Raw genomic sequence first — 56,322 nt, forward strand, 5'->3', positions numbered from 1 at the left:
CCCAGCGCACAGCCTGACGCTGCCCGGCGGCATTCACCAAATAGAAGGCATTGATACCGTTGTACGTTTCGGTAGCGAAACTGGCAGACGGCTTGGCTGTTTTGACCCACTGCAAAAACGGCCCAGCTTCCGGGTGGGCGGCAAAGAACGCGGGCATGGCATCTGGCTTGGGCTTACCGGTGGCCGGGTCCGGTGCACCGGCTTGTAACATGGCATAGAACGCCTCAGGCGTGCCCACCGGAAATACCGGCATGCTGTTCATCCCGGTCCGCCATTGCTGGCCATTGGCCTCGGTGAAACGTAATGCCAGACTGCGAATCGGCACGCTGCTGTCAGGCGCGTAAGGGTTGGCACTGGGCAAGGCAAATCGCCCGACTACCGGCGTGCGCCCGGTTTGAAACACTTGCGCACTGGAGAGTGACTGTGCATTGCCAGTGCTCTCGAAATAGCCGATCACGCACATGCCCTTGGCATGGTTGCGTCGATACCCCGGATGCACACCGTTGTTGTGCTCCAAGGCATTCACCAGGGTTTTAGGCCGCAGTCGCTGAGCGTCCAGAGTGCCATTGACGTAAAAAAACGTGCTGGCGATGGCCACAACCACTGCACCGATACCCGCCAGGCGCAACACCACACTGGCTGAGCTCAACACAGGCTTGACGGGCCGTTCAGGTGGCAATTGATCTACCATGTAAGAACTCCGAGGCCACAGGGCCATCCGTTGAATGGCCTATGAGACGCAGGCCAATCAGGCTTATTCCCGCCAAGCCGCGAATATTTTTATGCGTTTTGTTTTTACGCGCCGGGAATAACCCTTAATCGTAGTCGTCTTCATGGTTCGAATCCGACTAACAGCCCCATGCCGTGCAGGTCCCGATGCCCCCATTTGACGAGCAACTGCGCGAACTCATGCCGCGCCTCAGGCGCTTTGCGCTGTCGTTGACGCGTCACTCCAGCAACGCCGACGATCTGGTGCAAGCCTGCCTAGAGCGGGCGCTCGGCAGTATGGCCAGCAAACGCCCCGAGGGGGATTTGCGGGCGTGGCTGTTTACCATCCTTTATCGACAGTTTGTCGACAACCATCGGCGCGCTCGACGCTACGCCCGCATGCTCGAATTTTTTACCGGCCGCGACGACACTCAACCCTCTACCGAGCGCACGGTCATCGCACAATCGACCCTGCAAGCGTTCGATCAACTAAGCACCGAACAGCGCGCCCTGTTGCTCTGGGTATCGGTGGAGGGTTTGAGCTACCAGCAAGTCGCGGACATTCTTGAGGTGCCGATTGGCACTGTGATGTCACGTCTGTCACGCGCGCGCCAGGCGTTGCGCCTGCTCAGCGAAGGCGAAATCACCCGCCCTATTTTGCGGAGACTTAAATGATCACCACACCACCCAGTGAGCGTGACTTGCATGCGTACGTTGATCACGCGCTCAACGAGTCAGAGCGCCAGCAGGTTGAACTGTATCTAGAGGCGCACCCCGACGTCGCAGCAAAGGTCAGCGACTGGCAACACGATGCTCAAAACCTGCGCACGGCGTTGCAGCAAACTTTGCTGCAACCGGCCAATCCGGCGCTTGATCCAGCAGCCATTCGCCAGCGTCAGCGTAGGCAATCAGTGCGCCACTGGGCAACGGCGGCGGTGTTGTTGATTGCCGTGAGCGCGGGTGGGTTTGGCGGCTGGCAGGCCAGACAAATGACATTGAGCCCCAGCCTATTGCCCATGACCGATGCACTGGCCGCACACCGCATGTTTGCAGAGCAAGGTTTTCTGCCTGCCGACTATATAGTTGAGCAGAGCAACGACCTGCAGACTTGGATGGACCGTTACTTCAGCCAGGCCGAGCGCTTGCCAGACTTGAGCCGTGCAGGGTTTAAGCCGGTCAGTTGCCGGTTGCTCACCACCGATCAGGGCGGCGCAGCCATGGTGTTATATGAAAATACGCAGGGGCAACACATCAGCTTTTACATTCGTCCGCCTGGACCGCACAACACCTTGCTGCCGCGTGGCAGTCGACGCGATGGCGATTTGCAGGCTGATTACTGGTCAGGCCCCGGCTACAACTACGCCATGGTCGGACCAGCACAAGGGCCGACTGCACAGTTGTTGGATACAGTAGGGTTTTAAAAAGGGATTCAGGACTGGGTTTTGTGGTCCAAGGCGGCATAGAAGTTGGCGCTTTGTTGCAGGTATTTTTGTGTGTAAGCCGTGGATTTTTTGTCGCTGACCACGGTGTTGGCGCTGGCTGGCAGGGCCACAGTGGCGGAGATGGCAGAAGCTGCGATGACGGAGAAAAGATTGAAGTTCATTGCGATAACCCTCGACGATTCAGTTAGCTTGCTTGCCTATTCAGGCCGTGGAGCGAATTTAACGCCAAGGGTTATCACACAGAAATTCATTGCAGCACTAACAGGTATCAGCGCGATTGATAGCGCTAGGCTTTGTACGAAATGTATCTGCCATCGGCAGGAGCGTGTGATGCAGCTGAATCAAACCTGTATCAGCTACTTACACACTAAGAGTGATATTAACCTTATAAAGGATTTATTCGAACTACCCTTGTTATAACAACCCATACAACTAACTGTACAAGGACTAGTCATGAACACAAAAAAAGGACAAGGATTGTCCAAATTTGGAATTTCTTTAACATTAAGTGTGGCACTCGCATACAGCCACGTAGCCACCGCTAACACTCTCTTGCATAGTATCGAACCACAACAGCTAGCATTAATGGCGGGCGCAGAATATGCAAGTGTCGCAGAGCTGACAGAGAAAATGGATCGCAATAGTTTTAGCTCCGTATTATTGGTCAAGTACCTGCTCAATCGTATTCATGCGCTGGATAAAAATGGTCCTGCTATTAATGCCATTATTGAACTCAACCCAGAAGCACTGGACATTGCTACTCAAAGAGACCAAGAACGCCGCTTAGGGAAACTTCGCGGGCCTTTGCATGGCATTCCCGTTCTCATAAAGGACAATATTCAAACCTCGGATACCATGCAGACCAGCGCCGGTTCTCTGGCGCTGATCGGTCAGCCCGCCGCTCAAGATGCATTTATCATTCAACAATTACGTGCGGCGGGTGCGGTCATTCTGGGCAAAACCAACCTGACCGAGTTGGCAGGCTTTCGTGACCCTGATATTCCAAGCGGCTGGAGCGCACGAGGTGGGCAAACTAAAAATCCGCATAAGCTATCAGCGGACCCTTGTGGTTCCAGTACGGGTTCAGCAGCCGCAGCCGCAGCGGGCTTCGCCCCATTGACCGTGGGTACGGAAACCAATGGCTCCATTCATTGCCCTTCATTCATGAATGGCGTTGTGGGCCTAAAGCCGAGCCTGGGTCTTTTAAGCAGAACCGGCATGATCGTTGTGTCGAGAAATCAGGACACCCCCGGGCCGATTACACGCACGGTACGTGACGCAGCCCTGCTCCTTAACGCCATGACGGGAAATGATTCGACGGATACCGTACAGCGCACTCACGCAGGCGTACCAACTGACTACACCGCCTTACTCAATACTGCAGAGTTGAGCGGTAAACGAATCGGCTATCCCAGCCGCTACGCACCTGGAAACTCGGAAGCAGATCTTGATCTCAATTTCTCACAGGCATTAGTAATAATGGCTAATGCTGGAGCAACACTTATCCCCGTAGAAGAACCCAGCTATGAGAATTCAAACTACATGGAGCGCTATCAAGAATTTTTGTTCATGGATTTGAACCGTGAAGCGTCAAGCTGGTTTAGTTCCCGACAGGGGATGCCTGTCAACTCTATGGAAGCACTCATAAACTTCAATCAACACACACCTGGCGTACCTGTGTACGGACAAAATTCTGTGTTGTCTTTTATGAACACACCCTACAACGAAACCCAGTACCACGAACTTTGGACAATGCTTAATAGCCGCAGTCGCCAGGCAATTGATAACATGTTGACCGAACATGCCTTGGATGCACTGGTTGATAGTTCTGAAGGTTTTGCCCCAACTATTGTTCCGGTCGCGGGCTATCCGGGCATAACAGTTCCTTCAGGGGTTGATGAGCAAGGCACGTTGAAAGGTCTGTATTTTTATGGGACGCGCTGGAGCGAAGCTAACTTGCTAGGGCTTGCTTACAGTTACGAACAAGCCACCCAAGCACGGATAAATCCTGCTTTTGCACCTTGATCGCCCTGCGCATCCAACAGGTCATGCTATTCAAGCGTATGTTTTAGGATCCAACGCAGGTTAGGCAAGGCGAAAATAGACGAGAAAGCGGCGTTTACGGGTTGTCAATAAGCATGCAAAACCTGTTATCAACGCCGAATAACCGAGCGCAGATACATGTTGTACAGAGCCTAAAGTCTATCGCTCGTATCGATAGACGGCTGCAAGCCAAGAGTTATGGGCGGTTGATGAACTTCACGTCAGACGGTGCATCCATCGGCAACGTTTGCAGGGTCTTGCCCAGCTTGCCGGTTTCACCATCGCGTTCGATCACCACAATAGCGTTGCTCATCTGGTTAGCCACCAGCAGGAACTTGCCATTGGGGCTCAAGGTAAACTCGCGCGGGTGATCGCCCTCGACCGAACGACGCTGAATTTCAGTCAGCTCGCCCGTCACCGGGTCAATGGCAAACACCAACAGTTCGTTGGCCTTGCCACGGTTGCTGACGTACAGAAACTTGCCATCGGCACTGGCGTGCAAAGCACCAGCAGCCCGTTTTTCCTGAGGTTGGCCGTGGGCCAAATCAACAGCTTGACGCTGTTTAAGTTGCCCGTTCGCGAAATCGAACACAAATACCTGAGCACTCATTTCAGCAGTCAGGTAAGCGTGCTTACCCTCCTTGGAGAACAGCAAATGCCGGGGACCGCTGCCTGCTGGCAATTCAACCGCAGGCGGGTTGGCGGCCACCAAAGGATGCTCAGGATTGGCCTGCGGGTCGTACTGATAAACAAAAATCTTGTCTGCACCCAGATCGTTGGCAAACACAAACTTGCCATCCGGGGATGACACCACGGAGTGCACATGGGCCGACATCTGGCGCTCAGGATTGACCAGGCTGGCCTGATGGCTGCTCATTTGGGTCACAGGCTGCAACTGCCCCAAGTCATTGATCGGCAAGACTGCCAAGCTGCCGCCCGGATCTTCATGCGCGCCATAGTTGGCCACGAACAGATAACGCTCATCGGCACTCAGGCTTGAGTGAGTTGGCTCTTCGCCCAAAGACTTAACCTGATTGATCAAGGTCAACTGGTTGGTTTTCGGGTCAATCGCCAGGCTGCTGACACGGCCCACCACATCGGCCTGCCCCTTGCCGTTTTCATTGACCACAAACAGGCGTTGCTGGTCTTTGGACAGGGTCAGCCATGACGGGTTGGCGGTTTTGAACACTTGCAGGGGCTCAGGGGTAATGCGCCCGGTGTCGCTGTTGAATTGCAGGCGGTAGATACCCTGACTTTTACCCTGGGTATAAGAACCGACCAGTAGTTCCACTTCGTTCTCGGACGCAGCTTGCGCCGACATTGCACCGACACTCGATGCAAGCAGCAAGGGCAACCATTTAAGCTTCATCAGCCACCTCGGACTCATCGTCATCATTGTTTGCGCTAAAAGCACTGAAGCAGACTAGACGGTGTTCGCCTGAATCACTGCTTAATGTCCAGCTTTGCAAGCCATCGTTAAAAACGGCCGCGTCTATTTGCGCGGCGGTGAAGTTCCAACGTTTTTGTGCTCGACCATCCATGACGTGAATGAACAGCCCCTTCTCCTCGTCCATGGAGAATTCAAAGGCATGCAAGCCGTCAATTTCCAGCATGTCGCTGGTTTCTAGGGCTGCATGCAAGGTCTGGGTTGATTCGCTCATTAATAATTCACCTGTTGGAAAGGCGCAATGATAGGTCAAATCAGCCCGCTAACCTATGCCGCGCACCAAGGCTCACGGCTCCAAAGGCATAAAACGGGCAGTGATCATGCTTACGCTGATTTTGCCGTAGTACACCTCTGACACCTTTTCACCCGATTTGGCTTTGGCTTCCAGACTTTGCTTGCTCTCCCTGCGCTGTTCCTTGAGCTTGAAGTGCGCAGCCGTTGGCGTATGACTGGCGCAGGTCAGGTCCGGGTAGTGAAAAGTGACCCGCGACGAACGCCGGTCATTTTTTATCCCCGTCAGATCGTGCCTCTAGATTGACCTTTAATGTGCTGGACTGAGGCTGAGCGTTTACTCGCCGCCACTCTGTGCCAATGCTGGCAGTCACAAGGTCGGCATCAATCACACTTTGCTGCGGCGCCTTAACATTCAGGCGGTCGATGTCGAGCTTGGCCTGGCCACTGAGGTCAGGCGCTTTTGCAGCGGGACCCGGCTCAAGTGGATCGAGCGGTGTGATGCGCTCCTCTGTGAGGCCTGTACCCAGAGCCACGCCCCAGTTGTTGTGGCGCTGACTTGATTGCGCAGCGGCTTGTACTACCCCGCCGTTTTCGGCACTCACGTTGACGCTTGGCGCTTGGATGCGCGTCCCCTCCAGATGAATAGCGTCTGCACTGCGCGCGCCACTGGCCAGTGTCACGTTTGCGTTGCTGTAGAGCTGCGAGGCAGTGAGTGTTCGGTCATGCTCCGACACGTTGACCACATTCAGGCTGGCATTCAGGTTGCCTTTGCGGGTGTCGCTTTCGGCGCCGTGAACGATGCTCGCGCCCAGTTCAATGCCGCCACCCACTTCGTTGGAGCGCTTGCTGTGGGTCGCGCTGGCGGCTTGCAGATCGAGTTTGCCGCCCGCGTCGAGACGAATAGCACCGGTCTTGTCTGATCCGTGACCGAGCTGACTGCCTTGCAAGGTCAGGTTGCCGCCGCTGCGCAGGCTGATCGGCCCGCCACCCTGCAGGGTTGCAACGAGAGGCTGGCTGTCATCGGTCTGCAATGTGCGGCCGTGCAACGTGGCCCCCACACTTGCATTGACGTTGGTTTCCCCGGACGTTCCCAGCGTCAGTGATCCGCTGCCCTCCAGAGCCTTGCTTGTCTCGACTTGAAGGTTATTGGCCTGATTCAAGGCAAGATTTTCGCCTGCGCTCAGGGAAATGCCCCCTTCGTGCCCGTTGAACTGGCTGCCTTCATAACGGGCATCCCCCTTGATATCGATGCTGACCCCTTGTGCCCCGCTGAAACTGCCCACCAGCGCCGTTTGTGTCTGCTTGCGTTGATCCTGGCTGCCGCCTGACCCGTTGAGACGTGTATTGAGGTCTTCACCTGTCGACGTGTAAAGCCGCCCACCCACCTTCACCGTCAGCCCCTGCTGATGACTTTGATGAGTATTGAGGGCCGCTGTGGCGTCATGGCTGCCCGCCTTGATCGTCAGTTCACCTTGATTAGCGCTGTAATGAGTACCCTGGTCTTGCAAGGTGCCAGCGACATTGACCTGCACCGCCCCTCCACTAAACCGGCTGGCCGTTGCGGTGCTGTCCTCCCCGGATCGGGTCAAGTTCGAGGAGGCGCCATCCACGTCCAGCCCAAGATTGGCGGCGCCTGAACTTAACGGTTTCAAGGCATCCTTAAATGAACCTTGCGCCAGTTGCTGGAGCTTTTTTTCGATGGGCCGGGTAATGCCTTTGTACTCGACATTAACCCCGCTTTCAGCCTGCCAGTTGCTCTGTGCATGCGTGCTCGACTCGGTGGTGCGGGCCGCCTGGTTATCGACCCGTGCCGCAGTGACCTGCAACGCATCGCCAGCGCTGATTTGCGCGCCTTGGGTGCTGAGTTTGTCTGTTGCCCAAACACTCAATTTGCCAGCGGCGTTTACCCTGCTGACCTGCGCGCGGACTTGATCAAGCGTGCCCTGCTGGCTTTGCTGACCGCCTTCGATGCCGCTGCCCGCCTTGTCCAGCCCTGCGGTGTAGTAGACACCGCCGCCGCTTTTGCTCTGGTCGGTTGTGGTTGTGGTGCTGTCATGCGCGGCCATCAACTCGATCTGTTGGGCGTTCAGGCTCGCATCACCCTGGGTCGCTTTAAGCTCGGCACCCTTCACACTCAGCGTATGCCCGGCATTGACCACCAGCGTGCCACCGCTGAGGGTGGCGCCTTGCTGTACGGTCGAGTCGGTGCCAGCGGCCTGCTTTTGGTCTTCATAGCGCACGCCCGCACGGAACTGATGGCTGCCTTGCGCGGTTTCCAAGGTGTAGCCGGTGAAACCACGGGTGTGGGTCTGACTGACTTCGTGAGTGGTGTTTTGCGCTGAATCGATGTTGATATCGCCTTTGGCGAGCACGTTCAGATCGCCCTGCGCAGTCACTTGCGAACCGCGTAGTGTTAGGTCTTTGGCGCTTTTGAGGGTGAGATTGCTGTCCGAGCGCAATTGGCTGGCGACGTGGGTGTTGCTCTTGAGATCCTTACGCGCTTCATGCTTGGTCAGGCCGAAAAGTTGACTGTCCAAGCGATAGCTACTGTCGTGGGACGTATTGTTCACGCCATCAATCACCAGCGAGCCCTTGTCGCTGATCACACTGGCTTGCTGACCGCCATGCACCTGACTGGCGCTGATCTTCACGTTATCGGCACGCACGATCAATGCGCCGTCGGCATTGATCTTGCTGGCGACGTGCGCAGTTTTACCCTGGTCATCACCGCCCTTATTCCCAAAGAAACTGCCGCCCACCAGGTCGCCGGAGTAGGCCTTGCCGCTGCGTGTGTGCGTGTCCGCCACACTGCTGATGTCCACCGCTCGGGCATTGATCTGGATATTTCCCGGGGTCTGCACATCAGCGCCTTGCAGTTGCACCGTTTGCTGGCTGTTCAGCTCAAGGTGTTGCCCGGCCTTAAGACTGCTGGTGACACTGCGCTGATCGCGGCTGCTCTCGTCCCAATTGGCTTTCCACAAGTGTTTGCGATGCGCTCCGCGGTCGCGAGTGACATGGGTCTCGTCGGCAGCGATCAGGCGCAGGTTATCGGTACTGTTGATGCGCAGGGTATCGCCAGCCTCGACGCTGCTGGCCTGGATTGCGCTGGTGCCGCCGGAGGTCAGCGTAGCCGCGTGCCCCGCAGCGATGCGGTTGCCGTGCTGGCGGGACTGTTCATCGGTGCTGGTGCGGTCAAAGGTTTCATACGTGAAGAGAAAATTATGATGGTCCCACTGCTCGCGTTGCTCCTGCAGCTTGCGACTTTCAAGGCTGCTCAGGGTCAGGTTGCGGCCCGCGTCGAGTACCACGTCGCGCCCGCGGACATCGGTCGCAGACAGTTTCAAATTGTCAGCACTGTGCAGCACCACATCACCCTGGCGACTGCTCAGCGTGGCACGGCTGACATCCAGGCTGTTGGCCTGCGCTTTGCCACTGATGTCGAGATCGCCAGCAGAATTGACCGTCACCCCGTCGCGTCCCTCGACAAGCACGGCCCCCATCTTGACACCTGCGCCTTGGGCGGTACTGACGATGTTGATTCGCCCTGCCTGCATCGCGCCAAACAGACGGGCGTCAATGCGTGAGTCCTGTGCCTGACTGGCGGGATCGACCTCGCGCACCTGGCCGCTGGCAGCCTCGACTGTATTGCGCCCCACTGTCAGGTTCAGGTCGTCATGGGCCTTGATAAGGCCCTGACTGTCGATTTGCGGGGCGATCAGGTGAAGGGAGCCCTCAGGGTTTTGCAGGCCATGTTCGCGCACAGTCAATTGGCCTCGGGCGTCATACGTGTTCAAGGCATCCAACTTGCCATCCAGCAATTGCGGGCGGCCGACGACCAACTGCACATTCGGCGTATTGATGAAGCTAGCGCCGTTGACCGAAATACCATTGGGATTGGCCAGCACATAATCCGCCGCCCGGCCAAAAATCTCCTGAGTTCCGTTGAGGGTCGAGGCATTGCGGCTTATCACTTCATTAAGAATCACGCTCGCCGCCTGCCCGTGAAACTGCTCGTTACCTGCCAATGACCCGGCCAGTTGTGAAATCCCTCCCTGCACTGCGTTGTTGAGCACCAGGCCCTGTCGCTCAACGTTGTAATCAAGAAACTGGTTATGGGACAAACCGCCTGCATCAGGCGCGACAATATCGATGACGGGCACACCGCCCTGCATGTGCACTTGCGGGGCTGCGCCCACTCCCTCGGCCACCGTCAGCCCCTCGGCCAGCAGTGGGGGGGGCACCAGCAACAGGACCGCGATAAGCGTACGCAGTTTGCCTTTTGGGGAGAGGTGAAAGCAGTGGGAGGTGGTTGGCATAGGTCGCTCACTTGTGACGGTGCTTGAAGACAATGGGTTCACATCAGCAGGCTCAGGCGGGCAAGCCAGATCTGTGACTCGGGGGCAAACTGTGTCGGACGGCTCAGGCTGTGTTGATAGTCGAGGTCGAGTTGGACGTGCTTCCATGCCAAGTTAAGGCCCGCGCTGGCAGCACTCATGCGCGCATCGGGGGTGCCTTGCAGCCCCTTGACCCAGCCCGCATCGATTCCCAGATACGGGGTGAGCCGCACGGGCAAACCACTGTTCAAGGGTAAGCGCAGCGTGTTGCGCCACAACGCAGCCGTGGCGCCCGAAGCACTGTTTCGACGAAAGCCGCGTACCGCCGAATCATCGGTGACCAACAGTTGCTCAATGACCGGTAGCGGGTCAGGGCTGTACTGCAACGAGAACTGGCTCTGCCATTGCCACGGCTGCCCCTGATAAAGACCATTGCGCCACCGGCCAACACTGGCGCGGTATCGCTTGAATTGCGCTTTGGGCAGATGGCGCGAAAGCCGGTCCGAGTCGTCGTCCGCACCCAACCCATGCAGGCCCCGGCCGTAATTGAGGTCTAGACTCCACACCCCGCTGTCAAGCCAGAACAGGCTGAGGCCGGACTCGGCCACGGCCAGGGTCGGACTCTGGATAGCGAGGCGCGTCTTGGCCAAGTAGTTGTCGACGTTCTTGTAAGCCAGTTGGCCATAGACGCTCAGCAAAACGTCCTGTTTGCGCCACAGCACGCGGTCACTGCGCAGGCCGAACTGGTCGGCCCGGCCACTTGAATAGAGCGTGGTGCGACTGAGTTTGAGCGGAACGCGGTATTCGACATGGCTGGCGAACAGGCTGTGGGTCCAGTAACCATAAGGCAGGGCGTAAAGCAGACTGAAACTGCGGCTGTAGCGTGGGCCGTCATTGAGCGTGTCGCTGAAGCTGAAACTGACTGAATCGTTAAGCTGCAACGGGCTGTCTAGGCTCAGGCTCAACGTGCTGCGATCGCGGCCTGAGGCAGCGGCCCCCAGAGTGTCCAGGCCCAGCGCCGCCGCCCATGCCGGGCTGCTTGCTTGAGAGCGAAGGATGACCCGCGACGCGCCGGGCCTGCTCCCCGGGGTTATATCGGCAATCAAATCCAGCGAGCGCAACCGGTTGAGCTGGTCCAGCCCCTGCTCCAGATGCCTTAGCTCAAGCGGCTTGCCAAGCATGCCGGGAAATGCCCCGGCCAACCACACAGGCAAACTTTGGTCGGCCAGCTCAATCGCTTCGAGGTAACCTTCGTCGACATGAACTTCCAGCGGCTGCCCGTGCGCCGCAGGCTTGACCAGATAGGCGCGGCTGGCGATGTAGCCGTCGTCAAGGTAGAGCCGGGTGAGTTCGACCAGCAAGTGATTGATGCGGTTCACGCCCATGCACGCCGTGATCAGGGGAGCAAGGTGCTCGCGCAGCCTCGCGGCGTCAAACAGCGTGACACCAGACAAGCGCAAGCCACTCAGCGTCCAGCAACCGTGCTCGGCCAAGCCGCGGGCAGGCGAATCGGTTTTTGGCGCTTGCACCGCTGATTGCTCTCGCTGCAATTGCTGCATGCGCTGCTCTTGCTGAAGACGCTGAAAATCGCGTTGCTGCTGTTGCTGTAGCGGCAAGACCGACTGGCCAGCTTGCAGGTTTTCGACAGCAGGCAATCCCGATGGGTACAGGCTAAGCATCAACAGCATCAATCGATTGCCGGTAGGAAAATGCTTGGAAAGGGGCTGATTGGGCATAAGACATCCTTTACGTAAAAATACGTGGAGTGTCTTGCGGCCACTGAACGGTGCTGACCTTGAAAGGACGAGCGCTGCGAAGATCACTCTGCGGATGATCACATCCACACGCATTAATACATAATGTATTAATACTTGAGGTGTCCAATGAATCTTGGCAGGTCGTTTAAAGGCGAGCGCTGAACGGTGGCCAGAATGCAGGACGCAGACGCCGCGAGGAGGTACCACTGGAGTACAGGGAAATTATTTCAGAATGAGACAGCGAGTGTTTGCAGTCCCGGTCAAGGCACTGCAAACCTCAGCGTTATCCGCTTGGGGGGTAACCTCAGCCGATCGAGCGATTGGTGAACTGACCGTCCACCAAGCGCTGAATACCCAGCGGGTTCGCATTTTTCAAGGCATCGGGCAACAGGCTGTCAGGGTAGTTTTGAAGACACACCGGGCGCAGGAAACGATCGATGGCCAAGGTTCCCACCGAGGTGCCACGGGCATCAGATGTTGCCGGATACGGCCCGCCATGGACCATCGAATCGCACACCTCAACACCCGTCGGGTAGCCGTTGAGCAACACGCGCCCGACTTTTTGCTCCAGCTGCGCGGTCAACTCACTGAACGATTCGAAGTCGGCTGACTCACCGATCAGCGTGGCCGTCAGTTGCCCGCGCAAACCGTTGATGGCGGCACTGAGCTGAGCCTGATCGGCCACTTCAATGATGACCGTGGTCGGGCCAAAAACTTCCTCTTGCAACACCTCATCGCCGTCCAGCAACAAGCTGACATCGGCCTTGAACAGCTGCGGCCGGGCCTGATTGCTCTGCTGTGGCTGCCCCGCCACGTGCTCGATGCGCGCATGGCCAAGCAACGCCTCCACGCCTTTGCCATAACTGCGCAAGGTGCCTGCATTGAGCATGGTCTGCGCAGGCTGCTCGCTGATTTTCCCAGCCAATTGCTCGATGAATGCCGTAAACGCGGGCGATTGGATGCCAATGACCAAACCAGGGTTGGTGCAGAACTGCCCGCAACCTTGCACCACCGACGCGGCCAGCTCTTGGGCGATAGTGGCGCTGCGTACAACCAATGCCTGCGGCAGGATAATCACCGGGTTGATGCTCGACATTTCGGCAAATACTGGAATGGGCTGAGGTCGTGCTGCGGCCATATCGCACAGCGCACGGCCGCCGTGCAGCGACCCGGTAAAGCCCACTGCCTGAATGGCCGGGTGTTTGACCAGTGCTTCGCCGACGCCCGACCCATAAATCATATTGAACACGCCACCTGGCATACCCGTCCGCTCAGCGGCACGAATCAGCGCATCCGCCACCCATTCGGCCGTGGCCATATGCCCGCTGTGGGCCTTGAACACCACCGGGCAACCGGCTGCCAGCGCCGAAGCGGTGTCGCCCCCGGCGGTGGAAAATGCCAAAGGGAAATTGCTCGCACCAAACACCGCCACCGGCCCCAGGCCAATGCGGTACTGGCGTAAATCCGGGCGCGGCAGTGGCGCACGATCCGGTAACGCCTGATCAATCCGCGCGCCATAAAAATCACCGCGGCGCAGTACGTTGGCGAACAGGCGCATTTGCCCGCTGGTGCGGCCTCGCTCGCCCTGAATACGCCCCGCAGGCAATGCCGTTTCGCGGCACACAAGGGCGACAAACTCATCACCTAGGGCCTCCAGTTCATCGGCAATGGCGTCGAGAAATTCGGCGCGCCGTTCAGCACTCAGCGCACGAAAGCTCGAGTAGGCACTGGCAGCCGCCTTGGCGGCGCGATCCACTTCACCCGGCGTGGCTTGATAAAAGTCATAGGCTAGGGTTTCGCCGCTCGTGGCGTCCACACTCTTGACGATAACGCTGCCTTCGGCACTGCGCTGACCGCCGATGTAATTGTGACCGAGGATCTGAGTCATAACGTTATCCCTTTAAAGTGTGCCAATCGCGCCGGGATTGAACACGGCGTCTACAGGTTCAATGCCGTTGATCAGCGGAGCACCGAATTCGGCTTGGCTGATTTCGAAAAGATCCCCTGGCTGCGTGCGGATACCCGCAGCAAACGACAGGGTGGCGGTCCCGAAGAAGTGGATATGCACATCGCCGGGACGCAAGAATTGGCTGTATTTAAAGTGGTGGTATTCGAGGTTTTCCAGGCTGTGACACATGTTTGCTTCGCCGCTGAGGAATTCGTTTTCCCACAGCACATGGCCGTCACGGATGATCCGGCTGCTGCCTGCCAAGTGTTGCGGCAACTCACCGACACGCAGTTCTGGACCAAACGAGCAACTGCGCAGTTTGGAATGAGCTAGGTACAGGTAGTTCTTGCGTTCCATGACATGGTCAGAGAACTCGTTACCCACTGCAAAACCCAGTCGATACGGCTTACGGTCGTGACCAATGACATACAGGCCGCCAATCTCCGGCTCTTCACCAGCATCTTCAGCAAAGGGTGGTAACGGAAACGCTGCACCGGGGCGTACCACTGTGCTGCCATCGCCTTTGTAGAACCATTCTGGCTGTACACCCGCCTGCCCGGTAGCCGGCTTCCCCCCTTCTACACCCCATTTGAAGATACGCATGGTGTCGGTCAACGTGGCTTCGTCACCCGCCTGCTGATGCATTTTATCGCGCGCCGAGGCGCTGCCCAGGTGAGTCAGGCCGGTGCCGCTGATCAGCATGTGCGCCGGATCTGGATGATCCAATGGCGGCAGAATTCGCATTTCGCTCAGTAACGTCTGGTAATCATGAGTCTCGCCCAGCCCCTGCGCTTGCACCTGCTGCGCCAAGTCGATAGCCGCCTCAATTGCCGCCAGTGCGAGATCACGCACGCTGGTTGCGCCCTGCACTTCGCGCACCTGACCCGCCTCCACCACACCGACGCGGCGCTCACCGTTGTTCAATTCAAACTGTACTAAACGCATAATCATTCTCTCTCTTGAAACTCGATTCAGCGTTGGTTGGCCGGACGAGCACTGGCTGAAAATTCGCTGGGTTTGAGGGCGTGTTTACGCTCAAGCAGGCGGTACACCACCCCAGTGAGGAGCAACCCGAACACCATGACCCCCGATAGGAAATACAGACCCGAGGCCAGGTTGCCGGTGTATTCCTTGAGCGCGCCGATCACGAATGGGCCGATATAGCCGCCCAGGTTGCCGACCGAGTTGATCAAGGCAATCCCGGCAGCAGCACTGGCACCGGCGAAGAAACGACCCGGCAACGTCCAGAAGATCGCAGTGCAGGAGAACAGCGAGAATGCCACTAGGCACAACGCCGCCAATTGCAGCACTGGAACCGTCGACCACGCACTGCAGAACAAGCCAATTGCGCCCAGCACATAGAGCATCGCCAAGTGACCGTAGCGGTCATTCAAGCGGTCGGAACTGCGCGGGATAATCAACAGGCCGATGATGCCGAAGATGTACGGCACCGAAGACACAAACCCGGTGGTGAGGTCGCTGCCGCCAAACTGCTTAATCAGCGTCGGCAACCACAAACCCAGGCCGTAAATGCTCAGGGTTACGGGCAGATAGAACAATGCGAGCAGCAACACGCGCTTGTCTTTAAGCGCATGCAGCGGGTTGCCGTGGCGGGTCTGACCATATTCTTGTAAGTCTTTTTCAAGCTCACCGACCAGCCAGTCTTTCTCGCGCTGATCCATCCATTTGACCTGTTGCGGGCCATCTGGCAAGTACCGCAGCACGGGCCAGGTCAACAGAATGGCGGGCATCCCGATCACGATAAACAGCCATTGCCAGCCGTGTAGACCGAGCACACCGTCCATACCAAGCAACCCGCCAGACACAGGGCCGGTAATCATCATGGCGATGGGTTGCGAGAGGATAAACAGCCCCAGAATCTTGCCGCGGTGGCGTACCGGAAACCATTGGGTGATGTAGTACAGAACCCCAGGGAAGAAGCCCGCTTCAGCCACACCCAGCAAAAAGCGCATCACATAAAAGCTGTGCGCGCCTTGTACAAAGGCCATGCCAATGGTGATGGCGCCCCACGTCAGCATGATCCTGGCGAACCAGCGCCGTGCGCCGAAACGCTCAAGCATCAGGTTGCTGGGGATCTCCATCAGAAAATAACCGATAAAAAACAGCCCTGCGCCCAGACCGTAAGCCGCATCGCCAATGCCGATGTCAGCGCCCATGTGCAGCTTGGCAAAGCCCACAGCAGAGCGGTCTACGTAAGCAATCAGGTAGAGCAGGATCAGAAACGGAATGAGTTTGAGCGTAATACGACGAATAAGCCGGAGTTCTTGGCTCATGAGATGGGTCTCCCATTGTTTTTGTTATGGCACCTCTGGAGTGGCCTCAGGTGCAAAAGCACCCGGATCAGCTCTCAGTCGATCGGACTATATAGTAATACTATTTAACCAACAACTCTTCCAATAAGGCTTTATTAAGGCTAATTTAGGCTCATAAAAACACATTAGTCATACAATAAGAGAGCCTGCCATGTCTGATAAAACCCCTCCCCTGCGTTCCGCCCAATGGTTTGGCAGCGCGGATAAAAACGGCTTTATGTACCGCAGTTGGATGAAGAACCAAGGCATTGCCGACCATCAGTTCCAAGGCAAGCCAATCATTGGTATCTGCAACACCTGGTCGGAGCTGACCCCGTGCAACGCGCATTTCCGGACCATTGCCGAACACGTCAAACGCGGTGTGATTGAGGCTGGGGGGTTCCCAGTGGAGTTCCCGGTGTTCTCCAATGGCGAATCCAACTTGCGCCCGACCGCCATGCTCACGCGCAACTTGGCGAGCATGGACGTGGAAGAAGCCATTCGTGGTAACCCGATTGACGGCGTGGTGCTGTTGACCGGCTGCGATAAAACCACCCCGGCCCTGTTGATGGGTGCTGCGAGTTGCGACGTCCCGGCTATCGTGGTCACTGGCGGACCAATGCTCAACGGCAAGCACAAAGGCAAAGACATCGGCGCCGGAACTATCGTTTGGCAAATGCACGAATCGTACAAGGCTGGCAATATCAGCCTCGACGAATTCCTCTCGGCCGAAGCCGGCATGTCGCGCTCGGCGGGCACTTGTAACACCATGGGTACCGCCTCGACCATGGCCTGCATGGCCGAGGCGCTGGGCACGTCACTGCCACACAACGCTGCCATTCCGGCCGTCGATTCTCGCCGCTATGTACTGGCCCACATGTCAGGCATGCGTGCCGTGCAGATGGTGCGTGAAGATTTGCGACTGTCTAAAGTGCTGACCAAAGAAGCCTTTGAAAACGCGATCCGGGTCAATGCGGCCATCGGCGGCTCCACCAACGCGGTGATCCACCTTAAAGCTATTGCTGGGCGCATCGGCGTCGATCTTGAGCTGGACGACTGGACCCGCATCGGCCGTGGTACACCGACCCTCGTTGACTTGCAGCCTTCAGGGCGCTTCCTGATGGAAGAGTTTTACTACGCGGGCGGGCTGCCTGCGGTGCTGCGTCGCTTGGGCGAAAACAACCTGATCCCGCACCCGAACGCCCTCACCGTCAATGGCCAAAGCCTGTGGGACAACGTCAAAAACTCGCCCATCTATGGCGACGACGAAGTGATCCGGGCAATCGACAATCCACTGGTGGCCGATGGAGGTATCTGCGTATTGCGCGGCAACCTGGCGCCACTGGGCGCGGTGCTCAAACCTTCAGCTGCCACTCCAGCGCTGATGAAGCATCGCGGGCAAGCGGTCGTGTTTGAAAACTTCGACATGTACAAGGCACGCATCAACGACCCGGCGCTGGACGTCACAGCCGACTCGATTTTGGTGATGAAAAACTGCGGACCCAAGGGTTATCCGGGCATGGCCGAGGTCGGCAACATGGGCTTGCCCGCCAAACTGCTGGCCCAAGGCGTGACCGACATGGTGCGCATCTCGGATGCGCGCATGAGTGGTACCGCCTACGGCACCGTGGTTTTACACGTTGCCCCAGAGGCCGCCGCGGGTGGGCCGCTGGCTGCGGTACAAGAAGGTGACTGGATTGAACTCGACTGCGCGAGCGGGCGTTTGCATCTGGACATTTCAGACGCCGAACTGATCTCGCGCTTGGCGGATATTGAGCCCCCACAAAAACTGCTGCTTGGCGGCTATCGCCAGTTGTACATCGACCATGTGATGCAAGCCGACCAGGGCTGTGACTTCGACTTCCTAGTCGGTTGCCGGGGCTCAGAAGTACCGCGCCATTCGCACTGATAGCGCTATTAACGGGGCTGCGTCGATGGACGCAGTCTCGTTGCTTGATCAGGGTTATTTCAGCGTGATCACAACCTGTGCGCCCTTTGCCGAAGCGGGCAAATGCGTAAACCCCAGTGCATCGATCTTGCGCAGTTCACTGGTGCCGTCTATGACCGCGGTGTACCGCCGATTGACCAGTGGCTCAAGTGTTTCGCTGGCCAGCACCTGCAATACCTGCACTTCAGGCTTGGGCTGAGGGACAGGATGCTGCATGGCATCCATCACCCGCTGCTCACGTGCCGCGCCCTCGAATTGGCCCCAGTTGAAACAATTTGCCTCGGGCTTAATCAACAACCACTCGCCGCTTTCGATTTGCTGCAGCACCTGCGAGTCAAAATTGATCATCAGCGTTGTGCGCAGTTGTTGTAAGCCTGCAATTTCTTGCCCACCTGCCATAGGGTGTTGCATCAGATTAAGGGCTTCTTCGACGCTAAAAGCGTGTTCCAAATCCCATGACGATGCGTGCCGTGAACTGATCAACTTCATACTTAGCGTCCACCTTCCCACGTACCCCAACCTGACGTTCCGGCCACTTCATGGCGCCAGATAATGTCTTGATAAGCAAATTGCACGCTTTCCAATTGAGTGAAATGCGCACCCTCCTTGGACTGGCAATGTGGCATAAGCAGATCGACCGCCGTGATGACCGCGTCGCGTAGCTCCATGGTGTAAAAATCCTCAAGCCCAACGCTGCTTGAAGGGCGATACCATTTAACTTCGCACACACTCAGTGGTTCGCCATTGCATAACGCGTTATTGATCAAGGGCGACGACTTATCGATCACCTTCGTAATAATCAATGGCTTATGAATGCGTTGCCCTTGTTTTGCACCGTTGGGCACATAAATCCCGTGGCTGTGTTGATATCACGCAATTGGGCGCGCCATTGCGGAGTATCTGCTAATGCGGGGTCACTCTCTGGGTCACTGACAAACCAACCCTGTCTACGCCATTGATCTTGTAAGTCCAATACGACCTCGAGGGCGTCATCTAACAGCAAAGGCTCGATTTGTGGTGACATGCGGATATTTGCTACTCGCTCATTATCAAAAATGATGGTGAAGAAGCGGGCAAGCAGCGTAATGAATCCATACTGTGGATCAATAAAGCGTAATCGAGCGTCCGACTTAGGTATGTGAAACGCATAGTGGCCAGGTATTGCAGCAGGAATTACAGCACTTGAGCGCTGCCGCATGTCCTCCCATGGTTCGCCATAGATAAGAGCAATCTCTGGCTCGCCAACTACACTTTGCGCAATCCAGTACATAATTGCTGCGAGTAAAACAGCAAGAAGCGTAATACTCACTTCCCGACGCGATGAACCAAGATTAAGTTGCACCGTCATGGCGCTACAACAACAGCAATTTTGTTAATTGATTGAACCAGAGCATTACGATTGGAATTATGCAGCATCTTGTCAAATCGATTTGCCGCCTCGATAACGAATGCCATGCGTTGCTCAACATCAGCTAAGTTTGCAATGGGGCTATCGTCAAAACCGATAGTGCGGTCATCATCGACGCGTTGACATTGGCTGGTAAGCGTTAACTCAATGGCTTGAGCGACACCAGAAGGAAAGCCTGTGACATACGAAGCATGATTACCTCTTAGCAGAAGGACCAACTGTGAGTCTTCATAAATGCTCGACTGTAGAATATTTTTCTGTTCGTGAAATGCAAAAAACCCTACACTTTTGGCACTATTTCCAGCTTCAACCTCACTGAAAGCCAGCAGTATTTCCTCATATTGCCAACCAAACCTGAGTTTTCCTGGCCCACTGGCCAAAGCTCCGGAAACTTCGGATGCCCAAAAATATTCGTCCGTTTGCTCCAACACGTCTTCAGTTCTTCAAGTCCACGCTTTTTATAAAACGCATGCAGCGGAAAAATATCTAAAAATAACGTGGTATTACCCAGAGTCATCATGCCGTAGACATACTGGAACTGTTTCTGGGCCATGGTTTGTGGCTCTCCCAAACGAAGATCCACAGGTATTAAGTTTTTGTCTGACACCTCATCATAGTCAGCGCGTCGTTGGTTTTCTTCATCACCCGGAAGCTCGAAATAAGATCCTTTGCTCCTGATATCCAACCACTGTTTTCTTGCCGTGAACTCATCTTCGATTCTTTCAATCGACTCTGACGCATGCAGCAACCCGCACACCACTTGCTTGGACGCAAACGCTGCCAGCCCGGCCCATTGAAAACGCTCATCGTGCAGCCACAGGCGTGCGTAAGCAGCATTGATCGCGCGGTTTCGGGCTATGGGGTCTGCAATAAGGACGCCGCCAGGGGCGACTATTTCTTCGGCTTCGCGCTGGAATATCCGCCAGATGCACTCACACGTCAGGATCGGTACGTCGGTGACTTCAGTCATGCAGCCATAGACTTCAACAAAACGCTTCTAGCATTCAGAAAGAGGCACAGTGCTCTGGTTCAAGTGTTGGCTGTCGCACGTTTGGTCTTTAAAACATTGGGTCATTGGCTGGCTCCGACAAGGGAGCCGCGACCCTATCAGCCCACGCACCTAGCGGATCACCGCCGAAAAAAAACGAGACGTTTCCTACGCCACAAGCTCCACAGTCAATCTATACCCAGTAATCCTTCCCTTATTAAGGATGGCATTTTCAACACGCGTCGCCAGGCGCGGGTTTAATCGGCGCCTGTTATGATCGAAGCTTTTCACCGACAGGATCGACCCGCGCCCAATGGATTATCGTCAGCCCTCCGAGCGCAAAAGCATGCATGCGCGCATCGTTCAGGAACTCGGCATGCAGATTGTTTCCGGGCGTTTTAAACCCGATGACAAATTGCCCGCCGAAGCCTTGCTCTGCGAAGAATATGCGGTCAGTCGCCCGGTGCTGCGCGAGGCGACACGCGTGTTAGTGGCCAAGGGCTTGGTGTACTCAAAACCCCGCGTTGGCACGGTGGTCAAGGCTCGACGCGAATGGCACATGCTCGACCCCGATGTGTTGCACTGGCTGATGCAAAGCTCACCGCAAAATGAGTTTTTTGCCTTGCTGACCAGTGTGCGCAGCATTATCGAGCCAGCGGTCGCCGCCCTCGCCGCCCAACATGCGACTGATGAAGAAGTTGCCTCGATCCGCGAAGCCTATGAGCGCATGGAAAAGGCGCAGAGCCCCGAGGCGCTGTTGCAGCCAGATCTGGATTTTCATAGCCGGATTGCTGATGCGACACACAATGATTTGCTGGCCAATTTGTGCAACATGCTGTCGTTAGCATTGCGTGAAGCGCTCAAGCACTCCAATCAACGGCCCAACTTGCATGAGCTAGCGTTGCCGCGGCATAAAGCGATTTTGACGGCGATTGAGAACCACGACGCACTGGGCGCCCGGCATGCCACGCTGGTGCAACTGGATGATGCGCGCACAGCGCTGGATGTGGTGTTGGGGCGGGATATTGAGATAACGCACTAGCCCTGCTGGAGCAGCCGGTCGACGCTCGATTGTCTCGCGCTCTTTTAAACATCAAAAGAGCGCGAGACAAGCCGGTACAGGACTACCGGTTCTTACGCCAAGCTTTTGCTCACGACTTCAAACACGTCACTCGACAATTCGCCTGAGTTACGAATGCGTTCCAGCTCGGCCTTCATCAGTGCCTGACGGGCGCTGTCGTATTTGCGCCAGCGGGTCAACGGCGCCAACTGACGCGAGGCAATTTGCGGGTTAAAGCCGTTGAGCTGAATCACCAGGTCCGCCAGGAAGCGGTAGCCCGAACCATCAGCCGCATGGAAGTTGATCAGGTTCTGCCCAGCAAATGCCCCCACCAACGCCCGGACTTTGTTCGGGTTTTTGATGTTGAACGCAGGGTGCTCCATCAGCTGCTGAACGCGCTGCAAACCACCCGGCAACGGGCTGCCCGCCTGCACGCTAAACCATTGGTCCATGACCAGTGGGTTGTCTTTGAAGTGCTCAGCAAAACTGGCCAGCGCGGCGGCTTTTTCAGTCTCGAACGGCGAGTTGACCAATACCGCCAACGCGGTCAGGCGCTCGGTCATGTTATCGCTGTGTTCGAACTGTTCCAGAGTTGCGGCCACTATTTCTGGCTTGGCGCTGAGGCTCAGGTACGACAGGGCAATGTTTTGCAGGCTGCGACGGGCGAAATGTTCCGCTTCGGCCACGTACGGTGTGGCTTTAGACACTTCGCGGTTGGCTTGGTAACGTGCCCAAAAGTCGTCAAACAGGCTGTCAGCCAATTGCTTGCGGGCAAACTCACGGGCGACGTGAATGGCTTCCACGTCAGCCACTTCGCTGATTTCAGTGAGGTAAGCTTCACCCGGCAGCGACAGCATTTCGGCAACCATCGCCTGATCCAGTTGCTGATTGTTCAGCACGCTGCGCAGCGCTTCAACCAGTCGCGGGTCCATGACCAGTGCTTCGCCACGCTGGTGTTGAGCAATCAGTGCTTGCAGCACTTGCACAGACAGTTGCTGGCCCGCATCCCAACGGTTGAAACCATCGGTGTCGTGTTGCATCAGGAACACCAGTTGGTCACTGCTGTACGCAAACTGCAATTTGACCGGCGCCGAGAAGCCACGCAGCAAGGACGGCACCGGCTGCTCATTGATGCCCACAAACGTGAAGGTCTGCTCAGCTTCGGTCACCGACAACACGCGGCGGGTACCGTCCGCCGTCGACTCGCCCGCCAATTGCAGCGCCAGTTCAGCGCCTTCGGCGTTTAGCAGGCCCAGTTCAACTGGAATCACAAACGGCAGTTTTTCGACCTTATCCGGGGTCTGTGGGCAGCTTTGGGCGAAGGTCAGGCTGTAGGTGTTGTGCTCGGCATCGTAATGCTCGCTGACGGCTAAGCGCGGGGTGCCTGCTTGGCTGTACCAGCGCTTGAACTGGGTCAGGTCGGCGCCATTGGCGTCTTCCATGGCCTTGATGAAGTCATCGCAGGTCACCGCCTGGCCATCGTGGCGCTCAAAGTACAGGTCGCTGCCTTTGCGAAAGCCTTCTGCGCCGAGCAAGGTGTGGAGCATGCGTACCACTTCTGAGCCTTTCTCATAAACAGTCAGGGTGTAGAAGTTGGAGATTTCGATAAAGCTCTCAGGGCGCACCGCGTGGGCCATCGGGCCTGCGTCCTCAGCGAACTGGTGAGTACGCAGGAAGGCCACGTCCTGGATGCGCTTGACCACGCGCGAGTTCATGTCGGCCGAAAATTCAGAGTCGCGGAAGACTGTGAAGCCTTCCTTAAGCGATAGCTGGAACCAGTCGCGGCAGGTCACACGGTTACCTGACCAGTTGTGGAAGTATTCGTGGGCAACGATCGCTTCGACCCGCTGGTGAGCGGCGTCGGTCGCGGTTTCGGCGCGGGCCAGCACGGCGCTGGAGTTGAAGATATTGAGGCCCTTGTTCTCCATCGCGCCCATATTGAAGTCGTTCACGGCCACGATCATGAAGATATCCAGATCGTATTCACGCCCGTAGGTTTCTTCGTCCCAGCGCATCGACTTTTTGAGGCTGTTCATCGCGTGCTGGCACTTGTCGATGTTTTCCGGCTCGACGTAAATGCGCAGCGCCACAGTACGTTCAGTCATGGTGGTGAAGGTGTCTTCAACGCACCACAGATCGCCAGCGACCAACGCAAAAAGATACGCCGGTTTCATAAACGGGTCTTCCCAGGTTGCCCAGTGTCGGCCGTCTTCGTCGGGGCCACTGGCAATCGGGTTGCCGTTGGATAACAGGATCGGGTAACGATGCTGTTCGGCCACCACGGTGGTGGTGAAGGTACTCATCACGTCCGGGCGGTCGAGGTAGTAGGTGATCTTGCGAAAGCCTTCGGCTTCGCACTGGGTGCAGAACATAGAGCCGGATTTGTACAAGCCTTCCAGCGCGGTATTGGATTCGGGGTGGATCTTGACGCTGGTGTCGACCACAAAGTGCTCGGTGGTCGGGTGCAGGGTCAGATGACTGTCAGTCAGTTCATAGTCGCCTAGGGCTAGGTCGGCGTCGTCGAGCTTGACCGACAGCAGTTCCAGCTGCTGTCCGTCCAGCGCCAATGCCGGGAAGCCCTCACCGCGTGCTGGATTACGGCGCATCACCAGTTGCGCATGGACCAGCGTGTGGTCCTCGAACAACTCGAAGGTCAGGTGCGTCTCGTCGATCAGGTACTCGGGCGCCTGGTAGTCCTTCAGATAGATCATTTGCGGTTGTTCGGTGCGCATGCTGGAGTCCTTCTTACTGATGCACGGCCAACTGGTAGGCCGTGTATTTGCGAATATTGATAACGCCGGTATCGAAGATAAGGTATTGACCCTTGATCCCCATCAACGTGCCTTCAGCGATAGGGTCTTTGTCCAGATTGAAACTGACGATCTTGCTCGGGTACTGCTCAACCGGGTAGTTAATCTCGATGGCCTCGACGCTGTGCAAAGGTTGTACCGCTTGCAAACCAAAGCGTTCCTGCAATATATGCAAGCCTTCGGCGCAACTGCCAAATAACTGATCACGCACTGCTGCCAGGTCTACCGGCTCTGCGTCGCCCTTTAACAGTGCGCGCCAATTGGTACGGTCAGCCACTTGCGAGCGGAACAGGTCTTCAACAAACCCCGACTGCTGACGCGTCGCCACCCGCACGATAGGCAAGGCCTGGCTAGCGCCCTGATCCAGCCAGCGGGTCGGCAATTGCGTTGCACGGGTAATGCCGACTTTAACCCCCGACGAGTTGGCCAGGTACACCACATGATCGGTCATGCAAAATTGCTCGCCCCACGACGGATCACGGCACGTGCCTGCGTCGTAATGGCAGCGCTCGGGACTCATGATGCACACATCGCATTGCGCAAGCTTAGTCATGCACGGGTAGCAATACCCTTGACTAAAGCTTTTTTTGGTTTTGCGTCCACAGTGAGTGCAGTTGATCTGCCCCAGAAATTCCAGACGCAGTTTTGTCCCGATTAATGGATTGACCGCAACCTCGGTATCGCCCAACCGAAACGCATACTGAACTGTCGGTGCTTGAAGACTTGCCGACATTTTGCTGATTGCACCGCGACCAATCTCAATCAATGGATAGCATCCGACTTGAACAGGATGTTGGGCACGGGCTCCGATTTGGAGCTGCACTCTTGCGGCCCCATGTAACCGGTGCGCTCTTCTTCGGGCAGGTTTTGCACTTCCCAGGCAATCATCGCCTGCAACGACAGTTCGCGCTGCTCGGCTGTCAGTTTGTTGCCATCGGCCCACTTGCCGATTTCAACGGCCAATTTCAGGCTCTGATAGATATCAGGGGTGATGTTGTTAATCATTTCATTGAAAGAGGACATGGTTCTGTTTCCGCTCAGTAAAATTTGTATGACATTTACATAATTCCAGTAAGAGCGAGCTTACCTACAGATTGTCTATACCTGTTTGCGACGGGCCCAAAGCCCGCCCAACAAACCGGTCAGGCAACCAATCAGCAAGCCGCCCACGTGCGCCGCGTTGGCGATCTGGCCAAAGCCGATCATCGACACCAGCCCGGACATGCACAACGCCAGCCACACCAACATCATGACCAACACGCCACGCGGCAAGTAATACATAGGGTTGGGCGCCATCAACTGGTAAATCCAGACATGCCCCAACAGGCCATACAGCACCCCGGACAACCCGCCAAACAGGCTCGGGCCGCCAAATAGGTATTGGGCAAAGTTGGACACCACGCTGAACAGCAAGCTCAAGCCGATTAGGTTGATGCTGCCTTGACGCATTTCAATCCGTCGCCCCAGCTCCCAGAACCACATGCCGTTCATGGCGATGTGCAGGAAACCAAAGTGGATCAGCATCGGAGTGACTAATCGCCACCACTGCCCTGCCGCGAGGCTATCCGCCAACGGGGTGAATTCGATGTACTGCCCATGAATGTTGAAGTCCACAAAGGTCAGCGCGCTTAGCGTAGACAGGTTGTCACCCAGTTGCGTGACGGCCGCCACGACGATGCACAGCAGCAGGATAATCGCCGTCGCGGGGCTATCGCGCAATTGCTGGGCAAAACTGGGCCGCGTCATAGCCGCCGGGCGCTCGACAATCGGCAACTCGTGATCTGGGTCGCCCGCCGGGAAACGCTGAAACAAACTGCGCACATCATCAGCAATGGTCTCGGGAGCCCACAGCACTTGCTCGCCCGCCTCTTCACTCACCCGATGCGGCACTTGCATGCGCTTGAGCAAGGCCACAAACCCGCCAAGATCAACCGACAGCGGTAAACGTAAAACTGCCACCACACTCATTGCACAGCCTCCGGGCGCTCTACATCTACCCACACGAACTTGTTGGGGTCGAGCCGGGTTTCTTGATCAAGGCGATAAGCCACTAATTTGCCGTAAAGCACAGCGCTGTAATCCAGGCAGGCCAGGTTCGGTCGGATGGGCGCAGGCTTGCCGCTGCGCCAATAGTGCCCGACAAACAGCAGTGGCTCATGGCTGCCATAGCGCAGCAATGCACCTTTTTCAGTCGAGGACAGCGGCTGTTGCGCCACGCGTTCAGGCAGTGCGTCAGGTTGAAACACAATATCTCCGTAAGTCTTTGGGTCGTCTTCCCAGAATTTGGTACGGAAGAACGCCCGCGTCAGACCGTCGCCCCCGGTCAGGGTCATGCCATCCGGCAGGCGCATGTCCGTCCCACGCAGCAGACGATTGAAGGTCAAATTGGCGAAGCTTTCGGTCTGCGCGGCTGCCTGCAAAAAATGCTCATCAATACAGCCGTTCGGGTATTGCGCACGCAGCGGGGCAATCACATCGGCGTCCCAGCAGGCGTGAACCACCCGGAAACGCCCGGCGTCGACAAACAGTGGCATGTCATAAAACCACTGCACAAAGTCATGCCATTCGCCAGGGTACTGGGCAAATTGCTCAAGGGTTTCATGAATCAAACGGGCATGGCGCGGGTTGTGCTCACGCACAAACTGCTTGCCGCTTCCCGCAGGCGCCGGTGTGCACCAGCCCAATGCGTTGAACTCATGGTTGCCCATCAAGCACAGTGCCTGACCGGCTTGAACCATGTCGTAAACGATATGCAGCGACTCGCGAATACGCGGGCCGCGGTCAATGATGTCACCGAGAAACACCGCTATCCGTTGCGGGTGTCGCCAGATACCGGCGAGTTTGCGATAGCCCAGACGCTCCAGCAGGTGCTCAAGGGTATGAGCACAGCCATGCACGTCACCGATCAAATCGTAACTGCGCGCAGGATCGAGCATCAGTCGCTCCTACCGCCCAGTCGGCTACCCCAGCCGAGCTTGGTCCGACACACTTCATAGTAGTTGTGGTCCAAGGGGTGAATCAGGCGCAGTTTTTGTGCTTTTTTGCTGACGGTAATGGTGTCGCCGGGGGCGCAGGTGAAATGATTTTGGCCATCGCACGAGACTTGCGGGTAGATCTGCATGTCTTTGGCCACGACGATTTTCAGCTCGCTGTTGCCATCGACCACGATCGGTCGGCTGCTAAGGGTGTGCGGGTACATCGGGACAATGACGATGGCATCCAGTTTGGGGTGCATGATCGGGCCGCCTGCCGACATCGCATAGGCCGTGGAGCCGGTGGGGGTGGCAACGATCAGGCCATCGGCCTTTTGGCTGCACACAAACTGGCCATCGATGTGCAGTTCAAACTCGATCATCCGGGTCGATTTACCGGGGTGCAGCACCACGTCATTCAAGGCGTCGCCCTGACCGATGGCTTCACCGTGACGGCGAACTTCGGCTTGCAATAAAAAGCGGTTTTCGACCTTGTAGTGCCCATCGAGCACTTCGGCGACTTTGACTTCGAGTTCATCCGGGCGGATGTCCGTCAAAAAGCCCAGGCTGCCACGGTTGATACCCAGCACAGGGACATTGTGACGCGCCAGTGCGCGGGCCGCGCCAAGCAAACTGCCATCGCCGCCGACCACAATCACCATGTCACACACTTCACCGAGCATCTTGCGTGAAGACGTCTGCAAGCCATGGCCGGGCAACACCTCGGCGATGGTGTCTTCAAGGATCACGTGCATGTGCCGCTCAAGCAGGAATTTTTTCAGTCGGCGAACCGTGTCGAGCACCTGTGAACTGCCCAAACGACCAATGATGCCGATATTACGAAACTGCTCCATGAGGCTCCTGCAAGGTTTTAGGCGTGCGAAAACAGCGATTATGGTCGAAACACGAGAATAGACAAAACCCTTTCAGCCCGCGGGAGCTATGCTCGCACAATGATCCTCTTTCCCGACTTGCTCAACCTGCCCCGCCAATTACGTCACCCCGAGGTGCGTGATTTGGCGTGGGTGATCCTCGCCCCGCCCATGCTCAGCCAAACCCCATGGCCACAGCGTCATCCACTGGCGGGCAGCGACTGGGTGCAAGCCCCCGATCAACTGGAACGCTGGCTGCGTGAACTGGATGAGCACAGCGAGCCGCTCCTGCATTGGCTGGCGTTGGCCACGACTCGCCGCCTGGGCCGTTATTACGAGCGACTCTGGCAATTCGCTATCGACCATGCGCCGGGGGTTGAACTGATCGCCGCCAACCTGCCCATCCGCTTGAGCGGCCACACCTTGGGTGAACTGGACCTGCTGCTGCGCGACCGTGACGGCGTGCATCACCTGGAATTGGCAATTAAGTTATATCTGGGTCCGCAAGCGGGCGACGGCAGCGACCCTGCTAACTGGCTCGGCCCTGGTAGCAATGACCGGCTAGACCGAAAGCTCAGGCACTTCTGCCAGCATCAACTGCCGATGTCCAGCCGCGCTGAAAGCCGCGAGGTCCTTAGTGCGCTGGACATCCAGAGTTTTAAAGCCAGCATGTGGCTGGGCGGCTACCTGTTGTACCCGTGGCCCGGCCTCTCGTTGCCGCCCGAAGGCGCTCACCCGCAACATTTGCGCGGGCGCTGGTTGCATCAGAGTGACTGGCCAGCCTTTACCCGCCAAAGCGCCGCAGGTTGCTGGCAACCGTTGCCCCGCCACGCCTGGCTCGCACCGGCGCACTATGACGCACAAGGGTTATGGAGCGAACAACAGCTCGGCGTTTGGCTGGCAGAACTGCACCCACAGGCACCGGCGCAATTAATGGTCCGCTTGGCTGAAAACGGCAACGGCGAGTGGCAAGAAGCCGAGCGCCTGTTTTTAGTGTCCGACCTGTGGCCAAGGGTGCCGGGCACTCCTGAAAACTGATCTGCCTCAGCGTAATCACTGTCAGACGTATTACAGTTAACGCACTCCGTCGAGCAAGAACGGAGGCTTGGGTCTGTACGACATGTTTTCGAGCGAAGGTTAGGAACGCAGATACATGCCGTACAGAGCTTGAAAATACAACCCGTGAGGAAAGCCCATGTCCTGGAAAAGCACCGCCGATCAATACAGCCGAATGTCCATCGCCCTGCACTGGCTAATGGTGCTGCTGTTTGTACTGATCTACGCCTCGATTGAATTTCGCGGAATCTTCCCGAAAGACAGCGACGGCCGCAACCTGATGAAAGACGCACACTTCATGTTTGGCCTCACCGTCTTCGTGCTGGTCTGGCTGCGTTTGTTGGCCCGAACCTTGGGCGCAGCGCCGAAAATCACGCCCACCCCGCCTGCCTGGCAGACCGCCCTGGCGACCTTGATGCACTGGGCCTTGTACGCGTTCATGATCGGCATGCCGGTGTTTGGTTACCTGATCCTTAGCCACCTCGACAAGCCGGTGTTCTTCTATGGCTTCGAGATACCACCCCTGACGGCCAAAGACACCGACCTCGCCAAGCAAATCAAAAGCTGGCACGAATTGGGCGGCACGATCGGTTACTGGTTGATTGGCTTGCACGCACTGGCCGGGCTGGGGCATCACTACGTGATCAAAGACAACACCTTGCTGCGTATGCTGCCAAGACGCTGACGCAAACACGCTGGGAATGGGCTTGCTCGCAATAAGCGCTACCGCGTCTAACTAACAGACCGCACAGCCCGAATCGCGAGCAAGCCCTCTTCCACTAATGCAATTTATGCCTGGGCAAAACCACGGCGGCCTTGCAAGCCGCCGGTGTGTACAAAGACCACCCGCCGGCCTCTGCTTATATGCCCCTGCTCAACCGCGTGTTTGAGCGCCATTAATGCCTTGCCGGTGTAAAGCGGCTCCAGCGGCACACCACTGGCGGCTTCGCTGTGCTGAATAAACCCCAGCAACGCCTCGTCCACCTTGGCAAAACCGCCTCGGCTGGCATCAATCAGTTCAAAATTGCGCCTGATACACCCTGCCGCTTGCAAGATCGCTTCGACCTGCGGCGCAACACCGTGATCGTCCGGTACGGCCATCGCGCCATACACCGTGCGTTCACAGGCCTCGCCCAGCACCAACCCGGCCAGCGTCGTCCCCGTGCCTGCGGCCAGCCACCAGGCGTCGTAGTCTTTCCAGCCCAACGCACTCAGTTGCTCACGCACTTGGGCAACCAACGGCACGCAGCCTAACGCACCCGCAAGCCCGCCACCGCCTTCTGGAACGTTGTGCAGCGTGGGGTACTGTGCCTGCCACGGCGTCCAGAACTCTGGGGTGTGTCGTGCCCGATAACCAGCAAAGCCCAACCAGTGCACTTGCATGCCATAACGCTCTAGGTCCCGCGTGGTGGGCGTTTGCTGAGGATGACCGCGCAGCAGACCGACCGTCGCAAAACCAAAACGCTTGCCCGCGGCCGCCAGCGCATGCAAATGGTTGGAGTGGGCCCCGCCAAGGCTGATCAAGCCCTCTGCACCCGCGGCATGCGCAGCCAACAGATGCTCGCAGAGCTTGAACCATTTGTTGCCGCTGATCAGCGGGTCTATCTGGTCCAGGCGCAGCACGGCCACCTCAACCCCGGCCCGTTGCAGCCAATCAAGGTGTAAGCTCTGCAACAGCGCGCGCGGCCGCCAGTTAATAAAAGGCAACATCAACACCGAGCCTCTATAAAAAGAAGCGAGTTTACATCAGCCCGCCGCCACAACAGCCTGTCGGCTTGCGCTTGCCAACCGACCAATTAAGCAACTCGATTGCCTGCTTCTTGGTAAGGTGTGCGCCGACTTTCGTAGCCCGCTAACGATCTGCGCGCTGCTGCACTTCTGTTTACTGACGTGAGACACCCGGAACATGCCCGAGCCGATCCCTCTTAAAGATCACGAAACCGAGAAGCGGCTGGTCAACAAAAGACTGATTGCCTGCGCCCTGCTGGTGTTGGCGGTCAGTTGCACGCTCATCGGCCGGTTGTATTTTCTGCAGGTCACCGAGTTTGACTACAACTCGACCGTGTCCGAGAACAACCGTGTTCACGTGTTGCCTATCCCGCCGGAACGCGGCTTTATCTATGACCGCAATGGTGTGCTGCTAGCGGATAACCAACCCAGTTTCAACATGACCATCACCCGCGAACGTGCCGGTGACACCGCCAAAGTGCTCGACACCGTGATGAGCGTCCTGCATTTGCCGGATGAAGACCGTGCCGTGTTCACCAAGGCCATGAAGCAAGCCCGCCACCCATTCGATCCTTCAACCCTGTTGTATGAGCTGACGGAAGATCAGATCGCGCTGCTGGCGGTCAATCAGTTCCGTCTGCCGGGTATTGATGTCGAAGCCCAGTTTGTACGCCATTACCCTCAGGGCGACCACTTTGCGCATTCGGTCGGCTATGTCGGCCGGATCAACGAAAAAGAAGCTAAGCAGCTTGACCCAACCGAATACCGCGGCACCCAGTCAATTGGCAAAACCGGCATCGAGCGTTTTTACGAGAACGCGTTGCACGGCAAAGTCGGCTTTGAAGAAGTCGAGACCAATGCACAGGGCCGAGTCATGCGCGTGCTGCGCCACCACGATGCCGTGGCGGGAAAAAATATTGTCCTGAGTCTGGACATCAAACTGCAAGAAGCCGCCGAGGACGCCTTGGGCGACCGTCGCGGCTCAATCATTGCCATCGACCCAAAAACTGGCGAAGTGCTGGCAATGGTCAGCAAACCCAGTTTTGACCCCAATCTGTTTGTGACCGGCATCAGCTCTAAGGACTACTCGGCACTGCGTGACTCACAGGACAAACCCTTGTTTAACCGGGCCTTGCGCGGCCTGTATGCACCCGGTTCAACCATCAAGCCCGAGGTGGCGATTGCTGGCCTTGACAGCGGCGTGATTTCAGCCTCGACCCGCGTATTTGACCCCGGCTACTTCCAACTGCCGAACGTGGACCACAAATACCGCAACTGGAACCACAGCGGCGACGGCTGGGTGGACTTGAACGCAGCCATCATGCGCTCCAACGACACCTACTTTTATGACCTAGCGTCCAAACTGGGCATTGATCGCATGCACGATTACATGTCGATGTTTGGCCTTGGGCAAAAAGTCTCGCTGGACATGTTTGAAGAGTCGCCGGGCCTGATGCCATCCCGCGAATGGAAGCGCAGCACACGCCGCCAAGCGTGGTTCCCAGGTGAAACGGTGATTTTGGGTATCGGCCAAGGCTACATGCAGGTCACGCCTTTGCAGTTGGCACAAGCCACGGCGCTGATCGCCAACAAAGGCGTCTGGAACCGTCCGCACCTGGCCAAGACCATCGACGGCACACCGCCGGCAGATGAAAACCCGATGCCCAATATCGTGCTGCACGACCCCAAGGAGTGGGAACAGGTCAATCACGCGATGCAACTCGTGATGCACGACCCACGCGGTATCGCCCGAGCGGCGGCACTGGGTGCGCAGTATCGAATTGCCGGCAAAAGTGGTACAGCCCAAGTGGTCGCGATCAAGCAAGGCGAGCGTTACAACCGCCTGAAAACTGCCGAGCGCAACCGCGACAACGCCTTATTCGTCGGCTTTGCCCCGGCCGAAGACCCACAAATTGTGATCTCGGTAATGATTGAAAACGGCGAGGCCGGTGGCCGCGTAGCAGGGCCGGTGGTGCGCAAAGTGATGGACGCTTGGCTGCTGGACAACCAGGGAGTGCTCAAACCGCAGTACGCCAGCCCACAGATAAAACCGCATAGCAATCCGCATGTTTAATCACCCAGCCCTCTCCCAGCTCATGCTTGCGTAGGGAAAAAGGGGCTAATCGAGGGGGCTCATTGGCATAACAAATGCTTCTTAAGGTTTCAAAGACACTGCACGTTGCGCTCGCTCGCGGGTCTGGTGATACAACGGACTGCGCGAGCCCTGACGCTAGACGCGTCCTGGCACGAGAAAAGGAACCTGAGCATGTCAGCACCTGTGGCAGGGGCAACGCTTAATGTGCCCACCTTCAAAACCGTGGGCTTTGTGGTGATACCGAACTTCACCACCATCGGCTTTGCCTCTGCGATTGAAACCCTGCGCATGGCCAATATGGCGGCACGCCGCGAGATGTTTCGCAGCGTCATCATCGCCCCCAGCATGAACCCGGTGACTGCCAGCAATGGCATGCGCATCCTGCCGGACTACGCTGTGGGCGACACGCCAAAACTGGACCTCTTGTTGGTCGTCGGCTCAAACCCAATCGTCTCGCACTTCAGCAGCCGACCGTTACTCAACTGGCTGCGCAAGCTGGCGCATCAACAGGTGACACTCGGGGGTATTTGCACCGGCAGTTACTGGCTTGCGCGCGCAGGACTGCTCAAGGGCTATCGCTGCACCATCCATTGGGAAGACATCGAAACCCTCAAGGAGCACTTCCCCGGCATCATTATTTCCAACCAGTTGTTCGAGATGGACCGCGACCGCTACACCTGCTCAGGGGGCGTAGCGTCCATGGACATGACCTTGCAATTAATTGCCCGAGAACCGGGCGGAAGGGAAATCGCCGCGCAGGCTGCCGAGTTGCTGCTGTGTGATCGCGCGCGCGGTGCGCAAGAGCAACAACGCGTGCCATTACGACAAAAGCTGGGTACGTCGCAGCCCAAGCTAAGTCAAGTGGTGGCCATTATGGAAGCTAACCTTGAAGAGCCCGTTAGCCTTGCAGACCTGGCGCGCTTTAACCACGTGTCAGTGCGCCAGCTTGAACGGCTGTTTCACAAGCACCTGCAACGCACGCCGAGTCAGTATTACCTGGAGTTGCGGCTGGCGCGCGCCCGGGCTTTGTTGCTGAGCAGTGAATCGCAAGTGCGTGATATTGCCCTCGCCTGCGGCTTTGTGTCGGCGGCGCATTTCTCCAAGTGCTACAGCCGATTGTTCGGTATCTCGCCTATCGTCGAACGCAAGCAAGTGGCGCTGCACTGAAACTGAGGCCGGTTGCCCGGCGGCCCTTATGGCAGCCTGCGGCAGCGGCGACAGCTCAGGTTATTTGTTAATGATGTTGTGCTGCGGGCCATACGGGAAATGCGTGATGTTTTCACCGCCTTGCTCATTGACGATCAAAATATCGTGCTCGCGATAACCGCCCGCACCGGGCCGCCCCTCAGGGATCATGATCATCGGTTCAATCGACACCACCATGCCTGGCTCCAGCACGGTATCAATGTCTTCGCGCAGTTCCAGTCCGGCTTCTCGGCCGTAGTAGTGGCTTAACGTGCCGAATGAGTGGCCATAACCAAAGGTGCGGTATTTCAGCAGGTCGTGTTCAAGGAAGATTTCGTTCAATTGCAGGGCGATGTCCGAGCAGCGCATGCCCGGCTTGATCAGTTTTAACCCGGCCTCGTGCACGCTCACGTTGACTTCCCACAAACGCAGGTGCTCGTCTGAGCAATGGCCGAGGAACAGGGTACGCTCCAGCGCGGTGTAGTAACCGGCAATCATCGGGAAGCAGTTAAGGCTCAGAATGTCGCCCTCGTTGACCTTGCGGGTGGTCACCGGGTTGTGCGCGCCATCGGTGTTAATGCCCGACTGGAACAAGGTCCAGGTGTCCATCAGTTCGGCGCTTGGAAAGGTGCGGGCAATTTCGCGCACCATGGCCTGGGTTGCGTGCAGCGCTACTTCGTATTCCGGCACTTGGTCGCGCAGGGCCTCGACAATGGCCGCGCCGCCAATGTCGGCAATGCGCGCGCCATGACGAATGATGGCGTGCTCTTCGGCAGACTTTATCAAGCGCATCTGCATGCAGGGCGCAGCGATGTCGACGAACTCAGCCTGCGGGTAACGACTGCCCAGCTTGTCGCGATTGAGCAGGTTCATGTGGTCGAATTCGATGCCTATACGCCCGGCCTTAGGCAGCGCTTGCTGGATCGCGACGAAATAGTTGTCGCGCTGCCAGTCGGTGTACACGATGTTGTCGGTGCCCATGCTCCGGCGCCATGGCTGGCCACCGTCGATGTTGGCGCTAATGGTCACCGCACTGTCCTGCGTGACCACCAGTGCGTAGTTACGTCCGAACGAGCAGTACAGGAAATCACTGTAATAGTTGAGGGTGTGGTAAGAGGTGAACACCGCCGCATCGATGTTGTTCTGCGCCATATAAGCGCGCAGCGTGGCCTGGCGATTGGCGTACTCCTGGGCCGAGAACGTAGGCGTGACTTTTTCGCCGTTCTTAATCTGGGTGGTTTTAGGCATTGGCATGTCATTTACCCTTGTCTGTGATCGCACTTCAGAAGCCGCCTTCGGGGCGGGCCGTTGAGGAGCATTCGAACAGATGCAACGCCGCCTTTTTTGTGTGAATCCGACCTGTAGTTGATCAGATCCGCCTTGCGAGCTACTTCGTTGCGTTATGGGTTGCACACGCAAGACTTGTGATTACAGGTCAAGCCTGCGATAAGGCTTGCGGCCTTCGCGCACTTCAGTTAACCCTCCCATGCAGGCACTTGAGTGTTCCAACTCACCAGCTACCTTGGCCTGTTTTTCGCGGCATTCGGCGCCGCGTCAATACTGCCCATGCAATCTGAAGCCGTGCTGGTGGCCATGTTGCTGTCCGGCAGCTATGTCACCGCGACCCTGCTATGTGTCGCGACGCTGGGCAATGTGCTCGGCTCTGTCTTGAACTGGGTGCTGGGGCGCTCGATTGAACGCTTTCGCCATCACCGTTGGTTCCCGGTCAGTGAGCACAAGCTCGACAAGGCACAACGCTTCTACCTGCGCTACGGGCGCTGGTCCTTGCTGTTGAGTTGGGTGCCGATTATTGGCGATCCACTGACAGTCATCGCCGGTGTCATGCGCGAGCCGTTATGGCGTTTCGTGCTGATCGTGACGCTGGCTAAGGGCACGCGTTATCTAGTGCTGACAGCCGTCACAGTGGGCTTGGCCTAGATAGCCTACAAAACCGCCTTACCCAATCTTCGCTTCCCCCTTAAGCGCTAAAAGGATTCGTACTACAGCTAGTCTCAACAACGGCTTGCACACTTGCGCAACGACCCAACAGTTTTTCCTGACGTCTTGTTACATCCGGGCGCCCGCAGTGCAAGGAGATGCAAACATGTCACGCTTACGCCCTCATCCTCGTTTCAGCCTCTGGATCGAATGCGTTAACCACGCCTTTCATGTCGTGTCCTTCAACGGCAACGAAGCCATTGATGTGCCTTATACCTTCGATGTCGAGATTGTCAGCGAACACCCCAATCTGGACCTCGTTGAACTGCTGCATCAGCCTGCTTTTCTGGCCTACGGTGCCGATGGCCAGGGCGTTCATGGGCAAATCTATGCCATCGCCATAGGCCGCCCCCACCTCAACTTCACGCTTTATACCCTGACCCTGGTACCGAAACTGACGTACCTTGAACACCGCACCAATCAGCGCATTTTTGAGCAGAAAACCACCGAGCAAATCATTGCGCAACTCCTCACAGAGCACAGCATCTTTAGTCACGCCTATGCGTTTAAGCTCGAACACGCGTATCACGCGCATGATTACTGCGTGCAACATCATGAAACTGACCTGCACTTTGTCCAGCGCCTGTGCGAAGAAGAAGGCATTCACTATCACTTCCAGCATTCCCAGCAGGGTCATCTGCTGGTGTTTGGCGATAATCAGAATGCGTTCTCGGCACTCGAGCCCCCGACGCCGTTTCTCTTCGATAAAAACCACCCGCCCGTGTTGAACAGCGGCCATTTCAACGCAATGTGGCTGCTGACCGAGATTCATCACCAAGGCCAACAACCGCAACCACTGGAGCAACATCCCATAGACGGTTTTGTTCAGGAGTACCGCAACTACTTTGCCGTCACGCTGCTGGGCGAGACCTATCACCCGGCACGCAAACACACCAAGCCCTGTGTACTGGAGACGCACATCGCGCGCGTAATCAAAAATGACCCTGCCCATTGCACCCCGCCTGATCGGGTGAAGGTGCAGTTTGACTGGCACCGCGAAAAGCAAAAAGCCCACTACAGCCGCTGCTGGCTAGCGGCGTGCCCCAGCTGGAAAACCGCCCCACACATCGGCACTCAGGTGCGGGTGGCATTCATTGACGGCGACCCCAACCAGCCAATTATCACGGGCTGCCTGCCAGAAGGTCGCGACCCAGTAGAGCCCCAGCCTAGTAAAAGCAGCGTGCTGCGCAGCCGCAGCACACTAAGCGGCACGGGCTATAACGAGGTACAGATTGAAGCCCCTAAAGACCCGAGCGTCTCACCTGCAAAAAGCACCGAAAAGAGTGGGGATCACGGCAACTGAGCACCCGCAACCGCCACATGGATCATGTACAGCGATGTATTGGCAGTGATAAACAAGCGATTACGCCGTGGCCCGCCAAACGTCAGGTTGGCCACTTTTTCGGGCAATAGAATCTTGCCCAGCAGCACACCGTTAGCATCGAAACACTGGACCCCGTCACCGGCGCTGGTCCAGATGTTGCCCTGAACATCGACCCGCAAACCGTCTGGAATACCCGGCTCGATTTGCGCCAGCACGCGAGACTGGCCCAGCCGGGAGTTATCAATAACCTGCAGGGCGCGGATATGGTGCGCGGCATCCGGGTCGTGAGAACGAGCCGAATCGGCGACGTACAGGGTTTTACCGTCTGGCGAAAATGCGAGGCCGTTAGGCTGTTCGAAGTCATCGGCAACACAGGTAATTTCAAAAGTGTTCGGGTCGACACGAAACACATTGCGCCCACTCTGTTCCGGCTCGGCCTGATAGCCTTCGTAGTCGCTGAGAATGCCGTAGGTCGGGTCCGTGAACCAAATACCACCATCACTGTGTACCACCACGTCATTGGGCGAGTTGAGACGTTTGCCTTCGAACTGATCGGCAAGCACGGTGATGCGCCCATCCGGCTCGGTGCGGGTGACGCTTCGGGTACCATGCTGGCAGGTCACCAGACGCCCTTGTAGATCACGGGTGTTGCCGTTGGCAAAGTCAGATGCCGAGCGAAACACCGAAACACCCTGTTCCGGAGTCCAGCGCAGAATGCGCTGGTTAGGGATGTCGCTCCATAGCAAGTAACCGCCATCGTTGAACCACACCGGGCCTTCTGCCCAGCGGCACCCATCATAGAGGCGCTCCAGTTGGGTATTGGGTAGGGTCAGGCTGCGAAAGCGCTTGTCGTTGTATTGGTAAATCTCGTCGTTCATTTCTCGGTCCTGACTCAAAGACTACGCAGGCTTTTGCGCCCGCTAACGGCGGCGATCACCGCAATAATGATGACCCCGGTGAGGATCAGTCGCACACCTGCGCTGGCCCCAAAGGTGTTAAGCATGCTGACCAGCAAATACAGAAACAGCGCCGCACCCCACAGCCCCGGCACGTTGGAAAACCCACCCGCCACCGACGTGCCGCCAATCACCACCACGGCAATCGAAGCCAGCAGGTATTCATCGCCCATGCTCAGCGACGCGCCGCCAGAAAACCCCGCCAGCAACACCCCGCACAGACTGGCAAACACTGCGCTCAGCACATAGGTCGCCCAGCGCACGCGCTCGACCCGTACCCCGGCCAACTCGGCCGCCCGAATGTTCTGGCCCACAGCCAATGCCCAGCGGCCATAGAGCGTGCGGCTCAGCAGGTAGCCTGCAAATACTGTTAGCAACACCACCGCCACCGCCAGATAAGGCACGCCCATCACATTGCCGGTCGAGAACTGATAAAACAGTTCCGGCGGTGCAATCCGCACACTGCGCCCGTAAGCGATGGCCACCGATTGCAACAAAAAGCTGGCCGACAGGGTGGCAATGATCGGCGGGATACGCAGCACGCGAATCAGTGCGTAGTTCGCGCACCCGACCAGCACTCCGACGCCCAGCACGCCAGCCACGCCCAAGACGATCAGATCGTTCTGGCTGTCCATCAGCTTCATCCCAACTGCACCGCTCAGGGCGATATTGGCTGGGATCGACAAGTCGATATTGCCGGGGCCGGTGGTGATGACGAACATCTGCCCCACACCAACGATCACAAAAAAGGCCGAAAAAGACAGCGCGCTGGAGGTCAATGCCCCCGCGCCTTCGCCTCGGGTAAACACCAACGTCGCGAGCCACACCAGCAAGGCCGCCAGAAACGACCACAACCAAGGTTTGCTGCGCACACGGTCAAAATGAAGGTTCAGGTTCATGTTGGACGAGCCTCTAGACGGTTGACGGCAGTGCGCAGTGCCAGCACCAAAATCAGAATCGCGCCTTGGGCGCCGATCTGCCAATCCGGCGAAATGCGGATAAACGACAACAGCGACCCGGCCAGCACCAAGGTCAAAGCCCCCAGCACCGCCCCCACGGGCGAAACCCGCCCGCCGGTGAATTCACCGCCGCCCAAAATCACCCCGGCAATCGACAGCAAGGTGTAACGCAGGGCCATATTGGCATCAGCAGAGGTGGTCAAGCCCACCAAGAACAAGCCTGAGAGCACGCCAAAAGTGCCCGCCATTGCGTACAACGTGACCTTGATCTTCAGTAGCGACCACCCAGCCTTGGCAATCGCCAACGGGTTACCACCCGCACCGCGCAGCACCACGCCCCAGGTTGAGCGCATCAGAAACAGATGCACCGCCACGGCCAGCACCACACACATCACCACCGCGAACGGCAACAATGGCGTCTTAATTTTGACCAGTGCCTGCAACCACTGCGGCGCACTGCCTCCGGGCGCGGGTAACAACAGCACCGCGCCGCCCACCCAGATAAACGACATGCCTAAAGTGACCACAATCGCCGGCAACTGGCGGATGTGGATCAAGGCACCGAGCAAGGCATACACCGCCACGCACCCCACTAATGCCAGGCAGCCAAGTAGCGGATGATCGTTGAGCAAGGTGGCGGCCACGCAGGCGACAAAGCTGATAAAACTGCCCAGCGACAGATCAAGGTCGTTGACCGTGATAATCAGCATCTGCGCAATAGTGGCCAAGGCGATGGGTACCGCCAGGTTGAGCATCAGGTTCATGCCCATGTAGCTCATGGCCCGAGGCTGCATGATGAAAATGGTTGCCAACAGCACGATCAACGACACGGCGGGCAACGCGTTGCGCAACAAACGTGCGCGATTGACCGCTCTCGCGGCCGCAGGTGTTACAGCGCCACTGGCTTGGGGTTGGGGTTTTAAGGTCATGGGTTGAGGCGCGTTCATGCCACCTCCTCCTGAAAGGAACTGCGCAGCACTTGCGCTTCACTTAATTGATCACGCGCCATATCGGCAACTGTCTGGCCATCGCGAAACACGTAGATGTGATCACAGTGATCCAGTTCTTCCAGCTCAGTGGTGTACCAGATAAAGGTGCGCCCCCGGCTCGCTTCGTCCTTGATGATGGCGTAGACCTCGCGCTTGGTGCCGACATCGACCCCGCGCATCGGGTCGTCCATCAAAATCAAGTCACTGTCGCTGGCCAGCGCCCTGGCAAACAGGGCTTTTTGCTGGTTGCCGCCCGACAACGACAAAATCGGGCTGTTCATGTCCGGCGTGCGAATGCCCATGCGTTGCTGCCACTGCGCTGCCATGGACTGTTCCGCGGCCGGATCGATCAATGCCCCGCGTTTAAGTGCAGCCAGCGAGCTGATGGTGATGTTCTCGGCAATCGACCACAGGTTGAATATGCCGTCGGTTTGCCGGTCACCTGCGACCAACGCCACCGGCAGGCCTTTGGCCACCCGCTCACGCAACAGGTGTACCAGCCATTGGCTCTGTCCCTGGCCTGCGAGCCCGGCTAGGCCGACAATTTCACCAGCCCAGGCGGCCACGGTTTGCTGGTTGCGTTGACGCGCCGGGCGCTGGTTGACGACCGGGGTCTGGCTGTCGCGCTTGGACACAAACACTTGGCTGGCGGCCTGTGCCTTGGCCATGGAGCCCATTGATTCGACCAGTGACGCATGGGTAAAGGCATTGGCGGCGCGGACTTCAACCACACAACCATCGCTCATGACCGCGATGCGATCACAGGTGGCGAGCATTTCACCGAGGATGTGGCTGATCAGCACCACGCAGCCACCCCCTTCAACGTAACGCCGTACATGCCGCAGCAATTGCTCGGCGACCCGTGCGTCGAGTGACGAGGTGGGTTCGTCGAGGATCACCAGGGCCAAGTGTTCGTCGACACACGTAAAGGCCCGCGCAATTTCAACCATCTGCCGCTGCCCGATCGGCAAGTCCGCGATCACAGCGCTAGGGCTGATCCCGTGACCCGGAAAAATGCTGTCCAGACTGGCCACAATCAACGCCCCGGCCCTGCGCCGCCAGCCAAAGCCACGCAGCGCCGGGCACATGAGCCGAGTGTTTTCAGCCACGGTCAGGTTGGGGCACAGCGACAACTCCTGAAACACGCAGCGAATCCCATGTTGACGGGCAACCTGCACCGAATAGCCACTGCGCACATCTGCACCGGCCATTAACAGCGCGCCACTGTCGGCGCGCAGGGTGCCAGCCAAAATATGCATCAACGTCGATTTGCCTGCGCCGTTGTGACCGATCAGGCCCAGGCACTCGCCGGCCTGAAACATCAGGTCAACGCTATCTAATGCGCGCACGGCGCCAAAACGCTTGCCGACCCCCTTGAGGTCAACCAGCGGTGCTTGAGTCGTACTCATCACACTCTCCTCGGCTGCTCGCGCTTAGTGCGCAACGGGGCTCTTGAGCTGGGCTACGTCGTCCACGCTGTACACGTGGCTAACAATCCCGCCTTTCTCCAGGCCTTTGAGCGAGCTTTCGAGGGTGTCCTGACTCACGCTGATGGCAGGTGACAACAGGTCATGGGGCATTTGCTTGCCATCCAGCAGTTGCTGGGCCACCCAAAACGCCAAGCTGGCGATACTCGGGGCGCTGGAGATAGAGAACGACTCATAGCCAGTGGCGTCTTTTTGCTTTTTCCACCACGCCAACTCTTCTTCACGGTTGCCGAAGATGATCACTGGCAGTGGACGACCAGCGGCGATAAACGCCTGCGCTACGCCAAAACCGTCATCACCTTGGGTCACCACCGCGTCGACTTTGGGCAGGCTCGGCAAAATTCCGGCCACAGCTTTCTGCGCCACGGTCTGCGACCAGTTGCCGTTGACCGCACCGACGATTTTCAACTGCGGATGCTTTTGGGCGCCGGCGACGATCCCGGAGTGAATCGTGTCGTCCACCGAGACCCCGGCCAGACCGCGTACTTCCAGCACATTGGCGCCCTGTGGGAAGCGCTTGGCCAGATAATCCATGACATCAATGCTGCTTTGCTTGAAGTCCATCGAAACCCGATAAGCGCAGGGCTCGGTGACGATGCCGTCGAACGACACCACAATGATGCCCGCATCACAGGCCTGCTTGACCGCGCCATTCAGTGCTGTCGGCGAGGCGGCGTTGATCACGATGGCGTTGTAACCCTGCAAAATCAGGTTTTGGATTTGTGCGGCCTGTTCGGTGGCCTGATTTTCGCCGGTGGTAAAGGAGTCAGCCCCGGAAATAATCCCGGTTTTAACGGCCTGGTCTGTGGTTTGCTGCCAACTGGTAAGCATGCTTTGACGCCACGAGTTACCGGCGTAGTTGTTGGACAGCGCGATGGTTTTGTCGGCCGTATCAGCCTGAGCGGACGTAAAGGGGGCAAGCAGCAATGCAGTGGACAATAAAGCGCAACGCAGCGTGAAACGTTCCATGGCAAGACCCTTTTTATTATTGTGGGCTTCGGCCGCCGATTAATTCGGTCGTACCTGATAACGCCGCCAGTCTGATACGGCCACAGGGCCTGTGTCTGGAGCGTTACTGCACACTTGATACCCTTTGCGCGCAAATAACCTGCGGGATCCCGCAAAAGAATCACGTATCCGTGCAGCATTTTTGACCATTGCGATGCACCGCTTTGAGCCATAATTGCGGCTCGGGTCGCCAGCGGGCGAACCTCCTGACAGGTCGTACGCCATGGTGCAAAGAACCCCCATCGCAGCCGAAAGTGTGTTGCACCATTTTCTCGGGATTTCCCGTGCGCTGGCCGGGCGCTTGGACTTTCAGTCAATGATCGAGGCGGTGTCCGAAGAGATCCGCTTTATCCTGCCCCACGACCATCTCGACGTCAGCCTGCTGCTCGATGACGACAATCACCTATCCGCTTACGAAACGGGTCTGCACACCTCGTGGAGCGACTTTGCGATTAATCCGCTGGAAATAGCACGCAGCCCGATTCGCTCGCTGCTGATGGGTGACACACCATACATTCTCAGCGATGACGCCATGATCGATGAGCGCTTTCAGTTCCCCGGCGCACTCAACCACCCGATCTTCGACGCACACCTTCGCAGCCGCTTGCACGTGCCCCTGCGTGCTCGGGGCGAAGTCATCGGCGCGCTGAGTTGCTCGACCCACGTGGCCAACTTTTACACCCTCGACGACGTACACCACACCCAGCACGTGGCCGACCTGCTGGCCTCATACCTCTACGCCCTGCACCAGACCGAACAGGCCAAACAATTGGCGATTGTCGAAGCGCAAATCCGCGCCCGTGAAGAGGGCCTGCGGCTGGGGGTGTTGCGCCTGACCGAAGAACTGGAAAACGAGCGCCAGCGCATCGGCATGGACCTGCATGACCAGACCTTGGCGGACATGACCCGCCTGCACCGACGCATCGCGCGCCTGCAACTGCAAGACAACGTGACGCCGTCAGAACTCTCCCCCATCGGCCAAGCCCTGCACGAAAGCATGCAAGAGTTGCGGCTGATCATCGACGCGGTCAAACCGACCATCCTGCAACTGTTCGGCTTCGTCGAAGGCCTCGAAGACCTGCTGCTGCGCAGCGTGCGCAACAGCGGCTTGCCGATTGTCACTCAATTGCGCGACAACACAGACGGCCTGGCCAACGCCTTGGCCGAGCCGCAAAAAATCGCCCTGTTCCGAATCATTCAAGAAGCGGTGAATAACGCAATCAAACACGCAGCACCGAGCGTGATCATCGTCGAAATCACCGCTTCCACCACCCATCTGCAACTAACCATACTCGACGACGGACGTGGGCTGGACCCTGTCAGCCGCCTGGAAACCGGCGGCATCAAAAACATGCAGGTCCGCGCGCAGTTGCTCAGCGCGCACGTTCAGATCGACAAAGGTCCGAGCGGCAAAGGCACTTGCGTGCAAATCAGCCTGCCGCTGCCGACGCACGACTAAGGAACCATCATGGACATCCTGTTAATCGAAGACGACCCGGTGCACCGGGCCTTCTTTAAAGAAGTGATAGAAAGCGCGCTGCCCGAGTGCGAGCGTTTGCTCGAAGCCGAGGACGGCCTGGTCGGCGAGCGCTTGGCCCATGAGTTTGCCATCACCTCCGTGGTCATGGACTTGCAGATGCCACGCCGCACAGGGGTTGAAGCAGCACGGGCCATTTGGCGCGAGCGCCCGCAGACCTCAATCATGTTTTGGTCCAACTACGCCGATGAAGCCTACGTGCGCGGCATATCACGCATCGTTCCCGAGGGTGCGGCCTACGGCTACATTCTCAAGACCGCCTCCGAAGATCGCCTGCGCCTAGCGCTGCGTAGCCTGTTTATCGAACAGCAATGCGTGATTGACCGTGAAGTGCGCGGGGTTCAGCAAAAAAGCCAGAACCTGCTGTTGGGCTTGACCGACACCGAATACGAAGTGCTGCAAGACATCGCGCTGGGCCTGACTGACCGCATCATCGCTCAGCGCCGCAATCTGTCGCTGCGCAGCGTGCAAAACCGCCTGCAACAGCTCTACGAAAAACTCGGCGTGCGCCAACCCACGGAAGACAGCGACAGCGGCCCAGCCTTTAACCTACGCGCCCGCGCGGTCAACGTGGCGCTGCTGCGCAAACTGCTGAACCGCACTGCGCTGGAACAAGCCGAAATCGAGTTGCAGGAATGGCTCAAAGACCCGCGTTTCAACCACCTTTGGCACTGAACAAAAAAAGCCACAAACGGGCGCGGGTGCGCACATTCACATTTTTTTCACCCACGGCTGTTACTCTCCACTCCTTCTTTGGGGAGTAGCGGGCTGTCACTTGCGTGACGGCGCTCTGGTCAACATTCTCGGCAACCTGCCGTGGCCATGGCATCCAACCGGATTTGCGAGACCAACGACATACCTGTGCTGAAGTCGGGCGCGCAGGGTCATGTCGTTGTTTTCAAGCCCGGCTGGACTGTAATCGTGAACGCCATTGCCCTGATTTTCCTAGCCTTTGCCATGTCAACGGATGCCTTTGCGGCGGCCATTGGGAAAGGTTCAAGCCTGCACAAACCGCGTTTTTGCGAAGCCCTGCGTACCGGCCTTATTTTTGGTGTGATTGAAGCCATCACCCCTGTCATCGGCTGGGCCATCGGTCAGGCCGCCAGCAGTTATGTGACCCAATGGGATCACTGGATCGCCTTCATCCTGCTGCTCGGGCTTGGGCTTTACATGATCTACAACGGCATTAAGCCCGAGGAAGAAGAACCCGAAGAAAAACCTGCGCAGCATTCCTTCTGGATTCTGGTGATCACTGCGATTGCGACCAGCATCGACGCGCTGGCGGTGGGGGTTGGCCTAGCGTTTGTCGACGTCAATATCTGGCTCGCGGCAGCGGCCATAGGCTTGGCAACCATGACCATGGTGATTATCGGCACCATGCTGGGCCGCGCCTTAGGCAGTCTGGTTGGCAAACGTGCGGAAATTATCGGAGGGGTGGTGCTGATGCTCGTCGGGGCGACGATCTTGTATGAGCATTTAAGCGCGGCGTAAAAACCAAAGAGGAATCTGACAGTGCGTCAGATTCCTCTTTTCGTTAACTCAACGTGCTGTGCCAGCGCGCGCCAGCCGGTACATCGTCCAACTGTAGAAAACCAGAGCCAGCGTGGCCAATGTGCCGCCTGCGAGGCCCACATAAGCAAACCCCAACTGGCCACCCACCCAACTGCCCAGCAGCGCACCACCGCCGATGCCGATGTTGTAGATCCCTGAAAACATCGCCATCGCAACGTCGGTCGCGTCGGGTGCCAAGGTCAATACTTTCGACTGCAGGGCCAGGCCAAAGCTCATAATCGCAATGCCCCAAAGAATGCTCAGAACGCTCAGCGATTCGACCCAGCCACTGGCTGGCAACAGCAACAACAAGCACAGCGCTAGCAACCCCACCGCAGTCAACAGAAAGCCCTGAGGGTTGTATTTGTGAAACCAACTGAAGCACAGGGAGCCGATAATCCCAGCTCCTCCGAACAACAGCAGAATCAAGGTCACGGTATTGCTGGTCATGCCTGCGGTCCCTTCGACAAAGGGTTCGACATAGCTGTACGCGGTAAATTGGGCGGTAACGACTACGGCAGTCAGTACATAAATCGCCACCAGTGCAGGACGCTTGAACAGCACCGGCAAACTTCTCAACGAGCCCGAGTTCTGGCTAGGCAGCAGCGGCAAGGTGCGGGTGAGCCACAACACCAATAATCCGGCCAGTGCTGCAATGACCAAGAACGTGGTGCGCCAACCCATGGCCTCGCCCAGCAAACGCCCTAGCGGCACCCCCAATACCATCGCCAGCGACGTACCGGTGGCCAGCAAACCCAGTGCTTGCACCTGCTTGCCTTCCGGGGCGAGGCGCACGGCCAGAGATGCGGTAATGGACCAAAACAGTGCATGGGACAGCGCCACGCCAATCCGGCTCAGCAGCAAAATACCGAAATTGGTCGCGACGCTGGACAGCAGATGGCTGACGATAAACAGAGCGAATAGCACCAGCAACAGCTTGCGGCGCTCGACGTTGCGCGTCACCAGCATGATTGGCAGCGAAGTCAGGGACACCACCCACGCGTATATCGTCAGCATTAACCCGACGTTGGCAGTGGTCATGTCAAAACTGGCACCAATGGCGCTCAGCAGGCCTACAGGGACAAATTCAGTGGTATTGAACACAAACGCGGCCAGCGCCAGTGCGATGACTGGTTGCCAATTTGTGCTTGGTGTCGCGGGGGAATTGCTCATTTAAAGGCTGCACTACTCGCTATCGATGATCAGACAGGCTCGTGATTTGGCTGCCTTTGCAAACAGCTTAGTCAGAACCCCACTGGGCAGCATTCTATAGCGTTCGCAAAGGTCTGTAAGTGAACAGTGAGGGCGCTTGGCAATTGTTTAGAACATCGCAACCTCAGGATTCAAACGTTTGAATCCTGACCTCCACAAACAACCTGCTATTAAGGAGGACGACAACAATAACCGACCCGCAAGGACTCACCCAATGCCCTCCTCTGCACCTGCCGCTCCTCGCACCTCCAATGGGGTGTTTGGCCTCTTCTGCCTGGGCAGCTACTTCTTATCCGTGTCGTATGGCACCACGTTTTTATTGGCCATGATGCTCAGCGCCCATGGCGGCAGCGAATCCGACGCAGGCACGATTATTTCTGTGGCCATGTTCAGTACCTTCGCCGCCGTGATCTTCTCCGGGCATTTGACTGACCTGTTTGGTGCCCCCAAAGCCATCGCCGCCGGGGCCGTGCTACTGGCTGGCGCGTGCCTGGGTTTTGCCAGCGTCCAGACCTTTGGCAGCGCAATGTTGCTATTTGGCTTGCTGCTGGGGTTGGGCTGGGGCGTGTTCTACACCTTGGGGCCGATCATCGTGGCGATGATTATCGAACCTGCACGTCGCGTTAAGTATTTTGCTTTGCTCTCGGGCAGCATGCTAACCGGCATCGGCACAGGTCCCCTGATCGGACGTGCCAGCGAGGCGCTGGGCTACCCCGTGGAATCAGCGTTTGTGATGGCCGCAATTGCGAGCCTGCTGGGCGGCCTTGCTTTTCTCTTTATTGGCCCGAAAATCAAGCGCCAAAGTAGCCTAATCGGGCCAGTAAGCGTGTGCAAAATAACCCCGCGCGCTGCCGTGGCCGTGTTGGGCTCAAAAGCGCTATTCGCCATCATCATGGTCGGTCTGGGTGGCGCTATTTTCGGCGGATTGTCGAGTTTTCAAACCTCTTACGCGACGCTTAATCACCTGGACTATTCGCTGTTCTTTCTAGGCTTCATGGGCGCAGCTATTTCCTGCCGCCTATTGATCGCAGGTTTCATCATCAAGCGTGATCCTTACGTAATGGCCTGCGTATTGACCGCCTTGATTGTGGTGTCGGTGCTGATGTTCATGTTCTCCGTGCACACCAGCGCGACGTATGTAATGGCGGCCATCACCCTTGGCGTGGGTTACGGCCTGACCTACTCGGTGATTAACGGGCTGGCCGCCAACGAGGCGCCGGCCGGGTACACCTCACAATCGCTGCTGTTGTTCAGCCTGGCGTATTTTGTGGGTGTGTTCGGCTTTCCGTGGCTGGCGGGGCACGTGATCGTTACATACGGCATCCCTGCCCTGCTTTCGATCATTCTGGTCATCGCACTGTGTAACTGGGCAATCACGGTTAGCCGTCTATTGTGGCGGCGCCTGTGTCAGTCGAAACCAACCAGCCATCAGGTATCTGCGCGGGATTGATCGACCTCGCTTAACGGAATGATTTGCGCGCTGCCATGCCGTACCCCGCGTTCGGCCATGATGTGGCGCGCCAGCTCCGACACGTCACCGACGGTGCCCTTGAGCACCGAGACTTCCATGCATTTGCCCTGATCAAGGTGGACATGCAGGGTCGATAAGGTCAGGTCATGGTGCTCATGAAATGCGCTGTTCAGGCGTTTGGACAGTTCCCGGGTACCGTGGTCATAAACGTAACTCAAGGTGGCCACACAGGCGGCTTGCGGGTCGCCGCCTTCCTCACCCAGTAACCCGGCACGCAATAAATCGCGTATGGCCTCGGATCGACCCTGATAGCCGTGGGCGTCCACACGCTCGTCAATAGCTGTCAGCAAGGCTTCGTCCAGCGAAATGGTGATCCTTTGCATGTAATTAGCCTCGCAGTTATGAACTTTTGACATAGACTTCATACCCAACACGTGAAAAGGCTAAAGGCCATCAACTTTTGGGAGACGCAGTGTGAAGCAGTCACGGACGAAAAAACAGCTTGCCCTATTGATCCTTGGTGCCTGTCTGAGCGCCGCTGTCACACCCGCCTTTAGTGCCGACCCGGCCCCCACTCTGACCTATTCGTGGCCAACCAATGCCGGGCCGCTGGACCCCAGAGGCTATTCCCCAAACCAGATGTACGCGCAGGCAATGGTGTACGAACCCTTGGTGCGCTATACCGCGCAAGGCACGCTCGAACCTTGGCTCGCCACACACTGGACAGTGTCGCCCGATGGCAAGACGTACACCTTCACCTTGCGTGACGGTGTGAAGTTCAGCGATGGCAGCCCGTTCAATGCGGCGGCGGCCAAAGCCAATTTGGATGCGGTGCTGGCCAACAGCAAGCGCCATCAGTGGATGGAACTGGTCTCAACCCTGGAGCGCGTGGAAGCCCCGGACGAACACACGCTGGTGCTGCAACTCAAGCACCCGTATTACCCAACCTTGATGGAACTGGCGCAAGTACGCCCATTGCGTTTTGCCGCCCCCGACGCCAAGCCCGGTACACCGGTGGGTACCGGCCCTTGGGTGTTGACGCAAACCCGGCGCGGCGAATACGACCGTTTCGACCGCAACGAACACTACTGGGGCGCACAACCGGCTTATGGCTCGGTGGTTGTCAAGGTCATTTCCGATCCGGACAGCCGCGCCATCGCCTTGCAGACCGGCGAGCTGGACCTGATTCAGGGCGCCGAGGGCGAAATATCCCCTGGCACGTTTGTGCGGCTGCGCGACTCGGGCTTCAAGGCCGCCATTTCAGCGCCCTTGGCCACCCGCACAGTAGCGATGAACACCGGTCTGGCACCGACCAATGAGTTGGCAGTGCGTCAGGCCATCAATCAGGCCGTGGACAAAGACACCATCATCGCCAAGGTGCTGCACGGCTTGGAACCGCGCGCCGATGCGCTGTTTGCCAGCAACATGCCGTACGCCAATCTGGGCCTCAAGGCCTTGCCTTACGACCCGCAGCACGCTCGGCAACGGCTCGATGAGGCGGGCTGGAAACTCCCACCCGGTAAAACCATCCGCGTCAAAGACGGCGAGCCACTGAGCATTGAGCTGGTCTTTCTGGGCACCAGCGCGTTGCAAAAGAGCTTGGCTGAAATTATTCAGGGCCAACTGGCCAACGTCGGTATTGCGGTCAAATTGCGCGCCGAAGAAGACGGCGCTCTGGTGCAGCGTCAGCGCGAAGGCCGCTTCGGCATGATCTTCGCTGACACCTGGGGTGCGCCTTACGACCCGCACTCGTTCGTCAGTTCCATGCGCTATGCCGGCCATGCCGATTACATGGCGCAGCGCGGGCTGCCAATGAAAGACGCGATCGACCACAAAATCGCCGAAGTCTTTGCCCAGACCGACGAGACCCAACGCGCTGAGGGTTACCGCGAGATCCTCAGCACGCTGCATGATCAGGCGGTGTACCTGCCGATCTCGCACCTCACAGCCATCAGTGTCAGCGGTAAAAATGTCGACAACGTGCAGTTCGGCAGCACGCTGTTTGACGTGCCGTTTGAAGTCATGCGCCCTGCCACCGGGAAGCCCTAAATCATGCTGCGCTATATTGTTTTGCGGCTGGTGCTGCTGATCCCGGTGCTGCTGGGGGTGTCATTGATCGTCTTTGTGCTGCTGCATCTGGGCAATGGCGACCCCGCGCTGGACTATCTGCGTTTGTCGCAGATTCCGCCCACCGATGCGGCACTCGCCGAAGCCCGGCATGCCCTGGGCCTGGACCGACCACTGCCGGAGCAGTACTTCACTTGGCTGTGGAACGCCGTACACCTAGACTTCGGGGTCTCATACATCACCGGGCGACCCGTGCTGGAGGACCTGCTCTATTACCTGCCCGCCACCTTGCAACTGGGCGGACTGGCGCTGCTTGTGACGCTGCTGATGAGTATTCCGCTCGGCCTCGCGGCGGCACGCTGGAAAGGTCGTTGGCCGGATCAGGTGGTGCGCTTTATCACGTTTATCGGGGTGTCGATGCCCAACTTCTGGCTGGCATTCCTGCTGATTGCCCTGCTCTCGCTGTGGCTGGGTTGGTTGCCGCCCATGGGCCGTGGCGGGCCGGAGCATCTGATCATGCCGGTGCTGGCCATCGCCCTGATGTCGATGTCAATCAATGCCCGCCTGTTGCGGGCCAGCCTGCTGGATGTACGCCAGCACCGGCATGTGTTCTATGCCCGGGCTCGCGGCCTGAATGAACGGCAAGTGTGGCGCGACCATATTCTGCGTAACGCGTGGATGCCGCTGGTGACCGCCACCGGCATGCACATTGGCGAGTTGCTAGGCGGCGCACTCGTCATCGAAACCATCTTTGCTTGGCCCGGGGTCGGGCGCTTCGCGGTCAGCGCAGTGCTCAATCGTGACTTCCCGGTGATGCAGTGCTTCACGCTGTTGCTGACCACCCTGCTGGTGTTGTGCAACCTGGTGGTCGACATTTGCTACGCCTGGCTTGACCCGCGTACGCGCCTATCGGGGGTGATGGCATGAATGCATTAAGTACAGTGTTATCCGGCAAAAAAGGCGGGTTGCGGGTCGGTTATGTGCTGGTTGGCGTGCTACTGCTACTCGCGTTGTTCGGCGCTTGGGTCGCGCCGTATGACGCCACGCTGGTGAACCTCGACGATCGCTTGCTCCCCGCCAGCACAAGCCATTGGCTGGGCACTGATCATCTGGGGCGAGACGTACTTTCACGACTCATTGTCGGTACGCAATTGTCACTGGGCAGCGTAGTGCTGGTGCTTGCCTTGGTGTTGATTCTTGGGGTGACGATTGGCGGCGTTGCCGGAATCGTCGGCGGTAAGGTCGACATGTTTCTGATGCGCCTGTGTGACATGTTTCTGACCTTCCCCACTCTGGTGCTGGCGTTCTTTCTGATTGCCCTGCTGGGTACCGGGCTGACCAACGTGATCATTGCCATCGCGCTGTCGCACTGGGCCTGGTATGCGCGGATGGTGCGCGGCATGGTGCTGGCCCAGCGCAATCGTGACTACGTGCTGGCGTCGCGTCTGGCCGGGGCTTCACGCCTGACCCGCCTGCGCCAGCATGTGATGCCCAACGTTGTGGGCCAATTGCTGGTGCTGGCCTCAATGGACATTGGTCACATGATGCTGCATGTCTCGGGGCTGTCCTTTCTGGGGCTGGGCGTGAGCCCACCCACGCCGGAATGGGGAGTGATGATCAATGATTCCAAGGAATTTATCTGGACCCACCCACAACTGTTGCTGTGGCCAGGCTTGATGATCTTTATCTCAGTGATGGCTTTCAACCTGCTCGGTGACGCCTTGCGTGATCGGCTCGACCCCAGCGTCCTGGCGGAGATCAAAGAATGACCCGAACCCTGAGTATTCAAGGCCTGAGCCTCAAACACCAACAACGCACACTGGTCGATCAACTGGACCTCACACTCAAGGCGGGTCAGGTGCATGCTCTGGTGGGTGCCAGCGGTTCGGGCAAATCACTGACGTGTCTGGGCATCCTCGACTTGCTGCCACCGGGCGTACACGGCAGCGGCGCCATCTTGCGCCTGGATGGGCACGTGGTGCAGCCCGCCCACCTGCGTGGGCGCGAGGTGGCGCTGGTGCTGCAAAACCCGCGCAGTGCCTTTAACCCGGTGCGCTCGCTGCGCCAGCATGCACTGGAAACGTTACACACCCGCAACGTGCGCGGGGCGCAGGCCGATCAATTGATCCTCGACACCTTGCATGAAGTCGGGCTTTTCGATGGGCAGCGAATTCTCGATTCGTTTGCCTTTCAACTCAGCGGCGGCATGTTGCAACGGGTCATGATTGCCCTCGCCTTGCTGGCCGACAGCCATTTCTTACTGGCTGACGAGCCCACCAGCGACCTTGACGTGGTGGCGCAAGCGCGTTTTCTCGACTTGCTGGAGCGGTTGGTGGCGCAACGTAACCTCGGCGTGTTGTTGATCACCCATGACATGGGCGTCGTGGCACGCTGCGCCGATCAGGTGTCGGTGATGGCCCACGGACGAATCGTCGAACAGGCCGATGTACACACCCTGTTCCACGCCCCCCAAAGTGAAGAAGCGCGCACGCTGCTGGCGGCGCACCACGCATTAACCATGGAAGCCTGTACGCCATGAGCCTTATCCAAGTACGCAACGTGAGCCACGGTTACACCGCTGGTGGACTGTTCAGCAAACGGCATCGGATTCAGGTACTGAGCACGCTTGATCTTGACCTGCACGAAGGCCAGAGCCTTGGCCTGCTGGGCGGCAGCGGCAGTGGTAAAAGCACCCTCGCCCGCTTGCTGATGGGCCTTGAAACCCCCGACAAAGGCCGCATTACATTCAATGGCCAGACCTTGCAGGGGCTCGACCCGCAGTTCTTGCAACGGGTGCAAATGGTCTTTCAGGATGCCCTCAGCGCCTTCAACCCCCAGCGCACAATTGGCTGGAGCATTGCCGAACCGTTGCGCCATCTATCGAACATGCCTAGCGATGCCTGCAAGGCACGGGTTGAGCAATTGCTGGTAAACGTCAAACTGCTGGCCAGTGACCACGACAAATTGCCTTCGCAACTCAGCGGCGGCCAGTTGCAACGGGCTGGAATTGCCCGGGCCATGGCTGTAAATCCGCAGTTGATTATTCTCGATGAAGCCCTGTCCAACCTTGACCGCGTGCTGCAAGTACAGATTTTGGACCTGCTGACTGACGTGCGCCGTGAGTCCGGCACCGGTTTTCTACTGATCACCCATGACCTGAGCTTGGTGCAGCGCTTTTGCCAACGGGTTGTGGTGCTGGCAGAAGGCAGCCTAGTAGAAGACCGTGAGGTGACCCCGCGCATGCGCTTCGAGCATCCGGCAGCGCGCACCCTGCAAGAAGCGGTCTTGCCAGCCATGCCAAAGGCCCGGCAATTGCAAAAGGCGGTGTTATCCGTGTGAGGGCGCAACCCGCTCGGCAATGCGTTCGGCATGGGTCTCCACCCCTAGCCCATGTGCTAGGGGTTTACTTAGCCCTTGGCCGCAGCAGGCACCATGCGAAAGGCCACGCCAAAACGGTTGTAGGCATTCATCAACCCGATGGCATAAGTCAGCTCTGCGAGTTCCTTGTCATTGAAGTGGGCGGTGACCGCGTCATAGTCAGCCTGCGGAACCCCTGTTTCAGCGACGCGAGTCACGCTTTCAGCCCATGCCAGTGCCGCTTGTTCGCGCGGCGTAAACAGCGTTTGAGCTTCGTGCCACACAGGCACCAGCACCAGCTTGTCCACGCTCATGCCCAGCGTGAGCAGGTCCCGCGAATGCAGGTCAATGCAGTAAGCACAGCCATTGATCTGCGACACCCGCAGGTACACCAGATCAATCAGTTGCTTAGACAGATCGCTGTTTTGCAATGCCACGTGCACGCCACCAAACGCTTTGAACGCTTCAGGGGAGGCCTTGGAATAGTCGATACGCTTGCTCATGTTTTACCCTTGCATTGGTGAGTTAAGTGGCGCCATAGTGCGGTTTCTTGGCCCTGTCAAAAAGGTCCATGATTTCCTTTTTTAGCTAGACCAAGATTATGGCTACCCACACCCAGGCCTAACCATGAAAAGCTCAATCCCACATTTCTCCCCGCTGGACCCAGCGTCCAGCGAGCCCATTTACCGCCAACTCTATTGGCGTTTCCGCGAGGCGATCAACGACGGTTTGCTTAAGCCAGGAGACCGAGTTCCGGCCGCCCGCGCACTGGCCAAAGAACTGGGACTGGCCCGCGGCACTATCGACACGGCCTACTCGCTCCTGACCTCCGAAGGTTACCTGCTGTCACGCGGCCAAGCGGGTACCATCGTCGCTCAAGGGATTACCGGCACCGCAATCTCAGACGCCGCTCCGGCAGCTCGGCGCACGACAGCACAGGTGGCGATCCGTGAACAGTCGGCCATTCTGCCCTTTCAAATGGGCCTGCCAGCGCTGGACGTTTTCCCCCGCAAGATATGGGCACAAATTGGCGCTCGCTGCGTTCGCAGCACGCAGCCCCCCAACATGGCAAACCCATCGGTTTATGGCTTGCACTCCTTGCGCACAGCCATTGCCACTTATTTGCAGGTTTCTCGCGGTATTGCCTGTTCACCTGAGCAGGTGTTTGTCACAGGCGGCTATCGGGATACGCTGTCGCTAATCACCCATGCCTTGCTAAAACACGCCGACAGGGTGCTGATTGAGGACCCTTGCTACCCGCCCACCCGACGCCTGCTAGAACAACTGCACCTAGTCCCTGTCCCGGTGCCGGTTGATCAGGACGGCCTATGCGTATCCAAAGCCATTAATGCACGACACGCGGCTCGCGCAGTCATCGTCACGCCCGCGCATCAAAGCCCGTTGTGCGTGTCTTTGTCGTTGCCGCGCAGATTGGCCTTGCTGGAGTGGGCACGCCAACAACAGGCCTGGATTGTGGAGGACGATTACGACGGCGAGTACCGCTACGTCAGCCGTCCGCTGCCTGCACTCAAGAGTTTGGACCGCGATGGCCGGGTGCTTTACAGCGGCACGTTCAGCAAGGTGTTGTTTCCAGGAATGCGCCTTGCCTACTTGGTAGTCCCCGCCTCGCAGGTGAACTGCTTTGAACGCACGTGCCAGACCTTTCAGGGCGGTTGCGCAGAGCTAAATCAGGCCATCGCCGCGACGTTTATGACCGAAGGGCATTTTGCCCGCCATATCCAGCGCATGCGCAAACTCTACAGCGAACGCCGGACCATGGCCGTTAACGGGCTGAACAGCGTGCTCGGCGAGCACATCCAGATTGATGCCAACCCCGGCGGCATGCACCTGATCCTGCGGCTCAATAAGCCTCAGTCAGACACCCTGTTGGTACAACGCATGCGTGAGGCGGGTCTGTTTGCCGAAGCGCTGAGCGAATGGAGCCAATTGGGTGATAAGGCTTCAGCGCTGCTACTGGGCTTCGCCAATATTGAATCGCAGGCCAGCGCGCAGGCGCTAGGCAAACGCATATTGGCGTTGATGTAAGCGGCACACGGCT

General features: G+C 57.7%; 49 protein-coding genes, 1 pseudogene and 1 riboswitch. Of the genes and pseudogenes, 21 read left to right on the forward strand and 29 right to left on the reverse strand.

Going from position 1 to position 56,322, the window contains the following annotated elements:
- Window positions 1-691 (reverse strand): catalase (locus B347_RS0108745; RefSeq protein WP_019409328.1); only part of this gene is annotated, 691 nt, incomplete at its 3' end.
- A 185-nt stretch (window positions 692-876) separates the two neighbouring features.
- On the opposite strand from B347_RS0108745, the gene B347_RS0108750 reads away from it, so the two are divergent.
- Both B347_RS0108750 and B347_RS0108755 read left to right on the forward strand, forming a co-directional pair.
- Complete coding sequence (locus B347_RS0108750) at window positions 877-1,383, forward strand: sigma-70 family RNA polymerase sigma factor (RefSeq protein ID WP_019409329.1); 507 nt, start codon at window positions 877-879, stop codon at window positions 1,381-1,383.
- Entirely contained in the window at window positions 1,380-2,129 is a 750-nt protein-coding gene (locus tag B347_RS0108755; protein WP_019409330.1) for an anti-sigma factor family protein, read from the forward strand. Before B347_RS0108750 ends, B347_RS0108755 begins: the two co-directional genes overlap by 4 nt.
- An 8-nt stretch (window positions 2,130-2,137) precedes the next feature.
- On the opposite strand, the gene B347_RS26675 is transcribed toward B347_RS0108755, so the two are convergent.
- Complete coding sequence (locus B347_RS26675; protein ID WP_019409331.1) at window positions 2,138-2,311, reverse strand: hypothetical protein; 174 nt, start codon at window positions 2,309-2,311, stop codon at window positions 2,138-2,140.
- Window positions 2,312-2,603: 292 nt separating this feature from the next.
- Here B347_RS26675 and B347_RS0108770 point away from each other — a divergent pair, with 292 nt between their 5' ends.
- Entirely contained in the window at window positions 2,604-4,175 is a 1,572-nt protein-coding gene (locus tag B347_RS0108770) for an amidase family protein (protein ID WP_019409333.1), read from the forward strand.
- Window positions 4,176-4,389: 214 nt separating this feature from the next.
- Here the strand turns inward: B347_RS0108770 and B347_RS0108775 are convergent, their stop codons facing one another.
- The 7 genes from B347_RS0108775 to B347_RS0108805 form a co-directional block, all read right to left on the reverse strand.
- The gene (locus B347_RS0108775) at window positions 4,390-5,562 is read right to left on the reverse strand and encodes a lactonase family protein (RefSeq protein ID WP_019409334.1); all 1,173 of its coding nucleotides are present in this window, start codon (window positions 5,560-5,562) and stop codon (window positions 4,390-4,392) included.
- Window positions 5,552-5,854: a DUF5629 family protein gene (locus B347_RS0108780; RefSeq protein ID WP_019409335.1), complete on the reverse strand. Its 303-nt coding sequence runs from the start codon at window positions 5,852-5,854 to the stop codon at window positions 5,552-5,554. The genes B347_RS0108775 and B347_RS0108780 overlap by 11 nt, the downstream gene beginning before the upstream one ends.
- 286 nt (window positions 5,855-6,140) lie before the next feature.
- Window positions 6,141-10,190: a hemagglutinin repeat-containing protein gene (locus B347_RS0108785; protein ID WP_019409336.1), complete on the reverse strand. Its 4,050-nt coding sequence runs from the start codon at window positions 10,188-10,190 to the stop codon at window positions 6,141-6,143.
- A 38-nt stretch (window positions 10,191-10,228) separates the two neighbouring features.
- Window positions 10,229-11,944 carry a ShlB/FhaC/HecB family hemolysin secretion/activation protein gene (locus tag B347_RS0108790; RefSeq protein ID WP_019409337.1) on the reverse strand — a complete coding sequence of 572 codons (1,716 nt, stop codon included), beginning with the start codon at window positions 11,942-11,944 and terminating at the stop codon, window positions 10,229-10,231.
- A 325-nt stretch (window positions 11,945-12,269) separates the two neighbouring features.
- The gene (locus tag B347_RS0108795; protein ID WP_019409338.1) at window positions 12,270-13,853 is read right to left on the reverse strand and encodes an aldehyde dehydrogenase (NADP(+)); all 1,584 of its coding nucleotides are present in this window, start codon (window positions 13,851-13,853) and stop codon (window positions 12,270-12,272) included.
- A gap of 12 nt (window positions 13,854-13,865) precedes the next feature.
- Window positions 13,866-14,858, reverse strand: coding sequence for an AraD1 family protein (gene araD1 / locus B347_RS0108800; protein WP_026014077.1), 993 nt, complete (start codon window positions 14,856-14,858; stop codon window positions 13,866-13,868).
- A gap of 26 nt (window positions 14,859-14,884) precedes the next feature.
- Complete coding sequence (locus B347_RS0108805; RefSeq protein ID WP_019409340.1) at window positions 14,885-16,207, reverse strand: MFS transporter; 1,323 nt, start codon at window positions 16,205-16,207, stop codon at window positions 14,885-14,887.
- Window positions 16,208-16,397: 190 nt separating this feature from the next.
- On the opposite strand from B347_RS0108805, the gene B347_RS0108810 reads away from it, so the two are divergent.
- Window positions 16,398-18,134 carry an IlvD/Edd family dehydratase gene (locus B347_RS0108810; RefSeq protein ID WP_019409341.1) on the forward strand — a complete coding sequence of 579 codons (1,737 nt, stop codon included), beginning with the start codon at window positions 16,398-16,400 and terminating at the stop codon, window positions 18,132-18,134.
- 54 nt (window positions 18,135-18,188) lie between these two features.
- Here B347_RS0108810 and B347_RS25555 read toward each other — a convergent pair whose 3' ends face one another.
- The 4 genes and pseudogenes from B347_RS25555 to B347_RS25430 form a co-directional block, all read right to left on the reverse strand.
- Window positions 18,189-18,662, reverse strand: coding sequence for a hypothetical protein (locus B347_RS25555; protein ID WP_019409342.1), 474 nt, complete (start codon window positions 18,660-18,662; stop codon window positions 18,189-18,191).
- A gap of 2 nt (window positions 18,663-18,664) precedes the next feature.
- On the reverse strand, window positions 18,665-19,018 hold the full coding sequence (gene tssD / locus B347_RS24785; RefSeq protein WP_337459884.1) for a type VI secretion system tube protein TssD: 354 nt from the start codon (window positions 19,016-19,018) through the stop codon (window positions 18,665-18,667).
- Complete coding sequence (locus tag B347_RS24790) at window positions 18,973-19,521, reverse strand: hypothetical protein (protein WP_192812364.1); 549 nt, start codon at window positions 19,519-19,521, stop codon at window positions 18,973-18,975. The genes tssD and B347_RS24790 overlap by 46 nt, the downstream gene beginning before the upstream one ends.
- Window positions 19,518-20,551, reverse strand: a pseudogene (locus B347_RS25430) (DUF2515 family protein). Before B347_RS25430 ends, B347_RS24790 begins: the two are co-directional and overlap by 4 nt.
- 331 nt (window positions 20,552-20,882) lie before the next feature.
- Here B347_RS25430 and B347_RS0108835 point away from each other — a divergent pair.
- The gene (locus tag B347_RS0108835; RefSeq protein WP_019409345.1) at window positions 20,883-21,611 is read left to right on the forward strand and encodes a FadR/GntR family transcriptional regulator; all 729 of its coding nucleotides are present in this window, start codon (window positions 20,883-20,885) and stop codon (window positions 21,609-21,611) included.
- A 92-nt stretch (window positions 21,612-21,703) separates the two neighbouring features.
- On the opposite strand, the gene pepN is transcribed toward B347_RS0108835, so the two are convergent.
- The 6 genes from pepN to B347_RS0108865 form a co-directional block, all read right to left on the reverse strand.
- A complete protein-coding gene (gene pepN, locus B347_RS0108840) occupies window positions 21,704-24,361 on the reverse strand; it encodes an aminopeptidase N (RefSeq protein WP_019409346.1) in 2,658 nt (885 codons plus the stop codon).
- A 13-nt stretch (window positions 24,362-24,374) separates the two neighbouring features.
- On the reverse strand, window positions 24,375-25,205 hold the full coding sequence (locus tag B347_RS0108845; protein WP_019409347.1) for a DUF2797 domain-containing protein: 831 nt from the start codon (window positions 25,203-25,205) through the stop codon (window positions 24,375-24,377).
- On the reverse strand, window positions 25,202-25,462 hold the full coding sequence (locus B347_RS0108850; protein ID WP_019409348.1) for a YeaC family protein: 261 nt from the start codon (window positions 25,460-25,462) through the stop codon (window positions 25,202-25,204). Before B347_RS0108850 ends, B347_RS0108845 begins: the two co-directional genes overlap by 4 nt.
- 75 nt (window positions 25,463-25,537) lie before the next feature.
- Window positions 25,538-26,407: a rhomboid family intramembrane serine protease gene (locus B347_RS0108855; protein ID WP_019409349.1), complete on the reverse strand. Its 870-nt coding sequence runs from the start codon at window positions 26,405-26,407 to the stop codon at window positions 25,538-25,540.
- Window positions 26,404-27,375, reverse strand: coding sequence for a metallophosphoesterase (locus B347_RS0108860; RefSeq protein WP_019409350.1), 972 nt, complete (start codon window positions 27,373-27,375; stop codon window positions 26,404-26,406). The genes B347_RS0108855 and B347_RS0108860 overlap by 4 nt, the downstream gene beginning before the upstream one ends.
- Window positions 27,375-28,265, reverse strand: a complete 891-nt coding sequence (locus B347_RS0108865) for an NAD(+) kinase (RefSeq protein WP_019409351.1) — start codon at window positions 28,263-28,265, stop codon at window positions 27,375-27,377. The genes B347_RS0108860 and B347_RS0108865 overlap by 1 nt, the downstream gene beginning before the upstream one ends.
- 99 nt (window positions 28,266-28,364) lie before the next feature.
- Between B347_RS0108865 and B347_RS0108870 the strand changes: the two genes are divergently transcribed.
- A complete protein-coding gene (locus B347_RS0108870; protein ID WP_019409352.1) occupies window positions 28,365-29,321 on the forward strand; it encodes a DUF1853 family protein in 957 nt (318 codons plus the stop codon).
- Between the two features lie 157 nt (window positions 29,322-29,478).
- Entirely contained in the window at window positions 29,479-30,024 is a 546-nt protein-coding gene (locus tag B347_RS0108875) for a cytochrome b (protein ID WP_019409353.1), read from the forward strand.
- A 104-nt stretch (window positions 30,025-30,128) separates the two neighbouring features.
- Here the strand turns inward: B347_RS0108875 and B347_RS0108880 are convergent, their stop codons facing one another.
- Entirely contained in the window at window positions 30,129-31,049 is a 921-nt protein-coding gene (locus tag B347_RS0108880; protein WP_019409354.1) for a 1-aminocyclopropane-1-carboxylate deaminase/D-cysteine desulfhydrase, read from the reverse strand.
- Between the two features lie 196 nt (window positions 31,050-31,245).
- On the opposite strand from B347_RS0108880, the gene mrdA reads away from it, so the two are divergent.
- Together mrdA and B347_RS0108890 are read left to right on the forward strand one after the other, a co-directional pair.
- Window positions 31,246-33,141 (forward strand): penicillin-binding protein 2, encoded by a 1,896-nt coding sequence (mrdA, locus tag B347_RS0108885; RefSeq protein WP_019409355.1) that lies wholly within the window; start codon window positions 31,246-31,248, stop codon window positions 33,139-33,141.
- A 192-nt stretch (window positions 33,142-33,333) separates the two neighbouring features.
- Window positions 33,334-34,329 carry a GlxA family transcriptional regulator gene (locus tag B347_RS0108890; protein WP_019409356.1) on the forward strand — a complete coding sequence of 332 codons (996 nt, stop codon included), beginning with the start codon at window positions 33,334-33,336 and terminating at the stop codon, window positions 34,327-34,329.
- Between the two features lie 60 nt (window positions 34,330-34,389).
- Here B347_RS0108890 and B347_RS0108895 read toward each other — a convergent pair whose 3' ends face one another.
- The gene (locus B347_RS0108895) at window positions 34,390-35,601 is read right to left on the reverse strand and encodes a M24 family metallopeptidase (protein WP_026014079.1); all 1,212 of its coding nucleotides are present in this window, start codon (window positions 35,599-35,601) and stop codon (window positions 34,390-34,392) included.
- Window positions 35,602-35,847: 246 nt separating this feature from the next.
- Here B347_RS0108895 and B347_RS0108900 point away from each other — a divergent pair, with 246 nt between their 5' ends.
- Window positions 35,848-36,285 carry a YqaA family protein gene (locus tag B347_RS0108900; RefSeq protein WP_019409358.1) on the forward strand — a complete coding sequence of 146 codons (438 nt, stop codon included), beginning with the start codon at window positions 35,848-35,850 and terminating at the stop codon, window positions 36,283-36,285.
- 166 nt (window positions 36,286-36,451) lie between these two features.
- Window positions 36,452-37,648, forward strand: coding sequence for a contractile injection system protein, VgrG/Pvc8 family (locus tag B347_RS24800; protein ID WP_019409359.1), 1,197 nt, complete (start codon window positions 36,452-36,454; stop codon window positions 37,646-37,648).
- Here the strand turns inward: B347_RS24800 and B347_RS0108910 are convergent.
- The 5 genes from B347_RS0108910 to B347_RS0108930 are packed head-to-tail and all read right to left on the reverse strand — an operon-like array spanning window position 37,636 to window position 43,029.
- Window positions 37,636-38,547 carry an SMP-30/gluconolactonase/LRE family protein gene (locus tag B347_RS0108910; protein WP_019409360.1) on the reverse strand — a complete coding sequence of 304 codons (912 nt, stop codon included), beginning with the start codon at window positions 38,545-38,547 and terminating at the stop codon, window positions 37,636-37,638. The genes B347_RS24800 and B347_RS0108910 overlap by 13 nt on opposite strands.
- A gap of 14 nt (window positions 38,548-38,561) precedes the next feature.
- Window positions 38,562-39,524: an ABC transporter permease gene (locus B347_RS0108915; protein ID WP_019409361.1), complete on the reverse strand. Its 963-nt coding sequence runs from the start codon at window positions 39,522-39,524 to the stop codon at window positions 38,562-38,564.
- Window positions 39,521-40,531 carry an ABC transporter permease gene (locus B347_RS0108920; RefSeq protein ID WP_019409362.1) on the reverse strand — a complete coding sequence of 337 codons (1,011 nt, stop codon included), beginning with the start codon at window positions 40,529-40,531 and terminating at the stop codon, window positions 39,521-39,523. The genes B347_RS0108915 and B347_RS0108920 overlap by 4 nt, the downstream gene beginning before the upstream one ends.
- The gene (locus B347_RS0108925) at window positions 40,528-41,982 is read right to left on the reverse strand and encodes a sugar ABC transporter ATP-binding protein (protein WP_019409363.1); all 1,455 of its coding nucleotides are present in this window, start codon (window positions 41,980-41,982) and stop codon (window positions 40,528-40,530) included. The genes B347_RS0108920 and B347_RS0108925 overlap by 4 nt, the downstream gene beginning before the upstream one ends.
- 24 nt (window positions 41,983-42,006) lie before the next feature.
- On the reverse strand, window positions 42,007-43,029 hold the full coding sequence (locus B347_RS0108930) for an ABC transporter substrate-binding protein (protein ID WP_019409364.1): 1,023 nt from the start codon (window positions 43,027-43,029) through the stop codon (window positions 42,007-42,009).
- A gap of 262 nt (window positions 43,030-43,291) precedes the next feature.
- Here B347_RS0108930 and B347_RS0108935 point away from each other — a divergent pair, with 262 nt between their 5' ends.
- The 3 genes from B347_RS0108935 to mntP all read left to right on the forward strand — a co-directional run bounded on the left by B347_RS0108935 (window position 43,292) and on the right by mntP (window position 46,096).
- Window positions 43,292-44,527 (forward strand): GAF domain-containing sensor histidine kinase, encoded by a 1,236-nt coding sequence (locus B347_RS0108935; protein WP_019409365.1) that lies wholly within the window; start codon window positions 43,292-43,294, stop codon window positions 44,525-44,527.
- Window positions 44,528-44,536: 9 nt separating this feature from the next.
- On the forward strand, window positions 44,537-45,280 hold the full coding sequence (locus B347_RS0108940) for a response regulator transcription factor (protein WP_019409366.1): 744 nt from the start codon (window positions 44,537-44,539) through the stop codon (window positions 45,278-45,280).
- A gap of 68 nt (window positions 45,281-45,348) precedes the next feature.
- Window positions 45,349-45,516: riboswitch (yybP-ykoY riboswitch) on the forward strand.
- Between the two features lie 10 nt (window positions 45,517-45,526).
- On the forward strand, window positions 45,527-46,096 hold the full coding sequence (mntP, locus tag B347_RS0108945) for a manganese efflux pump MntP (protein WP_026014080.1): 570 nt from the start codon (window positions 45,527-45,529) through the stop codon (window positions 46,094-46,096).
- A gap of 48 nt (window positions 46,097-46,144) precedes the next feature.
- On the opposite strand, the gene B347_RS0108950 is transcribed toward mntP, so the two are convergent.
- Window positions 46,145-47,329: a sugar transporter gene (locus B347_RS0108950; RefSeq protein WP_019409368.1), complete on the reverse strand. Its 1,185-nt coding sequence runs from the start codon at window positions 47,327-47,329 to the stop codon at window positions 46,145-46,147.
- Between the two features lie 253 nt (window positions 47,330-47,582).
- On the opposite strand from B347_RS0108950, the gene B347_RS0108955 reads away from it, so the two are divergent.
- Window positions 47,583-48,818 carry an MFS transporter gene (locus B347_RS0108955; protein ID WP_019409369.1) on the forward strand — a complete coding sequence of 412 codons (1,236 nt, stop codon included), beginning with the start codon at window positions 47,583-47,585 and terminating at the stop codon, window positions 48,816-48,818.
- Here the strand turns inward: B347_RS0108955 and nikR are convergent.
- Window positions 48,797-49,222, reverse strand: a complete 426-nt coding sequence (nikR, locus tag B347_RS0108960; protein WP_019409370.1) for a nickel-responsive transcriptional regulator NikR — start codon at window positions 49,220-49,222, stop codon at window positions 48,797-48,799. The two genes, B347_RS0108955 and nikR, sit on opposite strands and share 22 nt — an antisense overlap.
- Before the next feature lie 91 nt (window positions 49,223-49,313).
- On the opposite strand from nikR, the gene nikA reads away from it, so the two are divergent.
- Genes nikA through nikE form a run of 5 tightly spaced genes read left to right on the forward strand, consistent with a single transcriptional unit; the run spans window position 49,314 to window position 54,245 of the window.
- Entirely contained in the window at window positions 49,314-50,888 is a 1,575-nt protein-coding gene (nikA, locus tag B347_RS0108965; protein ID WP_026014081.1) for a nickel ABC transporter substrate-binding protein, read from the forward strand.
- Window positions 50,889-50,891: 3 nt separating this feature from the next.
- A complete protein-coding gene (gene nikB, locus B347_RS0108970) occupies window positions 50,892-51,833 on the forward strand; it encodes a nickel ABC transporter permease subunit NikB (protein ID WP_019409372.1) in 942 nt (313 codons plus the stop codon).
- The gene (nikC, locus tag B347_RS0108975; RefSeq protein ID WP_019409373.1) at window positions 51,830-52,675 is read left to right on the forward strand and encodes a nickel ABC transporter permease subunit NikC; all 846 of its coding nucleotides are present in this window, start codon (window positions 51,830-51,832) and stop codon (window positions 52,673-52,675) included. The genes nikB and nikC overlap by 4 nt, the downstream gene beginning before the upstream one ends.
- Window positions 52,672-53,445, forward strand: a complete 774-nt coding sequence (locus B347_RS0108980; protein ID WP_019409374.1) for an ATP-binding cassette domain-containing protein — start codon at window positions 52,672-52,674, stop codon at window positions 53,443-53,445. The genes nikC and B347_RS0108980 overlap by 4 nt, the downstream gene beginning before the upstream one ends.
- On the forward strand, window positions 53,442-54,245 hold the full coding sequence (gene nikE, locus B347_RS0108985; protein ID WP_019409375.1) for a nickel import ATP-binding protein NikE: 804 nt from the start codon (window positions 53,442-53,444) through the stop codon (window positions 54,243-54,245). The genes B347_RS0108980 and nikE overlap by 4 nt, the downstream gene beginning before the upstream one ends.
- 68 nt (window positions 54,246-54,313) lie before the next feature.
- On the opposite strand, the gene B347_RS0108990 is transcribed toward nikE, so the two are convergent.
- On the reverse strand, window positions 54,314-54,766 hold the full coding sequence (locus tag B347_RS0108990) for a carboxymuconolactone decarboxylase family protein (protein ID WP_019409376.1): 453 nt from the start codon (window positions 54,764-54,766) through the stop codon (window positions 54,314-54,316).
- Window positions 54,767-54,890: 124 nt separating this feature from the next.
- Here B347_RS0108990 and B347_RS0108995 point away from each other — a divergent pair, with 124 nt between their 5' ends.
- Entirely contained in the window at window positions 54,891-56,309 is a 1,419-nt protein-coding gene (locus B347_RS0108995; protein WP_019409377.1) for a PLP-dependent aminotransferase family protein, read from the forward strand.
- Window positions 56,310-56,322: the final 13 nt, after the last annotated feature.

It is taken from the genome of Pseudomonas psychrophila HA-4 (assembly GCF_000282975.1).
In the GTDB taxonomy this organism is placed as follows: domain Bacteria; phylum Pseudomonadota; class Gammaproteobacteria; order Pseudomonadales; family Pseudomonadaceae; genus Aquipseudomonas; species Aquipseudomonas psychrophila_A.

Coding starts and splice junctions, on each gene's coding strand:
- nikE (WP_019409375.1), top strand. CDS start 53,442: ATGAGCCTTATCCAAGTACGCAACGTGAGCCACGGTTACACCGCTGGT.
- B347_RS24800 (WP_019409359.1), top strand. CDS start 36,452: ATGTCACGCTTACGCCCTCATCCTCGTTTCAGCCTCTGGATCGAATGC.
- B347_RS0108855 (WP_019409349.1), bottom strand. CDS start 26,407: ATGAGTGTGGTGGCAGTTTTACGTTTACCGCTGTCGGTTGATCTTGGC.
- B347_RS0108770 (WP_019409333.1), top strand. CDS start 2,604: ATGAACACAAAAAAAGGACAAGGATTGTCCAAATTTGGAATTTCTTTA.
- B347_RS25555 (WP_019409342.1), bottom strand. CDS start 18,662: ATGAAGTTGATCAGTTCACGGCACGCATCGTCATGGGATTTGGAACAC.
- B347_RS26675 (WP_019409331.1), bottom strand. CDS start 2,311: ATGAACTTCAATCTTTTCTCCGTCATCGCAGCTTCTGCCATCTCCGCC.
- B347_RS0108950 (WP_019409368.1), bottom strand. CDS start 47,329: ATGAGCAATTCCCCCGCGACACCAAGCACAAATTGGCAACCAGTCATC.
- B347_RS0108925 (WP_019409363.1), bottom strand. CDS start 41,982: ATGAGTACGACTCAAGCACCGCTGGTTGACCTCAAGGGGGTCGGCAAG.
- B347_RS0108850 (WP_019409348.1), bottom strand. CDS start 25,462: ATGTCCTCTTTCAATGAAATGATTAACAACATCACCCCTGATATCTAT.
- B347_RS0108785 (WP_019409336.1), bottom strand. CDS start 10,190: ATGCCAACCACCTCCCACTGCTTTCACCTCTCCCCAAAAGGCAAACTG.
- B347_RS0108865 (WP_019409351.1), bottom strand. CDS start 28,265: ATGGAGCAGTTTCGTAATATCGGCATCATTGGTCGTTTGGGCAGTTCA.
- B347_RS0108910 (WP_019409360.1), bottom strand. CDS start 38,547: ATGAACGACGAGATTTACCAATACAACGACAAGCGCTTTCGCAGCCTG.
- mrdA (WP_019409355.1), top strand. CDS start 31,246: ATGCCCGAGCCGATCCCTCTTAAAGATCACGAAACCGAGAAGCGGCTG.
- B347_RS0108875 (WP_019409353.1), top strand. CDS start 29,479: ATGTCCTGGAAAAGCACCGCCGATCAATACAGCCGAATGTCCATCGCC.
- B347_RS0108870 (WP_019409352.1), top strand. CDS start 28,365: ATGATCCTCTTTCCCGACTTGCTCAACCTGCCCCGCCAATTACGTCAC.
- nikC (WP_019409373.1), top strand. CDS start 51,830: ATGAATGCATTAAGTACAGTGTTATCCGGCAAAAAAGGCGGGTTGCGG.
- B347_RS0108990 (WP_019409376.1), bottom strand. CDS start 54,766: ATGAGCAAGCGTATCGACTATTCCAAGGCCTCCCCTGAAGCGTTCAAA.
- B347_RS0108775 (WP_019409334.1), bottom strand. CDS start 5,562: ATGAAGCTTAAATGGTTGCCCTTGCTGCTTGCATCGAGTGTCGGTGCA.
- B347_RS24790 (WP_192812364.1), bottom strand. CDS start 19,521: ATGACGGTGCAACTTAATCTTGGTTCATCGCGTCGGGAAGTGAGTATT.
- nikB (WP_019409372.1), top strand. CDS start 50,892: ATGCTGCGCTATATTGTTTTGCGGCTGGTGCTGCTGATCCCGGTGCTG.
- B347_RS0108890 (WP_019409356.1), top strand. CDS start 33,334: ATGTCAGCACCTGTGGCAGGGGCAACGCTTAATGTGCCCACCTTCAAA.
- B347_RS0108750 (WP_019409329.1), top strand. CDS start 877: ATGCCCCCATTTGACGAGCAACTGCGCGAACTCATGCCGCGCCTCAGG.
- B347_RS0108930 (WP_019409364.1), bottom strand. CDS start 43,029: ATGGAACGTTTCACGCTGCGTTGCGCTTTATTGTCCACTGCATTGCTG.
- B347_RS0108940 (WP_019409366.1), top strand. CDS start 44,537: ATGGACATCCTGTTAATCGAAGACGACCCGGTGCACCGGGCCTTCTTT.
- B347_RS0108755 (WP_019409330.1), top strand. CDS start 1,380: ATGATCACCACACCACCCAGTGAGCGTGACTTGCATGCGTACGTTGAT.
- B347_RS0108780 (WP_019409335.1), bottom strand. CDS start 5,854: ATGAGCGAATCAACCCAGACCTTGCATGCAGCCCTAGAAACCAGCGAC.
- B347_RS0108860 (WP_019409350.1), bottom strand. CDS start 27,375: ATGCTCGATCCTGCGCGCAGTTACGATTTGATCGGTGACGTGCATGGC.
- pepN (WP_019409346.1), bottom strand. CDS start 24,361: ATGCGCACCGAACAACCGCAAATGATCTATCTGAAGGACTACCAGGCG.
- B347_RS0108955 (WP_019409369.1), top strand. CDS start 47,583: ATGCCCTCCTCTGCACCTGCCGCTCCTCGCACCTCCAATGGGGTGTTT.
- B347_RS0108835 (WP_019409345.1), top strand. CDS start 20,883: ATGGATTATCGTCAGCCCTCCGAGCGCAAAAGCATGCATGCGCGCATC.
- B347_RS0108810 (WP_019409341.1), top strand. CDS start 16,398: ATGTCTGATAAAACCCCTCCCCTGCGTTCCGCCCAATGGTTTGGCAGC.
- B347_RS0108895 (WP_026014079.1), bottom strand. CDS start 35,601: ATGCCAATGCCTAAAACCACCCAGATTAAGAACGGCGAAAAAGTCACG.
- B347_RS0108795 (WP_019409338.1), bottom strand. CDS start 13,853: ATGACTCAGATCCTCGGTCACAATTACATCGGCGGTCAGCGCAGTGCC.
- B347_RS0108790 (WP_019409337.1), bottom strand. CDS start 11,944: ATGCCCAATCAGCCCCTTTCCAAGCATTTTCCTACCGGCAATCGATTG.
- B347_RS0108805 (WP_019409340.1), bottom strand. CDS start 16,207: ATGAGCCAAGAACTCCGGCTTATTCGTCGTATTACGCTCAAACTCATT.
- B347_RS0108915 (WP_019409361.1), bottom strand. CDS start 39,524: ATGAACCTGAACCTTCATTTTGACCGTGTGCGCAGCAAACCTTGGTTG.
- B347_RS0108920 (WP_019409362.1), bottom strand. CDS start 40,531: ATGAACGCGCCTCAACCCATGACCTTAAAACCCCAACCCCAAGCCAGT.
- B347_RS0108880 (WP_019409354.1), bottom strand. CDS start 31,049: ATGTTGCCTTTTATTAACTGGCGGCCGCGCGCGCTGTTGCAGAGCTTA.
- B347_RS0108995 (WP_019409377.1), top strand. CDS start 54,891: ATGAAAAGCTCAATCCCACATTTCTCCCCGCTGGACCCAGCGTCCAGC.
- araD1 (WP_026014077.1), bottom strand. CDS start 14,858: ATGCGTTTAGTACAGTTTGAATTGAACAACGGTGAGCGCCGCGTCGGT.
- nikR (WP_019409370.1), bottom strand. CDS start 49,222: ATGCAAAGGATCACCATTTCGCTGGACGAAGCCTTGCTGACAGCTATT.
- B347_RS0108980 (WP_019409374.1), top strand. CDS start 52,672: ATGACCCGAACCCTGAGTATTCAAGGCCTGAGCCTCAAACACCAACAA.
- B347_RS0108935 (WP_019409365.1), top strand. CDS start 43,292: ATGGTGCAAAGAACCCCCATCGCAGCCGAAAGTGTGTTGCACCATTTT.